Origin of the sequence: Thermomonas sp. (assembly GCF_023953935.1) — a bacterium.
In the GTDB taxonomy this organism is placed as follows: Bacteria; Pseudomonadota; Gammaproteobacteria; order Xanthomonadales; family Xanthomonadaceae; genus Thermomonas.
In genome coordinates, this window is the sequence record NZ_JAMLIW010000005.1 from 112,908 (window position 1) to 169,414 (window position 56,507).

Below are 56,507 nucleotides of genomic sequence, written 5' to 3' on the forward strand. Positions count from 1 at the left end.
CGTGTCCACCACCGCGATTGCCGAAGCCGCCCGCATCGCCACCAGCGGCGACTACGTGCAGCGCATGGCCAAACTCAATCTGGCCGATCGGCAGATCCCGATTCGCGTCGGCTTCGACCAAGCCACCCTGGCACAGCCGGACCTGCTGGCGCAGCTGCGCGTGCCCGGCGCGCATGGCGCGGTGCCGCTGGCGGCGGTGGCGTCCATTCGCGACGGCAGCGGGCCCTCGGTGATCAGCCGCTACAAGCGCCAGCGCAACATCACCCTGACCGCCGAGCTCAACGGCCGCCCGCTGGGCGAGGTCATGGCGCAGGCGCAGCAGTTGCCGTCGGTGAAAGCGCTGCCGCCGGGGGTGTCGTTCATCAACACCGGCGATTCGGAAATTTTCGTCGAGCTGTTCACCGGCTTCATGATGGCGATGGTGGCCGGCATCACCTGCATCTACATGGTGCTGCTGCTGCTGTTCCGCCACCCGATGCAGCCGCTGACGATCCTGAGCGCGATCCCGCTGTGCGCGGCGGGGGCGTTCGGCGCGCTGCTGATCACCCGCCACATGCTGTCACTGCCGGCCCTGATCGGCCTGCTGATGTTGATCGGCATCGCCAGCAAGAATTCCATCCTGCTGGTGGATTACGCGGTGATGGCCGAAGACGAACACGGCCTGCCGCGGCACGCGGCGCTGCTGGATGCCTGCCACAAGCGCGCGCGTCCGGTGATCATGACCACGATTGCAATGGGCGCCGGCATGCTGCCGCTGGCGCTGGGCTTCTCCGGCGAATCCAGCATGCGCGCGCCGATGGCCTGGGCGGTGATTGGCGGCCTCGTCACTTCCACCGCCCTGAGCCTGCTGGTGGTGCCGGCCGCCTACACCGTGCTGGATGATCTGGGCACCTGGATCGCACGGCGCTGGCACGGCAAGGCGACCGTCAGCCGCGGCGCCACGGCGCTGCCAGGAAGCCACGCGGACTGAATCCGCGCGGCCTCAACTGCGCAGGCCCACGCCCTTCCTCAGCAACCACAGCGCGAACCCGCCCAGCGCGCCGGTGAAGGCCAGCATCAGCACGTAGGCCTGCCACAGTTGGACATCGCTTTGCCCCAGCAGGCCGTAGCGGAAGGCGTTGACCATGTAGAAGATCGGGTTGGCATAGGTGGCCGTCTGCGCCCAGGAGGGCAGCAGGGTGATCGAATAGAACACGCCGCCCAGGTAGGTCAGCGGGGTCAGGATGAAGGTCGGCACGATGGCGATGTCGTCGAACTTCTTCGCGAACACCGCATTGACGAATCCGGCCAGCGAAAAGATCACCGCGCCCAGCAGGACCGCCGTCACCGTCACCAGCGGATGGGCGACGTGGACCGTGGTGAACAGCATCGCAATGGCCATCACGATCACGCCGACCATCACGCCGCGCAGCACCGCACCGGCAACGTAGCCGGCCAGGATCACCCAGTCCGGCGCCGGGCTGACCAGCAGCTCTTCGATGTAGCGGCCGAACTTGGCGCCGAAGAACGAACTGGAAATGTTGCCGTAGCTGTTCTGGATCACGCTCATCATCACCAGCCCCGGGACGATGAACGCCATGTAATCCAGTCCACCCATCTTGCCGACCCGCGAGCCGATCAGGCCGCCGAAGATCATGAAGTACAAGGTCATGGTGATCGCCGGCGGAATCAGGGTCTGGGTCCAGATCCGCAGGATCCGCATCACCTCGCGGCGCGCAATCGTGGCCAGCGCCACCAGGTCGGGATGGCTCATTGCGCAGCCTCCCGGTCCATTGACGCAGCCGTCCCGGCGTGTCCCGCTTCGCCGTCGCCGCGCTCGATCAGGCGCACGAACAGTTCCTCCAGCCGGTTGCTCTTGGTGCGCATCGAACGCACCCGGATCCCGGCCTGCGCGAAGGCGGCGAACACCCGGTTCAGGTCCATCGCGCGGGGCATGTCCAGATCCAGCGTCTGCGGGTCACGGGCCACCAGGCACGCACCTTCGATCGTCGGCAGGGCGTCCGGCAGCGCGCCTTCCACGTCGAACAAGAAGCCCTCGACGTCGAGCTTGGCCAGAAGCGATTTCATCGGCCCGCGCTCGATGATGGTGCCGTGGTCGATGATGGCCAGGTCCCGGCACAGGCTCTCGGCTTCTTCCAGATAGTGGGTGGTGAGGATGATCGTGGTGCCGGTGGAATTGATTTCCTGCAGGGTTTTCCACATGCCGCGGCGGATCTCGATGTCCACGCCGGCGGTGGGTTCGTCGAGGATCAGCAGCCGCGGCCGCGTCATCATCGCGCGGGCGATCATCAGCCGTCGCTTCATCCCGCCCGACAGGGTGCGGCTGGTGGCGTGCGCTTTCTCCCAAAGGTGGGCGCGTCCGAGCTCTTCTTCTGCCCGCCGCAGCGCCTCGGCGCGCGGCACGCCGTAGAAACCGGCGTAGTTCACGCAGATGTCCAGCGGCTTTTCGAACATGTTGAAGTTGAATTCCTGCGGCACCAGGCCAATCTGGCGCATGGTCCCGCTGCGGTCGGCGTCGAGGTCGATGCCGAACACTTCGACCGTACCCGAGGTCTTGTTGACCAGCGCGCTGACGATCCCGATCAGGGTGCTTTTGCCGGCGCCGTTCGGGCCGAGCAGGGCGTGAAAGTCACCGGGGGCGACCTCGAGGCTGACGCCCTTGAGCGCCTGCACGCCACCGTCGTAGGTCTTGAACAGGTTGGAAACGCGCAGGGCGGGGACGTTGGGCACGGGTGGGATCGACTTTGCTGACGCGGCGACCCGCGCGAAGCCGGTAGTATAGGCAGCCCCGTGGCCGCATCGGTGCCACGCTGTGTTGCAGCACCGTGGCGATCCCGCGCTTTCCGCTCAAACTCGTGTCGCGCCGCATGTTGGCACCGACCGTCGCGCACCTTTCCCTGGAGCGCGACGATGGCCAGGTCTTGCCCTGCATCCCCGGCCAGTTCATCCAGATCCATTTCCGCTATGCGGACGGCAGCGAGGCGCGCCGCAGCTACTCGATCGCGCTGGGCCGCGCCCTCGACACGCCGCCGGACGCTCGCGTGGACATCGCGGTCAGCTACGTCGCCGGCGGCGCCGCCACCGCGCTGTTCGAGGCCCTGCAGCTCGGTGAGGACGTGGAGGCCAGCGGCCCCTACGGGCGGTTTTGCCTGATGCCCAATGATGACAACCGCCGCTATCTGCTGATCGGCACCGGCACCGGTGTCACGCCCTACCGGGCGATGCTGCCGCAGCTGGAAAAACTGATGCGAGATCGCAGCGTACAGGTGGCCTTGCTGCAAGGCGCGCGCTCACCGGCCGAGCTGCTCTATGGCGCCGAGTTCCGCGCGTTTGCCCAGACCCATCCGGGCTTTCGCTACCTGCCCTGCCTGTCGCGGGAATTGCCCAAGCCCGGCTGCCTGCACGATCACCCGGACGTGCGCCACGGCTACGTGCAAAACGTGCTGGCCGAGTTGAGCCCGGATCCGGAGCACGACATCGCCTATTTGTGCGGCAACCCGGACATGGTCGATGCGACTTTCGACATGCTCAAGGAAATCGGCCTGCCGATCGGCAGGATCCGCCGCGAGAAATACGTCAGCAACAAGTGACGGCGGCGGCGGGTGGTGATCTTGGGCACGAAACAAAGGGGGCCACAGCGATGGCCGCCGCCGGGGGCGTGCGTGCCCAGGATTCCCGTTCGCCGGCGCAGTCCAAGCCTCTCGCATCTCTGGGATGGGCGGCTCGAAGCGGGAATGTCCCCCGGCCGCTGACGCGGCCTCCTCCTTTATTTCCCGCTTCAAGCCGCCCACCCCAGAGATTTCAGAATACTCGTATGTCAAGGACGCTTGACAAGCGCTTTTCTACGCCTGTATCGTGGTGTCAAGCATCCTTGACACGAAGAGCCATTGCCGTGGCCAGCTCGCACGATCCTGAAACCCTGAAACGCCTTGGTGCCGCATGGCTGGCGATCGGCGCCGCATTCCTCGCGCTCGCATTCACCGTCCAATTCTCCTTCTTGGCGGTTGGCAGCACGTTCTTCTGCCTCGGTGTCGTCTTTCTGGCCAAAGCAGGCAAGGACAACCGCCGATGACCATGCGCCGGATCATGGCCATCTTCGTCGGGATCGCGCTGGCGTGTTTCGCGCTGGCCGGTGCCGGGCGCTGGCTGCTGCACTGGCCGCAGCCGCCCGTGATCGCCTGGCTGGCCATCGGCGGCGGCTATCTCTTCGCCGCGCTCATGTTGCGCCTGCTGCCGCGCTGGTGGCAGGAGCACTGTGACGAAATGTATGCGCAGCCCGCGGGGCGTCGTTACGCCCGTGCCCTGTGGCCGTTCCTGATCGGCTATTCGCTGACCCTTGCTGCCTCACTCTGGCTGCTGCGGACGGGGATCGCCTCGGTCCCGCTGCGAGCCCTGATCGCCATCACTCCGGCACTGCCAATTGCATTCATGTTGCTGGCGGCGCTGCGCTACCTGCGCGAGATCGACGAATTGCAACGGCGCATCGAAACCGAGGCCATCGGCATCGCCAGCCTGCTGGTGTCGGTGGTCTATTTCGCCGGTGGCCTGCTGGAGAAGGCCAAGGTGCTGCACTTCGACGCCGGCGCGGCGATGATCTGGGTGTTTCCCTTGCTGATGCTGACTTACGGCGTCGCCAAATACTTTGTCACCAAGCGCTACCTGTGAACAACCGTCTGCGCGAATTGCGGGATGCCAAGGGCTGGTCGCAGGGCGAACTGGCGGCGCAGCTGGACGTGTCGCGGCAAACCATCAACGCGCTGGAGACCGGCAAGTACGACCCGTCGCTGCCGCTGGCCTTCCGCATCGCCAAGCTGTTTTCCTGCCGGATCGAGGACGTGTTCCTGCCCGATCCGATCTGATTCCCGATCCAACCACGACCACGCTCCGAGGTTGTCCCGATGAACTCCCGCAAAACCCGACTTGTCCTGGCCAGCGTCGCTGTCGCGGCGATCTTCGGCTACAAGGCCATGCACTCCAAACCCGATCCAAATGCCACCACCAGCGCGCGCCAGGCAGGGCCGGTGGAGGCGCTGAAGCCGGTGCTGTTCGGCAAGATTGCCTTCACCCCGTGCAGCCTCAGCTCGCCGATGAGCAAGGACACTCTGGACGCGCAGTGCGCCCGTTTCGAAGTGCCGGAGGATCGCAGCCATCCGCAGGGTCGCAAGATCCAGCTCAACATCGCCTGGCTGGCGCCAAGCGGCAGTGGCGAGAAGCTGCCGGACCCGGTGTTCTTCATCGCCGGTGGCCCCGGGCAGTCGGCGGTCGAGACCTATCCAGGCCTGGACCCGGTGTTCCGGGAGGTGCGCAAGCAGCGCAACGTGATCCTGATCGACCAGCGCGGCACCGGCCAGTCCAACCTGCTGTCCTGCGCGCTTGAAGATGACGCCTCGGACGATGCCGACAGCTCGCCGGCTGCCGCCCAGGCGCAGGCGGCCAAATGCGCGGCGGCCCTGGCGAGCAAGGCCGACCTGCGCTTCTACACCACCACCGCCGCGGTGGCCGACCTCGACGCCGTGCGCGCCGCGCTCGGGGTGGCGCAGGTCAACCTGGTCGGCATCAGCTACGGCACCCGCGTCGCCCAGCAGTACGCGATGCGGCATCCCGCGCAGACCCGCAGTATTGTCCTGGATTCGGTGGTGCCCAACACGCTCGGGCTGGGCAATATCTTCGCCCGCAACCTCGACGATGCACTGACCCTGCAATTCGCGCTGTGCAGCAAGGACCCGGTGTGCAAGGGCAAGCTGGGCGACCCGCGCGCCGAACTCGACACCCTGCTGACCACCCTGCGCGCTGCGCCGGTCACGGTGGCCTACCGCGACGCCACCAAAGGCGAACCCAAGCAGGGCACGCTGACCGCCGATGCCGTGGCGGGCCTGGTGCGGATGTACGCCTACATGCCGCTGGCCAGCGGGCTGTTGCCCAAGCTCATCCATGAAGCCAATGCCGGCCACTACGAAGGCCTGATGGCACTGACCAAGATGATGCGCGGCGAAATGAAGGACGCGATGGCGATGGGCATGCAGATGTCGGTGACCTGCAGCGAGGACGCCGACAGCATGGTGGCGCGCCCCGAGGATGCCGGCACCGTGCTCGGCAACGCGATGCCGGAAAGCATGGCGGCGATGTGCAAGGTCTGGCCCAAGGGCAGCGTCCCCGCGGATTTCCACCACGCGCTCGCAACCAACGTCCCGGCGTTGCTGATGGAAGGCGAGTTCGATCCGGTGACACCGCCGCGCTACGGCCAGGAAGTGGTGAAGTCATTGCCCAACGGCCGCCTGTTCGTGCTCAAGGGCCAGGGCCACAACGTGATCGGCGCCGGCTGCATGCCCAAGCTGTTCGCCCAGTTCATCGAAAAAGCCGATGCCAAGGCGCTGGACGGACGCTGCCTGGACACCCTGGGCTACGCCTATCCGTTCACCAACTTCAATGGCGCGGAGCCGTGATTGGTGATTGGTGATTCGAAAGGGCAAGAGCGCTTCGTTGCCCGGTCACCGCATCGCCAATCACCGCTCTACCCAATCACGAATCACGAATCACAAATCACCTATTAACGAATCACCACCAAAATGATCACAGCAGAACACCTCCGCAAGACCTTCCCCGGCAAGGGCAAGGACAAGCAGCGCGTGATTGCCGTCGATGACGTCGGCTTCACCGCCCACGACGGCCAGATCACCGGCCTGCTTGGCCCCAATGGCGCCGGCAAGACCACCACGTTGCGCATGCTCTACACCCTGATGACGCCGGAAACCGGGCGTGTGCTGGTGGACGGCATCGACGTCGCCAGCGATGCCGAGCGCGTGCGCCGCAGCCTCGGCGTGCTTCCCGATGCGCGCGGCGTCTACAAGCGCCTGACCGCGCGCGAGAACATCGACTATTTCGGCAAATTGCACGGCATGACGGACGCGGCGATCGCCGAACGCACGGCCAAGCTCGCCACGGCATTGCAGATGGAGGATTTCCTCGATCGCGCCACCGAGGGCTTTTCGCAGGGACAGCGCACCAAGACCGCGATCGCACGCGCGCTGGTGCATGACCCGAAGAACGTGATCCTCGACGAGCCCACCAACGGCCTAGACGTGATGACCACGCGCGGCCTGCGCGGCTTCCTGAAAGAGCTGCGCGCGGAAGGCCGCTGCGTGATCTTCTCCAGCCACATCATGCAGGAGGTCGCCGCCCTGTGTGACCGCATCGTGATCATCGCCAGCGGCAAGGTCGCCGCGCAGGGCACGCCCGACGAGCTGCGCGCGCAGGCCGGCGAGGACAACCTCGAGGACGCCTTCGTGAAACTGATCGGCAGCGAGGAGGGCTTGCACGCATGAACCCGAACAGCTTCCTCGCCACCGTGCTGACCGTGCTGTGCAAGGAATGGCGCGATTTCTACCGCGATCGCCGCACCTTCTTCCTCAGCCTGCTGGTGGCACCGCTGCTGTACCCGCTGATCTTCCTCGGCATCGGCAAGCTCAGCCAGATGCGCACCGAAACCCAACTCGACAAGCCCATCAGCCTGCCGGTGGTGGGCATCGAGCAGGCGCCGAACCTGGTCAAGATGCTCGCCGCCTACGGCATCAATGCCAAGCCCGCACCGGCCGACATCGAGGCCCGCGTGCGCGCCCAGCAGGAAGACCTGGCGCTGGCCATCGACAAGGATTTCGCCGAGGACTGGCGCAATGGCAAGCCGGCCAAGATCGACATCATCACCGACACCACCCGCCGCAATGCCGATGTCGCCGTGGCCCGGGTCAGCAAGGTGCTGGAGAACTACGGCAACGGCGTCGGCGCTTTGCGGCTGCTGATCCGCGGGATCAATCCTGCGATCGCCTCACCGCTGAAGGTCGGCACCCGCGACATGGCCACGCCGGAAGCCAAGAACAGCCAGTTCATGGCGATCCTGCTGCCGATGATCCTGACCATCTTCGCCTTCATCGGCGGCGCCCACCTGGCGATGGACACCACCGCCGGCGAACGCGAGCGGCAGTCGCTGGAACCGCTGCTGGCCACCCCGGCCTCGCGGGCGGCATTGGTGGGCGGCAAGATGCTGGCGGCGGCCCTGCTCGGGCTGATCTCGATCCTGCTGATTCTGGTGTCGTTCAAGCTGACAGCCACCCTGGCCAGCGGCATCGGCGCGCAGATGGACGTGAGCTTCCTCGCCATGGCCAAGCTGCTGCTGACCCTCACCCCGCTGGTGTTGATCGGCACCGCGCTGATCACCGCGCTGGCCGCCGGCGCCAAGAGCATGAAGGAAGCGCAGAGCCACATCATGTGGCTGATGATGCTGCCGATGCTGCCGGCTTACGGGCTGATGGCCTATCCGCTGAAGGACACCGCGCTGTGGCAGTACGCGGTGCCGTTCCTGTCGCAGAATCAATTGATCCAGAAGATCACCCGCGGCGAAGCGGCCACGCTGCAACAGTGGGGCCTGTACCTGGTCAGCTCGCTGGCGCTGGCGGCGTTGCTGTGGGCGCTGGCGGTGTGGCGCTACCGGCAGGAGAAGCTGGCGATCTCGGCCTGAGATCGGCCCGTGGCCTGCGTTGGCCAGCCATGAAAAAGCCCGGCCTAAAGACCGGGCTTTTTCGTTCGCAGCGCTTCCCTCAGTTGAAGCTGATCGTGCGCCGGGTGGTGGTGGCCTGATCGATCGGCTGGAACCGCCAGCGCTTGGCCGCCGACAGCGCTTCACGCTCGAAGTCGCGGGCGAATTGCCGGGGCACGTCGGACGACACGATGCGCGCACTGGTGACCGAACCGTCGGTTCCCACCGTGAACTCGACCTGCACCGACCCCGTTGCCCCCGCGCGCTGCGCCGCCGGCGGGAAACGCGGCGCGGCCTGGGAGACGACCTGCAGCGAGCTTGAAGCGGTCGGGCGCGGTGCCGGTGCCGCCGCCGGTCGCGGTGCGGCAGGTGCCGGTGCCGCCGCGGCCTGCGCGGCGGCGGCCTGCGCGGCCGCCCGACGCCGCTCTTCTTCCGCCGCTTGCTGCTGGGCCTGTTGCTGCGCCTGCTGCTGGGCCTGCTGGGCCTGCTGTTCGGCCAGCTGGCGTTGCTGTTCCTGCAGCTTCTTCTGGTCTTCCTCGCGCTTTCTTGCCAGCTCTTCCTGACGCTTGGCTTCCTGTTCGGCGGTCAGCTGCTGCTGCTGGGCCTGCTGGACGGCCAAGGCTTCACCCTTGCCGATGCTGGTCTTGAGGCGATCCAGCGCCGGGTGGTTCGGATCGGCCTTGCCGATCAACCCGAGCAGGCGCTTGGCTTCGTCGAAATCCCCGCGGGAGATGCCCTGCTCGGTGGCGATCACCGCCATCGGCAGCAGGTCATTCAGCGCGCTCGACGCGCTGGCATCCCCGGGCTGTTTGTCGCGCAGCGCGAGGTAGTATTCCATCGCATTGTTGCCCACCGGCGCGTACAGCCGGTTGTCGTCATAAGCCTTGCGCGCCGCATCGCGCAGCTGGTCGGCGTTCATCTGGGACACGGCGGCCGAGACCACGGGCGCCGGGGCCGCCGTCGTGCTGGCCGCAGCCGGCCCCGCCGCCTGCGGTCCGGCGGCCGGCGTCGCCGGCTCTTTCTTGCATGCGGACATTGCAAATGCCACCGCCACGCTCAGCGCGATCGGGGCCATCGATTTGAACAGTTTGTTGGCGGACATAAGGGCGACCCTCGTCTCATGCGGGCATTTGCCTGATAGGACGCAGCAGCGAGCCGCATTTGTCAAGCGCCGGAGGGATTTTCCGCTACTTGCCGATGCAAAAAGTTGCGAAAATGTGACCCAGTAGCCCGTCCGCATCAATCCGGCCACCGATCTCGCCCAGCGCCACATGGGCCTGCTGCAGGCTGTCCGCGGCCAGCTCCAGGCGTTCTGCAGCCAGCTCGTCCCCGGCTTGCGCCAACGCATCCCGGGCGCGGACCAAGGCCTCCAGATGCCGGCTGCGGGCGGAAAACCCGCCGTCCGCCGAAACCTCAACGCCCGCCAGCGCCCGCAGGTGTTCGCGCAGCGCCTCCAGTCCGTCCCCGGTGCGGGCCGAAACCGCCAACGCACCGTCGGGCAGTTCGAGCGGCGTGGTCAACAAATCGGTCTTGTTGTACAGCCACAGCACTTCCGGCACCTCAGCCAACTCGCTCTGCAGGATGGCCCGATCGGCGCAGGCAGTGCGCGCATCGACCACCGCCAGCGCCAGATCCGCGCGCGCCAGTTCGGCGCGGGCACGACGAATGCCTTCGGCTTCGATCGCATCTTTGCTCTCGCGCAGGCCAGCGGTATCCACCAAGGTCAACGCCACGCCATCCAGGCTCAGGGTTTCTTCGAGCGTATCGCGGGTGGTGCCGGCTACGGCGGTGACGATGGCGCGGTCACTGCCGGCCAGCGCATTGAGCAGCGAACTCTTGCCCGCATTGGGCGGGCCGACGATCACCCCGTGCAGACCATCGCGCAACCTGCGGCCACGCCCGGCCTGTTCCAGCAGCCGCGCCAGTTCCGCGTTCGCGGTCTCCAGCCGTGCCCGCAGTTCGGCCCCGCCCAATGCCACCAACGGCTCGTCGACAAAATCGATCGCCGCCTCGGCATGGACGCGGATTGCAAGTACCTGCGCCATCAGCGCTTCGACCTGGCGCGAGAACACCCCTTCCAGCGATCGCCGCGCCGCGCGCGCCGCGCGCAGGTCGGACGCCGCGATCAGATCGGCGATCGCCTCGGCCTGGGCCAGATCCAGTTTGCCGTTGAGAAAGGCGCGCTGGCTGAACTCGCCCGCCCCGGCCTGCTGCGCGCCCAGCGCAATGCAGCGCTCGACCAGCTGCCGCAGCACCACCGGACTGCCGTGCGCCTGCAGCTCGACCACGTCCTCGCCGGTGAAGCTGGCCGGGGCGCGAAAGTACAGCACGATGCCATCGTCGATGATTTCACCGCCGGCGTCCTTGAACCTGGCGTAGTCGGCGCGGCGCGGTCGCAGCCGGCGCCCGCACACGCGCTCACCGATGGCGCGCGCCGCCGACCCGGACAGGCGCACCACCCCGATCCCGCCGCTGCCGGCGGCGCTGGCGATCGCCACGATAGTAGCCGCAACCGGCTGACCGGCCATGTCGCACTTCCTCCGCTACGCCCCGCTGTCTGCGGCGTTCAACGGACCGTCGGCGCTTGCCCCGGCGGATCCTCGAAACGCTTGAGGTTCATCCATTGCTGGACCATGCCCAGCGCGCCGTTGGTCACCCAATACAGCACCAGGCCCGCCGGGAACAGGGCGAACATGACCGCCATCACGATCGGCATGGCCTGCATCATCTTGGCCTGCATCGGATCCATGCCCGCGGTCGGGGTCATCTTCTGGGTCAGGAACATCACCACGCCGTTCAGGATCGGCAGGATGAAGTAGGGGTCGGGCGCGGTCAGGTCGCTGATCCAGCCCATGATCCAGGGCGCGTGGCGCAGCTCGATCGCCTCGATCAGGACGTAGTACAGCGCCAGGAAGATCGGCATCTGGATCAGCAGCGGCAGGCAGCCGCCGGCCGGATTGACCTTCTCGCGCTTGTACAGATCCATCATCGCCAACTGGAACTTCTGCTTGTCGTCGCCGTAGCGCTCCTTGAGCTGGGCGATGCGCGGCTGGAACTTGCGCATCTTGGCCATCGACTGGTACTGCTTGGCCGACAGCGGATACAGCAGCAGCTTGATCAGGAACACCAGCAGCACGATCGCCCAGCCCCAGTTGCCGGTGAGCTTGTGCAGCTGGGTCAGCAACCAGTGGATGGGCTTGGCGAACACGGTGAAGATGCCGTAATCCAGCGACAGGCCCAGCCCGGGCGCGACGGCATCGAGCAGGTGGGCGTCCTTCGGTCCCAGCCACAGGGTCGAAGCGCTTTCAAAGCGCTGCCCCGGGGCCAGCGTCACGCGCGGGCCGGTGGCATCGACCTGATATTGCGCGCCGCGTTCGGCCAACGAGAACAGCGCGCCCTGGTCGGGCTGCGGCACCCAGGCGGCTAGGAAATAGTGCTGCGACAGGCCGATCCAGCCGCCGGTGACGGCCTGGTTCAACGGACCATCTTCGACGAAATCCGGATACCGGCGTTTCTTGTACTTGTCTTCCGGGCTGTACCACGCCGCGCCGTTGAGGCTGATGGTTTCCGGATTGAAGAAGCTGCGCTTGGTGACCGGCGGCACGCGCACCAAGGTGCGCTGGATGTCGCCGGTCCAGCTGGCGCTGCCGGCGTTGACCACCTCGTCACGGATGCGCAGCGCATAGCTGCCGCGTTCGAGGGTGACGGTGCGCTCGATGCGCAGGCCCGAGGGACTGCCGGCAACGAAGCTGGCGCTCACGCGCTGTTGCCCGGGGGCCAGCGCGAAGCTGCGGGCGTCGCCTTTCGGCTGGAACACCAGCGCGCCGCCGCCCGCACTGACCCAGGCCGCGCTGGCCTCGAAGAACGTGGCCGGGACCGGGTCGAGCAGGACCACCGGCGCCGATTTCGGGTCGCGCGTCTGCGGGAAGCGCAGCAGGTCGGCGCGCACGACGTCGCGACCATCCAGCTCCAGCGCCAGCACGTCGCTGCGCAGGCGAATCACGGGGCCGCGCGGCGTGGTTCCGGTTCCGCTTGCGGCCGCCGGCGTCGCGGTTGCCGGTGCCGTCGGCACGGTCGCCGTCGGGATGGCCGGATTGGCGCTCGCAGTGGTGCCCGGGTTGCCGCTCGGCTGCGCGGTCGTCGCCGCGGTGGCGGATGCCGGGACCGCATGCTCGCTGCTCCATGCCTGCCACAGCAGAAACGCCACGGCGATCCAGGCGACGAACAGCAGGTTGCGAATCTGATTCATCAGGATGACGTCGCCGCGTTGGCAAGGGAGGGTGGGCCGGACAAGCCAGCGGGCGGCATTGTGCCCAGCACCACCGCCTGCGGCAACGCACCGAGCTTGTGCAGCCCGCGCTCGAACGCCGCCCGCAGCGCGGCGCCGTCTGCTTGCGCGGCCGGTGCGCGCGCCACCACGACATAGGCGCCGGGGCGCAGCCGCGGACGCCAACGACGGAACGCATCACGCAGCACGCGCTTGATGCGATTCCTGCCGACGGCGTGCGGATCGACCTTGCGCGAAACGGCCAGCCCGAGCCGCGCCGGCAGCAGATCTTCCCGCCAGTGCAAGGCAAGCATGGGGCCGGCGCTGCGGCGACCTTCCTTGAAGATGCAATCGAATTCCGCCTTGGCGCGCACCCGCGCGGCTCGGGGAAACCCGAGCCGGGGCGATGGTGTGCCCCGGGAGTCGTCGCGTTTGGCGTTGTCCGGCGCAGGCAAGGACGTCATTGTGCGGACGCCGGTTCTTTCGCCGGTTCTCTTGCCAGTTTCCTGGCCAGTTTCCTTGGTCACCGGAGCTGCGATCGCGCCTGCCGCAAGGCGGGTCAGACGGTCAGGCGCCGACGGCCCTTGGCGCGGCGGCGGGCCAGCACCTTGCGGCCATCGGCGGTTTTCATGCGGGCGCGGAAGCCGTGGTCGCGCTTGCGCTTGAGGTTGCTGGGCTGGTAAGTGCGCTTGGTGGCCATGACGGACTCTGCCGGGTTTGAGGTCGAGAAAAGACGGCAATTGTAGCGTGAAACGGCGGCAGTGCGCAAATACTGGGTCCATCGACCGGCGCGGTTTGGCGCGCCCGGCGGCCAGTGATACGCTGGCCTGCCCGCTTGCACCGCCTGCGCGTTCGCCGCCCGGCCGCTTTTCCTGCACATGAACCCGCCCCCGCGCATGGACGTTTGGCCCCACTGCCTGAAACATCTGGAAGCCGAGCTGGCGCAGGAGGATGTCCGCACCTGGCTCAAGCCGCTGCAGGCCGGTCTGCGCGATGGCGCACTGATCCTGTTCGCACCCAACCCGTTCGTGCGCGACGAAGTCCGGCAACGCTTCCTGCCGAGAATCCGCGAGTTGGCGAGGCACTACGGCGCCGGCGCCGAGGTGACGCTCGACGTGGGTTCGCCCACGCCCGCCCGCGCGCCGCTGGTGGCCGCGGTGGCGGGCCCCGCGGCGTCGGCCGACGCCTTCGATGGCAACGTCGAACCGCACTACACCTTCGACAATTTCGTCGAAGGCCGCAGCAACCAGCTGGCGCGTGCCGCGGCTTTTGCTGCGGCGCAGAAACCCGGTGAGCGCAACCACAATCCGGTGTTGCTCTACGGCAGCACCGGCTTGGGCAAAACCCATCTGATGCATGCAGCGGGCAACGAAATGCGCCGGCTCAACCCCGCCGCGCGGGTGCTCTACCTGCGTTCAACCACGTTCTACGAAGCCTTTTTCCGCGCCTTGCAGGACAAGACCACCGATCAGTTCAAGCGCCAATTCCAGAAGATCGACGCGCTGCTGATCGATGACATCCACTTTTTCGCCGGCAAGGATCGCACCCAAGAGGAGTTCTTCCACACCTTCAACGCGATGTTTGACGCCCGCCAGCAGATCATCATGACCTGCGACCGTTATCCGCGCGAAGTCGATGGCCTGGAATCGCGGCTGAAATCGCGGCTGGGCTGGGGCCTGTCGGTGGCGATCGATCCACCGGATTTCGAAACCCGCGCCCAGATCGTGCTGTCCAAGGCGCACGAGCGCGGGGTGACCCTTCCGGACGAAGTGGCCCAGCTGATTGCCAAGAAAATGCGCAGCAACGTGCGTGAGCTGGAAGGCGCAATCAACAAGCTGACCGCCCAAGCCGGATTTCTCGGCCGCGCTGTGACCGTGGAGTTCGCCCAGGAAACCCTGCGCGATCTGTGGCGGGCCCAGCAACAGGCCATCAGCATCGCCAACATCCAGAAGGCCGTGGCAGACTACTATGGCCTGCAGCTCAAGGAGATGCTCGGGGAAAAACGGACACGTTCACTGGCACGACCCAGGCAGATGGCCATGGCGCTGGCCAAGGAGCTGACCGAACACAGTCTGCCGGAAATCGGTCATGACTTTGGCGGGCGCGACCACACCACGGTCATGCACGCCCACAAGAAGATCAAGGCGCTCAGGGAGAGCGATGGCAAGCTGCATGAGGATTGGGAAAAACTGATTCGCAAGCTCAGCGAATGAGGGGCTGAGCCAGATTGGGGGCAAGCTGTGGATAATGCGTGGATGTTTCCGCCCCCGGAAAAGCATCCACAACTTGTACCCAGACAATCAGCCCGCTTCTCAAGAGGGTTTTGTTCAAAAATAATGTTGTAAATCAAAGCGTTATTATGTTATCCAGCACTTTTCCGGACCCCACCACCCACGCTTTTCTATAATTATCCCTGCAAGAGCTTGCGACTGGTTGGGCTTCGGGAACTGGAAGACAGTTCATCAGGTTTGCAGTATTCGAACATTCGTTGAAACAACATCGAGGAACGCAAATGCGGTTTTCCCTGCAGCGCGAAGTTCTGCTCAAGCCTTTGTCCCAGGTGGTCAATGTGGTGGAACGCCGGCATACCTTGCCTGTTCTGGCCAACCTTCTTGTTCGAGTGCGTGATGGTCAACTCGCGCTCACGGGGTCTGATCTGGAAGTCGAGATGGTGTCGCGGATCGCGGTCGAAGACTCCGAGAACGGCGAGACCACGGTTCCGGCGCGCAAGCTGTTCGAGATCGTGCGCGCCTTGCCGGACGGCAGTCGCGTGACGCTGACCCTGCGCGAAGACAGGCTGACGGTCCAGGCGGGACGCAGCCGCTTCTCCCTGACCTGCCTGCCGGCCAACGATTTCCCGGCGTTGGACGAGGTGGACGCGACCGACCGGGTCCAGGTGCCGGAAACCGGACTGCGCGAGCTGCTGGAGCGCACCGCGTTCGCGATGGCGCAGCAGGACGTGCGGTTTTACCTGAACGGTCTGTTGTTCGATCTGCGCGACGGTCTGCTTCGCTGCGTGGCCACCGACGGCCACCGCCTCGCCCTGTGCGAGATTCCCCTGGAGGAAGGCCACGCCGGCAAGCGCCAGATCATCGTTCCGCGCAAGGGTGTGCTGGAATTGCAGCGGCTGCTGGAAGGAAGCGACCGCCTGCTCGAACTCGAGCTCGGCAAGGGCCATATTCGGGTCAATCGCGATGATGTGACGTTCACCAGCAAATTGATCGACGGCAAGTTCCCGGATTACGAAGCGGTGATCCCGATCGGCGCCAAGCTCGAGGTCAAGGTCGATCGCGAAGCGTTGCGCGCCGCGTTGCAGCGCACCGCGATCCTGTCCAACGAGAAATACCGCGGCATCCGGGTCGAGGTCTCGCGCGACCTGCTGCGAATCAGCGCGCACAACCCGGAGCAGGAAGAGGCGCAGGAAGAGCTCGAAGCGCAGACGTCGGTGGACGAGCTGTCGATCGGGTTCAATGTGACGTACCTGCTGGACGCGCTGGGATCACTGCGCGATGAATACGTCATCCTGATGCTGCGTGACGCCAACTCTTCGGCGCTGGTGCGCGGCGCGGACAATGCGCGCGCCCGCCACGTGGTCATGCCGCTGCGGCTGTGACGCGGGTTTGCAGTCGCGCGGCAGACACCCACGGGCCGCGGTAATTTCCGCCTCCGGCTTGCCCTGCCGGCTGAGGCAGTCATGAGAATCGAGCGGCTGCGCCTGCAGCACTTCCGCTGTTTCGCACAGACAGAGTTCCGCCCGGAGCCGGGTTTCAATCTGCTCATCGGCCAAAACGGTGGCGGCAAGACCAGTGTCCTGGAAGCCTTGCACCTGCTGGCGCACGGGCGCAGCTTTCGTGGACGCGTTCGCGACGGCTTGGTCCGGCGTGGCCAGCCCGCGCTGGAACTGCTGGTGGATTGGCAGACCGAAGAGGCTGCATCGCACCGTGCCGGCCTGAGGCATACCGGCAGCCAGTGGCAGGCCCGCCTCGACGGACAGGAAGTGCAGCAGCTCGGTCAATTGGTGGCGGCTCTGGCGGTGATCAGCTTTGAGCCCGGCAGCCACGCGTTGGTGGATGGCGGCAGTGAAACCCGTCGCCGCTACCTCGATTGGGGCCTGTTTCACGTGGAACAGGATTTTCTTCTGCTCTGGCGGCAATACGCGCGCGCCCTGAAGCAACGCAATGCGCTGCTGCGCCAGCCGGGAAGCCGGAGCCAGCTCGATGGCTGGGAACATGAGATGGTGCGCCATGGCGAGGTGCTGACCCGTCAGCGCGAAGCGTATGTGGCCGGACTGCAGGCCAGCCTGGCGCATAGTGTCGAGGCCTTGTTGCCGGAACTGGGGTCGATCGAACTGCACCTGCATCCGGGCTGGAAAACCAGCGCGCTGGGTTTGGGGGATGCCCTGCTGCTGGCCAGGGAGCGCGATTTCGCCCTCGGGCATACCACGGTGGGGCCGCACCGCGCGGATCTGAGGATCTCGCTGGGTGGTTTGCCGACCGACTGCCTGTCCCGCGGCCAAACCAAGCAACTGGCGCTGGCGCTGGTGCTGGCACAGGCGCGCCAACTGGCGGGAGCGCTCGGACACTGGCCGGTCCTGCAGCTTGATGATCTGGCTGCTGAGCTGGATCGTCCGCATCAGGAACGCGTCCTGGCTGAGCTCGATGGCTGCGGCGCGCAGGTCTTGATCACCGGAACCGAATGTCCCGTCGTCCTGGCGGATCGCGGCGAACCGTTGGCCGTGTTCCACGTGGAACACGGAGAAATCTCACGCGCCGTCTGACCGACTTCGGCCCAGGTTCCAGCGGAGCGTACCCGCGCTTGATATACTGCGCGCCTCTATAGCTAATGTGTTCCGGCACGGCGCAGGCCGTGCCCCGGAGTCGAGTGCCTTGATGCAAGAAACCGATCAGACCGCGGGCGGGACGCCCGAGCTTTCCAAGTCCTCCAATCCTGCCAAGTACGACTCCAGCCGGATCACCGTTCTGCACGGCCTGGAGGCCGTGCGCAAGCGGCCCGGCATGTACATCGGCGACGTCCACGACGGCACCGGGCTCCACCACATGGTGTTCGAGGTGGTGGACAACGCCATCGACGAAGCATTGGCGGGGTTTGCCGACGAGATTCGCGTGACGATTCATGCCGACGGGTCGGTCAGCGTGCTCGACAACGGCCGCGGCATCCCGGTGGATATCCACAAGGAAGAGGGTGTGTCGGCGGCCCAAGTCATCATGACCGTGCTGCACGCCGGCGGGAAATTCGATGACAACAGCTACAAGGTGTCCGGCGGCCTGCACGGCGTGGGCGTCAGCGTGGTCAACGCGCTCTCGGGCAAGCTGACCCTCGACATCTGGCGCGACGGCGGCCACCACCAGCAGGAATACGCGATGGGCGAGCCAGTGTACCCGCTGCGTCGAATCGGCGATGACGCCGGCCGACGCGGCACCCTGGTGCAATTCTGGCCCGCTTCCGAGGTCTTCAGCGATACCGAATTCCACTACGAAATCCTCGCCCGCCGCCTGCGCGAGCTGTCCTTCCTCAATTCCGGCGTGCGCATTGCCCTGATCGATGAGCGCGGCGACGACAGCGGCGAGGTGCGGCAGGATCTGTTCCACTATCAGGGCGGTATCCGCAGCTTCGTGGAGCATCTGGCGCAGACCAAGACCCCGCTGCACCCGGCGGTGATTTCGGTCAAAGGCGAAATGAGCGGCATCGTGGTGGAAGCGGCCCTGCAATGGACCGACAGCTACCAGGAGACGATGTTCTGCTTCACCAACAACATTCCGCAGAAGGACGGCGGCACCCACCTGCAAGGGTTTCGTTCGGCCCTGACCCGGATCCTGGGCAAGTACATCGAACAAAGCGGCATCGCCAAACAGGCCAAACTGGACCTCAACGGCGACGACATGCGCGAAGGCATGATCGCGGTGCTCTCGGTCAAGGTGCCGGACCCCAGTTTCTCCAGCCAGACCAAGGAAAAACTGGTGTCATCGGACGTGCGACCGGCGGTCGAGAACGTGATGGCCGACCAGCTCGAAGCCTTCCTGCAGGAGCACCCGAACGAAGCCAAGGCCATCGTCGGCAAGATCGTCGACGCCGCCCGCGCCCGCGAAGCCGCCCGCAAGGCGCGCGACCTGAGTCGGCGCAAGGGCGCACTGGACGTGGCCGGGCTGCCCGGCAAGCTGGCCGACTGCTCGGAAAAGGACCCGGCGCGCTCGGAGCTGTTCATCGTCGAGGGCGACTCGGCCGGTGGCTCCGCCAAACAGGGCCGCAACCGCAAGACCCAGGCGGTGCTGCCGCTGCGCGGCAAGATCCTGAACGTCGAGCGCGCCCGCTTCGACCGCATGCTGGCCAGCGCCGAAGTCGGCACCCTGATTACCGCGCTGGGGACCGGCATCGGCAAGGATGAATATAACCCGGATAAATTGCGCTACCACCGCGTCATCATCATGACCGACGCCGACGTCGATGGCAGCCATATCCGTACCCTGCTGCTGACCTTCTTTTACCGACAAATGCCCGAACTGATCGACCGTGGCCACATCTACATCGGCCTGCCGCCGCTGTACAAGGTCAAACAGGGCAAGAACGAGCTGTACCTGAAGGACGATGCGGCGCTGGACGCTTACCTCGCCGGCAATGCGGTGGAAGGCGCCGCGCTGTACCCGGCGGAGGGCGAGCCGCCGATCGAGGGGCTGGCGCTGGAAAAGCTGCTGCTGGCGTGGGCACGGGCCAAGGATGTGGTGGCACACCAGGCGCACCGGTTCGACCCGGGCGTGCTCGAGGCGCTGATCGATTTCGTCCCGCTGGATGCCGAGTCCATTGCCCGCCACGGCGACATGCACGCCGCGCTGGTGGCGCTGGCGGGCCGGCTGAATCTGTCCGGACTGGGCAAACCGCGCTACAGCCTGCGCTGGCAGCCGGCCGAAGCCGGCCGTCCGGCGGCGCTGCTGGTGACCCGCGACCACATGGGTGAGGCGCTGACCCAGATTCTGCCGCAGGCGCTGTTCGAGCACGGCGAGCTCAAGGCCATCCGCGAGGCCGCCGGCTTGCTGCACGAACTGGTGCGCCCCGGCGCGCGGGTGAGTCGCGGCAAGAGTGCACAGGAGGTCACGGGTTTTGCCCAGGCGCAGGCCTGGCTGCTGGACGAGGCCAAGAAAGGCCGCCAGATCCAGCGCTTCAAGGGCTTGGGTGAAATGAACCCGGAGCAGCTCTGGGACACCACGGTCAATCCGGACACCCGGCGCCTGCTGCAAGTCCGGCTCGACGACGCGGCCGATGCCGATGCCGTGTTCAGCATGCTGATGGGGGATGTGGTCGAACCGCGCCGCGATTTCATCGAAAGCAATGCCTTGAAAGTGGCCAATCTCGACGTTTGATGCCGGCAATGGCGCACTGCGGCGGGAGCTGGCTTGACCGCGGATGTAAGATTGCCCCAGGCCGGCGACGGGACGCCGCCGGGCGTAGGCCGGTTGGCACGGTTCCGAAAGCCGGCCGACGCCGCTAACATCCACCCTCGCCCGCCAACGCGGGCCCACACACCAAGGTGACCCCCATGACCCTTCATCACCGACCGCTCACCATTGCCCTGGCGCTGGGTTTGGGCATGCTGGTTCTGGCGCCCGATCTGCTTGCCCAGGATCAGGGCTCGAGGCCAATGACGATGCGTGAACGCCGCGCGCAGCGCATGGCCGAACTGGGCCGCGACCAGGCCCAGAACGCACAGGAAGAAAATCGCCCGGCCGCTTATCCGAACGCCACCCGGCAGTCGCCGGACGGGAAGGCGTCGCCGAAGCTGCTGCCGAAGTTGAAGAAAATGCAGGAGCGCTTCGAGAAGGACGATTGGGCTGGCGTGATGGCCGATGCCGACGTCATCGGCGCCTCGCCGGATGCAGGGCCCTACGACAAGTCCTTTGCCTATTCTATGGCCGGCAATGCCGCCGCCAATCTTGAACAACAAACCAAGGCTGCCGACTACTTCGCCAGGGCCATTGCCGCCAACGGCCTCGACAACGACAGCCACTTCGCGACGATGTACAACCTCGCGGTCATCCAGTTCGGCGAGGAGAAATACGCCGAGGCGCTGGCGACCATGGACCGTTTCCTCGCGGAAACCAAGTCGGACAAGGTCGAACACCTGTCGTTCCGCGCCGGCATCCTCGCCAGCATGGGCCGCGATGCCGAGGCGGCCGCGGCTTACCAGGCGCTGGTGGCCAAGAACCCCGACGACAAGCGGCTGCTGATGAACGCGGTCGCCGCGCTGCAGGGCGCCGAAAAATTCGAGCAGGCCAATGCCTTGCTGGAGGATGCCTTCAAGCGCGGCATGTTGACCGAGGAGCGGGAGCTGCGCTCCCTCTATGTGGGCTACATGAATGCCCAGCGCTGGGCCGACGCCCAGCGGGTGATCGAAGATGGTGTCGGCAAAGGCATCCTCAAGCCCGGCCCCGATCTGGCGAACGCCTATCAGCTGCTGGCGCAGAATGCGTTCTTTGCCGACAAGATCCAGCTGGCGATCGATTTCTACAACCGCGCGCTGCCGATGGCAACGGACGGCGAGGTCTATCTCAATCTCGCCAAGGTGCTGGATTACGCCGGGCGCAAGGCCGAAGCCAAGGAAGCGGCGCGGCAAGCGCTGGCCAAGGGCATCAAGAAGCCGGAAGAGGCCAACCGGATCATCGCACGGTGAGACTTGCATCACGTCCCTGCCCCTACGCGGGGCCTGGGGCATGGAACAAGTGCCGGCAATTCGTGTAAGCTACGAAATTCCTGCGGCCGAAAGGTCAGCTTGCAAATCCTTCTGACGCAGGCGTGCGTCGAGACCCCACTCCAGAGCCGTGCGCATGACGGAAGATTTCTCTCAGCACCAGCAGCACAGAAGCGATCGCGGCGATGGCGTCAGCGGACCGCGCATCGCCGGCTACAGCTTTGCGATCGCGATCCACGTGGCGATCGTGCTCGTGCTGTTGACCCCGTTGCAGCCGCCGGCGCAGGACGTGGCCCAGAACGATTCGGTGAGCGTCACCTTCATCGAGCCACCGCCGCCACCACCACCACCACCACCGCCGCCGCCGGATGCGCCCAAGCCGCTGACGCCGCCGAAAGAGCTGTCGCCGCCGCGGCCCAGCCCGACCCCGCCGCCGCCCGAGGCACCGCCGGTGGTGCTCAGCGAGTCGCGGCCAATCGATACGGCGGCACCGCCGCCGACGCCGCCCTCCCCCCCGGCCCCTGTTGCTGACATTGCGGGTGGCGTGGATCCGTCGTCGCGGAACATGAACCCGCCGCGCTACCCGAACGAAGAGCAGCGTCGAGGAATCGGCGGCACGGTGATCCTGATCATCAGTATCGATGCCAACGGCGGCGTGCTGGATGTGGAAGTCCAGCACTCCAGCGGCAACCGCAACCTTGACCGTGCCGCCATGCAGGCCGCACGCAAATGGAAATTCAATCCCGAGGTCAGAAATGGCCAGAAGGTCGCCAGCCGGGTCAAGGTCCCGGTTGAATTCAGGCCGTGATTCCGCACGAACAACTGCGTCGCAGCTCCAACGTTTCCACCCCGTACCACCCGCGTCACCTTGTGAACCACCCCATCCACGACATCCAAAGGTAAGCGTATGTTGCAAGAAACTGCTGCCGCCGCACCTGCCGCCGCCGGAGGCAACAACGCCGCCGCGCTTCAGCAGATGGGCTTCGACCACCTGATCCAGAACTTCGACTTCATGGGCTGGATCGTGTTCCTGACCCTGCTCATCATGTCGCTGATGTCCTGGTACTGGATCATCATCAATGCGATCAAGAACATGCGTCTGAAGGGCCGCGCCGAGCGCGTGGTCACCACGTTCTGGGAAACCAGCAACGCGCAGGACGCGATCCGCTACATGGAAGAACAGCCGCGTTCCGAGCCGTTCTCCAAGATCGCCCTCGACGCCGCCCAGGCCACCGCCCACCACCAGCGCCAGGACGGTTCGCCGCTGGCCGAGTCGCTGAGCCGTTCGGAGTTCGTCGATCGCGCCCTGCGCCAGGCCGTCACTCGCGAGTCGCTGCGCCTGGAAGACGGCCTGACCGTGCTGGCGACCGTCGGTTCGTCGGCGCCGTTCGTCGGTCTGCTGGGTACCGTGTGGGGCATCTACAACGCCCTGATCCGCATCGGTGCCTCGGGTGATGCCTCGATCTCGGCGGTGGCCGGCCCGGTGGGTGAAGCGTTGATCATGACCGCGTTCGGTCTGTTCGCCGCGATCCCGGCGCTGCTGGCGTACAACGCCTTCGTGCGCTTCAACCGCATCACCAACAACCAGTTCGACACCTTCGCGCACGACCTGCACGACTTCTTCGCCACCGGTTCGCGCGTGGGCGAGAACGGTCGCTGATCGCAACTGACGGAGAGCCCTGACCATGGGAGCCAGTGTCGGCAAAGAAGAAGGTGCGCCGATGGCGGAAATCAACGTCACGCCCCTCGTGGACGTGATGTTGGTGCTGCTGATCATCTTCATGATCACCACCCCGCTGATGAACCACCGGATCAAGGTCCAGCTTCCGGAGGCGAGGGTCCACCAGCAGAAGGAAGACAAGAAGGTCCAGCAGACGCCGGTCACCATCACGATCACGGAAAATGGCGACCTGTTCCTGAACGATGAACCGTCGAACAAGCCGGCGATCGAAAGCCGGCTGTCGGTGGAAGCGCAGAAGCAGCCGCAGCCGCCGGTGCAGATCCGCGCGGACTCGACCACGCCGTACCGGCTGGTGGGCGAGGTCGTGAAGATCGCCCAGGCGCAGGGCATGGCCAAGGTCGGCTTCGTCACTACCCCGCCCAAGCGCCGGCTGTAAGGAGTACGCACGATGGCTTCCAATGCAAGCGCAATGGCGGATATCAACGTCACGCCCCTGGTGGACGTGCTGCTGGTGCTGCTGATCATCTTCATGGTGACGATGCCGATCCAGTCGATCCCGGTCGATGTGGACTTGCCGCAGAAGACCGACCAGCCGGACCAACCGCCGCCGAATCCGCCGGATCCGATCAAGCTGCGGATCGACGGGTCGGGCCAGGTGTTCTGGAACGACTCGCCGGCCGCGCTAGACGAGCTGGAATCGAAGATGACGGAAGAGGTGCAGCGCGATCCGAACAATCAGCCGGAGCTGCAGATCGACACCAATGAATCGGCGCAGTACGGGGTGCTGGCCAAGGTGCTGGCGGCCGCCAAGAACGCGCAGATGGTCAAGATCGGCTTCGTTCAAAACTGAGTACCGAAGACTTCAACGCCCCGGCCTGCGGGGCACGTCGTGGATGACGAACGCCGCCCTCGGGCGGCGTTTTTTTGCCTGCGCGAATAAGCAATGCCACCTGTGGGAGCGCACCGCAGGGGCGCGATGCTTTTGCGGGATCAAGAAAGGGCGTTCGCGCCCCTGCGGTGCGCTCCCACAACATTCAGCGGGCACCTACAGGGCGGCTGAGGCATCGATGATCGTGCGGTAGGCGCGCACCGTGGCACTCAGCCCCGCATACAGTGCTTCACCAATCAAGGCGTGGCCAATCGACACTTCCTGCACGTTCGGCACGGCGGCAAGAAACCGGCCGAGATTGGCCTGGTCGAGATCGTGGCCGGCATTGACCGCCAGCCCGACAGACTGCGCGGCGCGCGCGGTCGCGGCGGCGGCGACCAGTGCGGGTTCCGGATCGCCGGCGGCAAACGCTTCGGCATAGGGGCCGGTATACAGCTCGACCCGCTGTGCGCCGAGCGCTGCGGCCAGGCCCAGATCGGGATTGCCGACATCCACGAACACGCTGACCCGGCAGCCAAGTGCACGCAGGGCCGCAATCAACGGGCGCAGCGCTTCACCGTCGCGATGGAAATCGAAACCGTGGTCGGAGGTCAGCTGCCCATCGCCATCGGGCACCAGGGTCACCTGCGCCGGGCGGGCGCTGGTGCACAACGCCAGCAGGCCGGGATAGCCGGGGCGCGGCGGCGCAAACGGATTGCCTTCGATGTTGAACTCCACGCCGCGCTGCGCGCACAACCCGGCAAGGACGCTGACATCGTCGGCGCGGATGTGGCGGGCGTCGGGACGCGGGTGCACGGTCAGCCCGTGGGCGCCGGCCTCGAGGCAGGTGCGTCCGGCGCGGGCGACGTCGGGCAGAGGGCCACCGCGCGCGTTGCGCAGCAAGGCGATCTTGTTGAGGTTGACGCTGAGGGCGGTCATCGCGCCAGGCTCAGGGCGCGTCGTCCTGTGCTTGTTCGGCGCGCCGCGCCTGCGCCTGCTCGCGCAGCCGCCGCAGCTCGGCCGGGTCAACCATCATCGAGGTGTCGCGGCCAACCCCGGCCACGTGGGCCTGGTACATGCCCAGCACCCACAGGACGAAGAACAGCAGCGCGACCAGAAGGCAGACGACGAGGACCGCGGCGGAGGTCGTGAAGAAGCCGAAGCCGAAGGCGCCGATCGCCAGAAGCAGGAACAGCCAGTGCATGGAAAGGTTCCGAGGTTCGCCCGATGCGGCAGTGTACGACGGCCGGGGTGGACTTGGCAGACCCTGGCTTACAGCAGCGGCGCCAGCAGCCGCGCCAGGGCTTCCGGCAGCCGCCCGGTGAGCAGGGGCTGGGCACGCTTGGCGTGCACCGGGGTGGCGGCGTCGATCTCGCCACTGAGCAGGTTGGACAGGGTCGTGGCGAACGCCACGTCGTCGATCAGCATCGAGGCCTCGAAATTGAGCCGGAAGCTGCGGTTGTCGAAATTGGCGCTGCCGACGATGGCCAGGTGGTCGTCGACCAGCAGCGCCTTGGTGTGCAGCATGCGCGGTCCGTACTCGTAAACCTTGACCCCGGCCGCGAGCAGTTCGTCATAGAAGGATCGCACGCACCAGGTGACGAGACGGCTGTCGCTCATGCGAGGGACCAGCAGCCGCACGTCGATGCCGCCCAGCGCCGAGGAGGTCAGCGCCATCATCGCTGCTTCGCCGGGGACGAAGTAGGGCGTGGCCAGCCAAACCCGGGACTCCGCTGCGTGGATGGCGTGGACGTGCAGGCGGTGGATGGCTTCCCAGGGCGAGTCCGGGCCGGAGGCAAGCAGCTGGACGCGCGCGCTGCCGTCGCAGGCGTCCGGCATCGCGCAGGCGAGGGCGGAAATGAAATCGCGCCGGCCGGTGGCATAAACCCAGTCGTCGATGAACAGGTCCTGCAGCTTGCGCACGATCTCGCCCTGCATGCGCAGGTGCAGGTCGCGGTAGGCGTCGGGGCGCACCCGCGGGTCTTCCTCGTCGGTGAGGTTGATGCCGCCGATGAAGCCGACCACGCCATCGACGATGGCCAGCTTGCGGTGCGTGCGCAGGTTGACCCACGGCCGCCGCCAGGGGAGCCAGATCCGGCCGGGGTGGAACCAGGCCAATTCGCCGCCGGCGTCGAGCAGCGGGCGGAAGAATCCGGCGCTGGCCCGGCTGGAGCCGACCGCGTCCAGCAGCAGGCGTACCGCGACCCCTGCCTTGGCGCGTTCGGCGAGCGCGGCGATGATGGCGTGTCCGGTGCGGTCGGGTTCGAGGATGTAGTACTCGAGGTGGACATGGTGGCGCGCGCGCGCGATTGCATTGAGCAGGGCCGGGTATTTGTCGCAGCCGTCCACCAGCAGCGTGATGTTGCAGGCGGTGGTGGGTGCGTAGCCCGAGGTGGCCTGGGCCAGGGTGCGCAGTTCCAGCGCAACCGGGGTGGGGGCTGGCTCCGGCTCAGGCAGGCGGGAGCGGATGCGGCGGCGGGCGCGGTGCCGTTCCAGCCGCTGCGGGCCGAACACGTAGTAGATGAAGAAACCGATGTAGGGCAGGACCGCCAGGCTGATCAGCCAGCTCAGGGTGGCGGCCGGCTCGCGCTTTTGCAGGACAATCCAGATGCTCAATCCGAGCAGATACGCGGCCCACCCGGCGGCCAGCCAGGCGCGCACGTGGGGAATCCCCTGCATCGCGTTCCACAGCTGCAGCAGCACGACTTCCATCCGCCAGCCTCAGCAGGGCGCACGCGCGCCCGACCGGAATCCCGGCCGGAGAAAGACAGGAAGGATGCAAACGCGGCGCATCAAGCAGGTTCCGCACACGGTGGTGGTTCGACTGTCCGGCCTTTTCGGAGCCAGCGCAAGCGCCGGGCCGGGTTCAGCCGAAGGGCAGCAGTGGGCCCTGCATCCACAGCCAGCGCGCCATCCATGCGCTGACGAGGCCGATCAGGATCGTCAGCGGCAAGCCGATCCGCAGAAAATCGGAGAATCGGTATTGGCCGGGACCGAGAATGAGCAGGTTGCCGTGGTGGCCGATCGGCGTCAGGAAGGCCACCACCGCACCCAGGGCCGTGCAGACCACGAATGGAGTGGGTGGCAGCCCGAGCATCTGGGCGAGGGCAATGGCGATCGGCCCCAACAACACTGTGGTCGCCGAATCGCTCATGATCTGGGTGAGCAGGGCGGCCAGTGCAAACACCACCAGCAGGATGGCCAGCGGCGGCCACTGCGACACCAGATGCGACAGACCGTTGGCCAACAAATCCGCGGTGCCGGTTTGCTCCATCGCGATGCCGAGTGGAATGACCCCGGCGATCATCGTGAAGATACGCACGTCGATGCTGCGATAGGCGCGCTCGACGTCGATGCAGCCGGTGGCCACCATGGCCACGGCGCCGAACAGGAACGCCAGCGGCGCGTCGATCCATTCGGTGACGGCGGCCAGCACCGTCAAGCCGAGGATGGTCAGGGTCAAAGGCGCGCGCAGGCGACGCTTGGCTTCGCCGGCAAACGGCACCAACATCAGGAACCCGTGGTGGGTCGCCAGCTCGGCAAACCGCTCGGTTTGCCCCCACAGCACCAGCAGGTCGCCTTCCTGCAGCCGCGCGTCGGCCAGATGATTGGCCACACCTTCGTTGCGCCGCCAGATGCCGGCGATGACGGTATGGAAGCGCCGCGCGAAGTCGAGCTCGCGGATGCTGCGGCCAATGAACTCCGAGCCCGGCGCCACGACCGCCTGCACCAGCTGGGGCGTGCTCTCGCCGCTGGCCAGGTGGCCGAAACGGGTGATCGCATTCAGATCCAGCCCGGCGTCATCGTGCAGCGACAGCAGCTCGTCGGCGGCCGCTTCCACCAGCAGCACGTCGTCGGCAAGCAGCGGGCTGGAAACGCCGAGATCGTCGCGCTGGCGACCGTCGCGGATCCAGCCGCGCAGGCGGAAATGTTCGCCCAGCGCTTTTTGCAGGTCGGAGAGCGGGCGCGTGCACCAATGCCCTTCGCGGACGATGCGCAGCTCGGTGCGGTAGCGGTCGAGCCGCAGGTAATCCTCGCTGGCACGCCCACCGCTGCGCTTGGGCAGCAGCCAGCGTGCCAGCAGCATGTAAACGGTGCCCAGAACCACCAGTGCGATGCCGATCGGCGTGATCGCGAAGATGCCCATGTCGCCGACGCCGGCGCGCTGCAGCATGTCGTTGGCCAGCAGGAAGGCCGGGGCGCTGATCAGGGTCAGGGTGGTGCCGAGCGAGGCCGCCAGCGACATCGGCATCAGCACCCGCGACGCCGGCAATTTGCTCTTGCGCGCATGCCGCAGCAGCAGCGGCAGCATCATGGCCGTCACCATGACGTGGTGGGTGAAGGAGGACAGCACGGCCACGATCGGCATGACCACGGCGATTGTGCGGCTTTCGCTGTGGCCGGACAGGCGTTCGACCAGAGAGCCCAGGCGCTCGCTGATGCCGGTGGCCCCCAGCGCCCCGGAAATCACGAACACGGCGACCACGATGATCGCCGGCTCGCTGGAAAAGCCGGACAGGGCCTGACGGCTGTCGAGGACGCCGGTGAACACCAGCGCCGCCAGGATCAGCATGGCGGTGATGTCGATCCGCAGCTTTTCGGTGATGAACAGATACAAGCCGCCGATCAGGATCAGCCCGAACAGGATCTGGGACCAGAGGGCGTGGTCAAAATGCATTGAAGGCTACCGGCGCGGGGCCCGTTGGGCGCCGATCAGGCCAGGCGTGCGTCGAAATCGCGGTGGTAGCCCACGGCGGCTTCCACCTCGCGCCTGGAGCCGAGGAAAACCGGCACCCGCTGGTGCAGCCCGGCCGGCTGCACGGCGAGCATCCGCACCCGCCCGGTGCTGGCGGCGCCGCCGGCCTGTTCGACCAGGAAACTCATCGGGTTGGCCTCGTACATCAGCCGCAGCTTGCCGCCCTTGGCCGCACACTTGCCGTCGAGCGGATAGCTGAAGATGCCGCCCCGGGTCAGGATGCGGTGCACGTCGGCGACCATCGAGGCCACCCAGCGCATGTTGAAGTCCTTGCCGCGCGGACCTTCCTTGCCGGCCAGCAGATCAGCGACATAGTCCTGCATTGGCGGTTCCCAGAAGCGCTGATTGGACATGTTGACGGCAAATTCCCTGGTGTCCTCGGGGATGCGGATGTCACGGGAAGTCAAAAGGAAGCTGCCGACTTCGCGATCCAGGGTGAAGGCATGGGTGCCGTGGCCGACGGTCAGCACCAAGGTGGTTTGCGGGCCATAAACACAGTAGCCGGCCGCCACCTGGGCGGTGCCGGGCTGCAGGAAATCGGCATCCGTGGGGCTGCTCACGCCCTCCGGGCAGCGCAGCACGGAAAAGATGGTCCCGACGGACACGTTGACGTCGATGTTCGAGGAGCCGTCGAGTGGGTCGAACAGCAGCAGGTAGTTGCCGTGCGGGTAGGTATCCGGGATCGGCTGGGAGGTGTCCATTTCCTCGGAGGCCAGTCCGGCCAGATGCCCGCCCCAGGCATTGGCCTCCAGCAGAATCTCGTTGCTGATGACGTCCAGTTTCTTCTGCGCCTCGCCCTGCACGTTGATGCTGGCCTGGCCCGGCGTTCCAGCCTCGCCCAGCACCCCGCCCAGCGCGCCCTTGCCCACGGCGACGGAAATCTGCTTGCAGGCGCGCGCGACCACTTCGACCAGCAGCCGCAGTTCGGAGTTGATGCGCCCGGCGCGCTGCTGCTCGATCAGGAAGCGGGTGAGTGCGATGTTGGCGTGCGTCGTCATGGGATCCCCCTGAGCATGGCGACGGCTATTGTCACCCAAAGCGCAGCCAGTATCCCGCCGCCGGTCAGCTGCTGTGGCGGCGCGGCGAAACGACCAACCAGCGGATCGCAAATGCGCACAAGGATGGCGCGCCTGGAGGGGTGAGAGGCCGCGCTAGCACGCCGCAGGCGTGCGCGGCATCGAACGCCCGAGCGCTATGCGCGAGGGCCGGCAATCCCGACAAAGCGTCATCCGGAAGGATGGCGCGCGGAGGGTGAGGCGCCTGCACGCCGCAGGCGTGCGCGTCAGCCCGAGCGCTATGCGCGAGGGCCGGCAATCCCGACAAGCGTCATCCGGAAGGATGGCGCCTGAGAGCGCGCTAGCACGCCGCAGGCGCGGCTGAACGCCCGAGCTAGCGCGAGGGCCAACGTCATCGGAAGGATGGCGCGCCTGGAGGGGTGAGAGGCCGCGCTAGCACGCCGCAGGCGTGCGCGGCATCGAACGCCCGAGCGCTATGCGCGAGGGCCGGCAATCCCGACAAAGCGTCATCCGGAAGGATGGCGCGCCTGGAGGGGTGAGAGGCCGCGCTAGCACGCCGCAGGCGTGCGCGGCATCGAACGCCCGAGCGCTATGCGCGAGGGCCGGCAATCCCGACAAAGCGTCATCCGGAAGGATGGCGCGCCTGGAGGGGTGAGAGGCCGCGCTAGCACGCCGCAGGCGTGCGCGGCATCGAACGCCCGAGCGCTATGCGCGAGGGCCGGCAATCCCGACAAAGCGTCATCCGGAAGGATGGCGCGCCTGGAGGGATTCGAACCCCCGACCAATGGCTTCGGAAGCCACTACTCTATCCGGCTGAGCTACAGGCGCGTGCGGCGCGATGGTCGCGCGGCGGGCGGCCATTCTCGCATGATTGCGGGGTGGCGTGCTGCTAGGCTAGGCGGATGGCCCCGCGCGAGCTTGCTGCCTCCGATGGCGATCCCCTGACTTGGCGCGAGCGCCTGCGCGGGTATTCCGCCTTGGTCGGCGGGGATCGTGCGCCGGGTTGGCTGGTGGTGCTGTTGCCGGTGGGTTGGGCGCTGTGGCTGGCGGCGAAAGGCTGGCCATCGCCGGGATTGCTGCTGGCGCTTGTCGCCGGCGGCATTCTATTGCGTGCGGCCAGCCGGGCGGTCGACGGCTATTTCGGCGCGGTGCAGGACGCGCTGGCAGGGCGTATCGCGCGCTTTCCTGCGGATGCCGAATTGGTGGATCCGCGGTTGGCGGCGCTGTTGTGCCTGGTTTTGCTGCTGGTGGTGGCGTCGCTGGTGTTGGCGCTGGATCCGGCGGCGCAGTGGCTGGGGGCGTCGTGGACGGTACTGGCGCTGGGCTATATCCTGGTCAAACGGCATTTGTATCTGGCGCAGGCCTACGTGGGGGTGCTGGCCGCTTGGGGCGTGCCGATGGCGTTTGCGGCGCGGCTGGGCACGGTGCCTGCGCTGGGTTGGACGCTGTACGTGGCAGCCGTGTTCTGGGCGAGTGCCTGTGCCACTTGGCGGGCGATGGCCGAGCGCGATGACGATCTGCTGACCGGCGCCAAGTCGCTGGCCATCCTGCTGGGCGAAGTGGATTTGATCGGGCAAGGCGTGCTCTACGCCGGCGCCTTCATCGCCCTGGCGCTGGTCGGGCGTGAGGCGGGCATGGGCGTCTGGTACTGGGCCGGGCTGGCGCTGGCGCTGGTGCCGACGGCGCTGGCCTTCCGCGCCGCCCGCCAGCGCGATCCGGACGGCTGTCTGCGAGCGCTGGGCTACAACGGCTGGATTGGCTTGGCGGTGTTGGCGGGGATCGTCCTCGACTTCGCGCTGCGGGCGAAGTTGGTGGCGGCATGAATGATGTGGCAGCGCAGCCGGCCTGGTCGGTGCGGCTGGCGCTGCGCTGCGCGGCGTTCGCCGAGCGCTGGTTTCCCGATGCCTATGTGTTCGCCGCGATTGGCGTGGTGGTGATCGCCGCGTTTGCGATGGGCTTCGGCGCCAGCCCGGCGCAGGTCGCGCAGCGCTTCGGCGAGGGCTACTGGAGCCTGATCCCGTTCACCATGCAGATGGCCTTCGTGGTCATCGGCGGTTTCGTGGTGGCCACCGCGCCGCCGGTGGCACGGCTGATCGACCGGCTGGCGCGGCTGCCGCGAACGGGCCGCGGAGCGGTGTGCTTCGTGGCCCTGCTGTCGATGGGCAGCTCGCTGCTGAGCTGGGGGTTTTCGCTGGTGTTTGCGGGGCTGCTGGTGCGGGCGTTGGCGCGCCGTCGCGAACTCGACATGGACTACCGCGCCGCCGGTGCGGCGGCGTATCTGGGCTTGGGCGCGGTGTGGGCGCTGGGCCTGTCGTCGTCGGCCGCGCAGCTGCAGGCCAACCCGGCCAGCATGCCGCCGGGGCTGCTGCAGGTGACCGGGGTGCTGCCGTTCACCCAGACCATCCTGCTGTGGCAGTCGGTGCTGATGGCTGCGATCCTGATCGCGGCTTCGCTGCTGGTGTGTTGGCTGACCGCGCCCACGGGGGCGGCGGCGCGCACCGCCGAGAACTTCGCGGGCGCGACGGTTGACGTCGAAACCCCGCCGCTGCCGCCCGCCCCTGATTCCACCCGGCGGCCGGGCGAGTGGCTGGAGCACAGCCCGCTGCTGGTGATCCTGCTGTCGCTGCTCGGTTTCGGCTGGCTGGCGCTGGAATTCATCGACAAGCCGCTGGTGACGGCGATCGCCAACCTCAATACCTACAACTTCCTGTTCCTGTCGCTGGGCCTGCTGCTGCACTGGCGGCTGCGCAGTTTCCTCGATGCGGTCACCCGCGCGGTGCCGGCCACGGCGGGGGTGTTGATCCAGTTTCCGCTGTACGGCGGGATGGCGCTGATCCTGACCCACGCGACCGGCGCCGATGGGGTGGCGCTGTCGCACCGGCTGGCGCAGCTGTTCGTGCGGATCGCCAATCACGACACCTTTGCGGCAGTGATGGGCGTGTATTCGGCGGTGCTCGGCTTCTTCGTGCCCTCGGGCGGCGGCAAGTGGATCATCGAAGCGCCCTACGTGATGCAGGCGGCCAACGAGCTGCACTTCCACCTCGGCTGGACGGTGCAGATCTACAACGCCGCCGAAGCCTTGCCCAATCTCATCAACCCATTCTGGATGCTGCCGCTGCTGGGCATCCTCGGCCTGCGCGCGCGCGATCTGGTCGGCTTCACCTTCGTCCAGTTGCTGGTGCATGTGCCGCTGGTGCTGGGCCTGCTGTGGCTGTTGGGCGAGACGCTGGTGTATCTGCCGCCGGTGATGCCGGCGGGGGGATAAATCGAACTGTAGGGCGCAGCTGTGGGCGCGCCCTGCGCGCGACGGATGGGTCAGGCCACTCGCGCGCAGACCCAGGCCTCGACCTGCGCAACGCCGGCCTTGCGCAATGCCTCGGCAGCGGCGTGCAGGGTGGCGCCGGTGGTCATCACATCATCGAACAAGGTGACGTGCTCCGGCAGGGCGGCGCCGGTGGGCACGGTGAAAGCCCCGCGCAGATTGCGCTTGCGCGCGGTGGCGTCCAGGGTCGATTGCGCCGCGGTTGCACGCTGGCGCTGCAGCAGTTCGGGGCGCAACGGAATCCGCAGCGCGCGCGCCAGCGGCCGCGCCAGCTCCAGCGCCTGGTCGTAGCCGCGCCGGCGCAGGCGGCTGCGGTGCAGCGGCAGCGGCACCAGGGTCGTCGCCCGCTCCAGGCCGGCGAACTGCGCGCACATGCTCTGGACCAGCACCCGGCCGGCGGCAAAATCGTGGTGGAATTTCAGCCGCGGCAGCAGCGCATCGACCGGGAAGGCGTAGTCGAATGCGGCGTGCACGGCGGCCAGCGGCGGTGGGTGTTGCAGGCAGTGGCCGCAGATTCCCGCCTGCGGCAGCGGCAAGGCGCAGCGCGTGCAGGCCGGCCCCTGCCACGGCAGCTGCGCGTGGCAGGCGGCGCACAGATCGCGGTCGGGCAAGCCCGGATCGCCGCAAACCACGCAGCGCGGCGCAAACAGCCAGCGCAGGGGGGCGCGCAGGTCTGCGTCAACTTTTTGGCGACCTGATTGGTTGACGTGGTGGTCCATGCATTCCAGACTGCGCCCTTGCCCGCTTCAAGTCAGTCGGAAAACGCCCTTGTCCGCCGTCAGCCCTTTGCCCGATCGCCGCTTCCCGATCCGCCACGATTGGACCCGCGCCGAAGTTGAGGCCGTGTTCGATCTCCCGTTCACCGAACTGCTGCATCGTGCCGGCTGCGCCCACCGGGAGCATTTCGATCCAACCGAGGTCCAGGTCTCGACCCTGCTGTCGGTCAAGACCGGCGGCTGTCCCGAGGACTGCGCCTATTGCCCGCAGTCGGCCCACCACGGCACGTCGCTGGCGGCCAGCAAGCTGATGGACGTCGACGCGGTGGTCGAGCAGGCGCGCCAGGCCAAGGCCGACGGTGCGTCGCGGTTTTGCATGGGCGCGGCCTGGCGTTCGCCCAAGCCGCGCGACATGCCCAAGGTGGTGGCGATGGTGCGGGCGGTGAAGGCGCTGGGGCTGGAGACTTGCGTCACGCTGGGGATGCTGGATGCCGGACAGGCGCGGGAATTGAAGGACGCCGGGCTGGACTACTACAACCACAACCTCGACACCGACCCCGAGTATTACGGCCAGATCATCCACACCCGCACCGTGCAGGACCGCTTCGACACCCTGACGCATGTGCGCGATGCCGGCATGAAAACCTGCTGCGGCGGGATCGTCGGCATGGGCGAAACCCGCCGCCAGCGCGCCAGCCTGCTGGTGACGCTGGCGAACCTGCCCCGGCATCCGGAATCGGTGCCGATCAACCAGCTGGTGCCGGTGGCAGGCACGCCGCTGGCAAACGCGCCGGCGCTGGATCCATTCGAATTCGTGCGTACGGTGGCGGTGGCGCGGATCCTGATGCCGGCCTCGATGGTGCGGCTGTCGGCCGGCCGCGCCGCCATGAGCGACGAAATGCAGGCGCTGTGTTTCGCCGCCGGCGCCAACTCGATCTTCCACGGCGAAAAGCTGCTGACCACGGGCAACCCCGATCCGGGGTACGATAGCGCCCTGTTCCAACGCCTCGGTTTGCGCCCCATGTCCGTCGAAAACGTGAAATCCAGCCTCAGCGACATCCCCGGTCTGACCATCGTCAGGGAAAACAGCGGCGGCGGCTGCGGCGGTGGCGGCAGCTGCGGCTGCAGCGAAGGCGGCGGCACCGGCCCGACCCTGGCCGAGACCACCCGCAAGCGTGAGCTGGCCCAGCTTTCCCGCGAGCCGGAAGACGGCTGTGGCTGCGGCTGCGGATGCGAGCACGGCTGAGCGACCGCATCGCCGCGCAGCGCGCGCGGCGTGAGCAAAACCAGCGAACCCGCGTGCGGCGCACCTGCCTGCGCCGCGACGGCGTGCGCTGTGAAGTCGTCGGCGTCGACGGCGCGCGCCGCTGGCTGCTGAATTTCTGCAGCAACGATTACCTCGGCCTGTCGCAGCATCCGCAGGTGCTGGCCGCCCTGCACGCGGCGGCCAGCGCGGGCGGCACGGCTTCGCATCTGGTCTGCGGCCACGCGGCGGAACACGCGGTGCTGGAGCAGGCGCTGTGTGACTGGCAGCAGGCGCCGCGGGCGCTGCTGTTTTCCAGCGGCTATGCGGCCAATCTGGCGGTGCTGCAGGCGCTGCTGGGCCAGGGCGATGTCTGCGTGCAGGACCGGCGCAACCACGCCAGCCTGATCGACGGCGCGCGCCTGGCCGGCTGCACGCTCAAGCGGTATCCGCACGGCGATGCCGACGGCGCCGCACGCCAGCTGGGCGCGCATCCGCACGGCGCAGCGGTGCTGGCGACCGACGCGGTGTTTTCGATGGACGGTGACATCGCCCCGCTGCGCGAGCTGGCTGCGGTGGCGTGTACGCAGGACGCGCTGCTGTATGTCGATGACGCCCACGGCGCCGGCGTGCTGGGGCCGGACGGATGCGGCAGCGTGGCGGCGGCCGGCCTGGGCGTGGATCAGGTGCCGTTGCGCCTGGTCACCTTCGGCAAGGCCCTGGGCGGCGTGGGCGCGGCGGTGATCGGGACCGACGCACTCGTCGAACATCTGCTGCAGACCGCGCGCGCCGCGATCTACACCACCGCGATGCCGCCCGCGCAGGCGGCGGCCACCGCGGCCGCGCTGGCCGTCGTGCAGAGCGCGGAAGGCGACGCGCTGCGGGCGCGCCTGCAGGAAAACATCGCGCGGTTCCGCAGCGGCGCCGCACGCCTGGGCCTGCCGCTGCTGCCCTCCGTCACCGCAATCCAGCCGCTGCCGGTGGGCGAAGATGGCGCGGCGCTGGCGCTGTCACGGGCGCTGGAATCGTGCGGCTACTGGGTCGGCGCGATCCGCCCGCCGACCGTGCCGGAAGGCGGCGCGCGGCTGCGCATCACCCTCAGCGCGAGCCATGCCGACGATCAGATCGACGGCCTGCTGGCCGCGCTGGCGCAGGCGCCCGAAGCACTCACACCCCGCCCACGCACAGGTATTTGAGCTCGGTGTAATCGGCCAGCCCGTACTTCGAACCTTCGCGGCCGTGACCGGACTGCTTGACCCCGCCGAACGGCGCGACCTCGGTGGAAATCAGGCCGGTATTGATGCCGACGATGCCGGCTTCCAGCGCCTCGGCCACCCGCCAGCTGCGGGTCAGATCACGGGTGTAGAAATACGCGGCCAGCCCGAATTCGGTGGCATTGGCTTGGGCGATGACTTCGGCCTCGTCGTGGAAACGGAACAGCGGCGCGACCGGGCCGAAGATTTCCGTGTGCGCCAGCTGCATGTCCGGCGTGCAGCCGCGCAGCACGGTGGGCTGATAGAACGTGCCGCCAAGCGCATGGCGGGCGCCGCCGATGAGCACCTGTGCGCCCTTGGCCACGGCGTCGGCCACCAGCGTCTCGACCTTGGCCAGCGCCTTGGCGTCGATCAGCGGGCCTTGTTCGGTGATGCCTTCCAGCCCGTCGCCCACGCGCAGCTGCGCGACCGCGGCGACGAGCTTCTCCGCGAATGCGTCGAAGATGCCGTCCTGCACGAACAAGCGGTTGGCGCAGACGCAGGTCTGGCCACTGTTGCGGAATTTGCTCGCAATGGCACCGGCGGCCGCGGCGTCGAGGTCGGCATCGTCGAACACGATGAACGGCGCGTTGCCGCCCAGCTCCAGTGAAACGCGCTTGACGTCCTCGGCGCACTGCGCCATCAGCTGCTTGCCGACCGCGGTGGAGCCGGTGAAGCTGAGCTTGCGCACGTCGGGATTGGAGGTCATCGCGCGGCCAATCGCGGCGGCATCGGCCCCGGTAACGATATTGAACACGCCCGCCGGCAGCCCCGCCTGCTCGGCCAGCACGCCCAGCGCCAGCGCCGAGAACGGCGTTTGCAGCGCCGGCTTGCAGACCACCGTGCAGCCGGCCGCCAGCGCCGGGCCGAGCTTGCGGCCGAGCATGGCCGAGGGAAAGTTCCACGGCGTGATCGCCGCCACCACGCCGATCGGCTGGCGCAAAACGAGAATGCGTTTGTCGCTGGCGTGGCCGGGGATGGTGTCGCCGTCCATGCGCTTGGCTTCCTCGCCGAACCATTCCAGGAAGCTGGCCGAATAGGCGATCTCGCCGCGCGATTCGGCCAGCGGCTTGCCTTGTTCGGCGGTCATCAGTCGCGCCAGGTCGTCCTGGTGTTCCAGCATCAGGTCGGCCAGCGCGCGCAGCACGCGGGCGCGCTCCTTCGCGGTCTTGCCGGCCCAGGCCGGAAAGGCTGCTTTCGCCGCCGCGATCGCGCGCGTGGTTTCCGCCGCGCCCATGTCGGGAACACTGCCCAGCCGCGCGCCGCTGGCGGGGTTGCGCACCTCGCAGGTGGCGCCGACGTCAGCATTGCACCACGCACCATTGATATACGCCTGTTGCCGCAGCAGGTCGGGACGGGACAACACGAGATTCATGGCGAGAGGTCCTTGCGATCGATGCGGATGGAGGAAAATGCCAGTATGACCACCGTGGCGTGATGGCCATTGTCTCGACAGCCTACCCAAGGCGTTCCACACTATTGCACCGGCAAGACATCTCTTGGGAAGGTCCCAAGTACCGTCATCCTCGCGAAAGCGGGGACTCATGGACGTTGACTGTTTGAAATGCAAAGTCCAGGGATTCCCGCTTTCGCGGGAATGACGATCAGAAGGTAGTGCTTCAACCTTTCCTGGATGCGCGCCGGTTGCCGTCATCACGCAAGGTGCAGGGTTTGAGCAGCAGCAATACCGCCCCGCTGGCCGGGCTGAAAGTCGTCGAACTGGCGCGCATCCTGGCTGGGCCGTGGATCGGCCAGACCTTGGCCGATCTGGGTGCCGACGTGATCAAGATCGAAGCGCCGATGGGTGACGACACCCGCCGCTGGGGGCCGCCCTTCGTCACGCGCGCCGATGGCGGTGCGGGCGATGCGGCGTATTACCACGCCTGCAATCGCGGCAAGCGCTCGTTGGTGGCTGATCTGCGCGATGCCGACGACGTGGCGCGGGTGCACAAACTCGCGGCGCGGGCCGATGTGTTCATCGAAAATTTCAAGGTCGGTGGATTGGCGAGATTCGGCCTCGACTACCCCAGCCTGCACGGGCGCAATCCGCGGCTGGTGTATTGCTCGGTGACAGGCTTCGGCCAGGACGGGCCGTATGCCGCGCGCGCCGGCTATGACGCGATGATCCAGGCGATGGGCGGGATCATGAGCCTGACCGGCGCGCCCGATGGCCCGCCGCAGAAGATCGGGGTGGCCTTCGCCGACCTGTTCGCCGCCCAGCACGGCATCATCGCGATCCAGGCCGCGCTGCTGCAGCGTGCTCACACCGGCGTCGGTCAGCATATCGACATCGCCCTGCTCGATTCGATGGTCGGGATGCTGGCCAATCAGGCGATGAATTACCTCGCCTCCGGACAGGTGCCGCAACGGTTGGGCAGCGCGCATCCAAACATCGTCCCCTACCAGCCGTTCGCCGCGCAGGATGGCGAATTGATGCTGGCGGTGGGCAACGATGCGCAGTTCATGCGCCTGTGCGCCGTGCTCGACCTGCCCGAGCTGGCTGCCGATGCGCGTTTTGCCGACAACGCCTCCCGCGTGCAGCACCGGCACGCGCTGGAGCCGATGCTCGCCGCAGCCTTCGCGCAGCGCCCACGTGCCGATGTGTTGGTGGCGCTGGAACGCGCGGGCATTCCCGCTGGACCGATCAACACGCTGGCGGACGTTTTCGCCGACCCGCAGGTGCGCCATCGCGGCCTGCGTCTGGAACTTTCCGATGCCGCCACTGCCGGCGGCGCGTTGCCGGGCCTGCGTACCCCGATCCGGTTCTCCGACGCTGCACTGGCGACGCAAACGCGCGCGCCGCAGCTGGGCGAACACAGCGCCGCCGTGCGCGCGGCGCTGGCGGCCAGCCCGGCTTGGCCGGCGCGCGAGGACGCGGCATGAGCCTGCACGTCGAAGTCATCGGCAGCGGCCCGCCGCTGGTGCTGTTGCACGGCTGGGCCATGCACGGCGGGGTGTTTCTGCCGCTGGCGGAGGCGCTGCGCGATCGCCATACGATGTATTTGGTCGACCTGCCTGGCCACGGCCACAGCCGCGACAACACTGTGCCCGTGGAACTCGATGCCTGCGCGCGCGCGGTGCTGGAAGCGGCGCCGGTTGCGCCCTGGTGCGGTTGGTCGATGGGCGGTGCGATCGCACTGCACGCGGCCAGCCGCTGGCCGCAGCGGATCCCGGTATTGGCGATGCTCGCCGCCACGCCGCGCTTCGTGGCCGCGCCGGACTGGCCGCAGGGGATGCCGGTGGCGACCTTTGCCGCGTTCGAGGCCGGACTGGCCGCCGATTGGCAGGCCACGGTCGAGCGCTTTCTTGCCTTGGAGGCCTTCGGCCTCGACGACGCGCGGGTACGCACGCGGCAATTGCGCACGCTGGCGCTGGAACGCGGCGCGCCGTCGCCGCGGGTGCTGGCCGAAGGCCTGCGACTGCTGGAATCCACCGATTTGCGGCCACAGCTGCCGACCTTGGAAATACCAAGTCTGTGGATGGCGGGGCGACGCGACCGCGTTGTCTCGCCGTTGGCGATGCAGGCCGCCGCCGCGCTGACACCCGGCGCACGCTTCATGCAGATCGAACACGCCGGCCACGCGCCATTTCTCACCCATCCGCAGGAAGTCGCCGCGGCATTGCTGGATTTTTTCGCCGCCGCGCCGACCCCGCCTGCACCGCCATCGAGCGAGCACCATGCCCACGCCCCTGTTTGATTCCCGCCAGATTCGCCGCCGATTCGCGCGCGCGGCGGCAACCTACGATGCCGCCGCCGCCGTGCAGAAAATCGCCGAGCAGCGTCTGCTGGATTCGCTGGATTACCTCGATGATCCGGCGCTGCAGCGGCAACCGCCGCAGCGCGTGCTCGATCTGGGCTGCGGCACCGGCAGCGCCAGCCGGATCATGCAGAAACGCTGGCCGAAGGCGCAGATCATTTCGATGGATCTGGCGCTGCCGATGCTGGAGCGCACGCGCACCGGCTCGAAGCGCTGGAACCCGTTTGCGCAGGCGCCGCTGCCGGTGTGCGCCGATGCGCGCACGATTCCGCTGGCCGATGGCACGGTCGACGTGATTTTCTCGAACCTGTGCCTGCAGTGGGTGGATGCGCTGGGGCAGGTGCTCAACAGCTTTCGCCGCGTGCTCAAGCCGCAGGGCCTGCTGCTGTTTTCCACTTTCGGTCCGGAAACCCTGTGGGAGCTGCGCGAGGCGTTCGCGCAGGCCGATGACGCGCCGCACGTGAGCGCATTCGTGGACGTGGCCGGGGTCGGCGATGCGCTGATCGACGCCGGCTTCTTCCAGCCGGTGGTCGACCGCGATGAAGAGGTCCGCCACCACCCCGACCTGCCCGCGTTGATGCGCGAGCTGCGCGCGCTCGGTGCCACCAACGCGCTACACAACCGGCGCGCGAGCCTGACCGGACGCGGCCGGTTTGCGGCGGCCGCGCAGGCCTACGAAGCGCAGCGCACGCCGGACGGGCTGCCGGCCACCTTCGAGATCATCAGTGCGATGGCCTGGGCACCGGAACACGGCGCACCGATCCGCGAAGGCGGCGTCGATCTTGTCACGGTGCCGGTGGCCAGCATCCCGATCCGGCGCCGACGATGAGCCTGCGCCGACGCGTGCTGCTGGCAGTCGGGCTGTCGTTGTTGGCGGCGCTGTTCTTCACCTCCACCTACGTGGTCAACCGCGCGGTGGCGCTGGAGGGCGGCCACTGGGCGTGGACGGCGGCTTTGCGCTACCTGTTCATGCTGCCCCTGCTGCTGCCGCTGATGCCTTGGCAGGGCGGCGTTGCGCCGGTCTGGCGGTCGCTGCGCGCGGCGCCGGGGCCGTGGCTGCTGTGGAGCGGGATTGGCTTCGTGCTGTTCTATGTCCTGCTGAGCTATGCCGCAGCCAGCGGCCCGGCGTGGCTGGTGGCCGGAAGCTTTCAGCTGATGGTGGTAGCCGGGATGCTGTGCGCGCCGCTGCTCTACCGCGATGCGCGGGCGCGGGTTCCGCGCGCGGGGCTGGCGGTAGGGCTGGTGATCGTGGCCGGGGTGATGTTGATGCAATTCGGCCATGCCCAGGGCCGGCTCGATGTGGCGGCCTGGATTGCGCTGGCCTGCGTGGTGGTGTGCGCGGTGGCCTATCCGTTGGGCAATCGCGGGCTGTTGCTGCATCTGGAGCGCAGCGGCGAGCCGCTCAATGCCACCCAGCGCGTGTTCGGCATGACCTTGGCCAGCCAGCCGGCGTGGTGGGCGCTGGCGCTGTGGGCGTGGCTGCGGGTGGGGCCGCCGACGCCGTCCCAGGCCGAAGCGGTGCTGGTGGTGGCGGTTCTGGCCGGGGTCGTGGCCACCATCCTGTTTTTCCAGGCCAGCGGCATGGTGCGGACGCAGGCCACCGCGCTGGGCGCGGTGGAGGCGATGCAGGCGTCCGAGGTGGTGTTTGCGGCCCTGCTCGGCGTGCTGTTCCTGGGCGAGGCGTGGCCGGCGGGAGTAGCGCTGTGGGGTTTGTGCGTCGTGGTGGCCGGGATGGCGCTGTTCGCGTGGGTGGTTGCGCGCGAAGCCGTGCACGACCAGCGCAAGGTGCAGGCCCTGCGCAGCGACAGCGGGCCGTGAACCGCGGCGGTCCATCGCAGCCCGCGGCCTGTGGCCGCGGTCGGCTCCTGCAGGTGGGGCGTTTTTCGTAGGCGAGCCGCAGGGGCGCGCTGAGGGCCCGTGACCTCAGCGCTCCAGAATTGCGGTCACGCCCATCCCGCCGGCGGTGCAGATGCTGATCAGGCAGCGGCGGCCGGCGCGGGCGCGCAGCTCCTTGGCGGCGCTGGCAACGATTCGCGCGCCGGTGGCGGCGAACGGATGGCCGCAGGCCAGCGAGGAGCCGTTGACGTTGATCCGGTCCGGATCGATCGCCCCCAGCGGCGCGGCAAGGCCCAGCCGGTCGCGGCAGTAGTCGGCGCTTTCCCAGGCCTTGAGCGTGCACAGCACCTGCGCGGCGAACGCCTCGTGGATCTCGTACAGGTCGAAATCCTGCAGGCGCAGGTTGTTGCGCGCCAGCAGTTCGGCCACGGCCACGGTGGGCGCCATCAGCAAGCCTTCGCCGTGGACGAAATCCACCGCCGCCACCTGCGCATCGCGGATGTGGCAGAGGACCTCGAAGCCGTGCTGCGCGGCCCATTCGTCGGTGGACACCAGACAGGCCGCAGCACCGTCGGTGAGCGGGGTGGAATTGCCGGCGGTCAGGGTGCCCTTGCCGGAGGTCTTGTCGAACGCCGGCTTGAGCGTGGCGAGCTTCTCGATGCTGGTGTCCGGGCGCAGGTTGTTGTCGCGGGTTTCGCCGCGGAAGCCGACCACCAGATCATCGAAGAAGCCGCGCCCGTAGGCCGCCGCAAGCTTGTGATGGGAGGCCACCGCCAGCGCGTCCTGCGCCTCGCGTGTGATGCCCCATTCGCGCGCCATGTCCTCGCAATGGTCGCCCATCGACTTGCCGGTGCGCGGCTCGGCGACGCCGGGGAAATCCGGCTTCAGTTCGCCCAGCCGGAAGCCCTTGAACGCGCCCAGCCGCTGCCCGAGGGACTTGGCGGCTTCGGCATGCAGCACGCGACGGCGCAGGTTCTGCCCGTACACGATCGGTACGTCGGAGGTGGTGTCGGAGCCGCCGCCGATGCCGGCTTCGATCTGCCCGGTGGCGATTTTGCCGGCGATGGAAAGAATCGTGTCCAGCGACGTGCCGCAGGCGCGCTGCATGGTGATGCCGGGGGTCAACGGCGACAGCCCGGAGGACAAGGTGGCTTCGCGACCGAGGTTCCAGTCCGAGGAATGCTTGATCACCGCGCCCATCGCGACTTCGCCCAGCTGTTTGCCGCTGAGGCCGAATTTCTCGACCAGCGCGCCCAGGGTGCGCACCGACAGGCCAAGGTTGCCGACATCCGCATACGCGGTGTTGCGCCGGCAAAACGGGATGCGGACCCCGCCGAGAATCGCAACTGGACGACCGTATTGCATGCCTTGCCCCCCGGCGGCAGCGGTGCCGCGCGCATAATGTACGCAGTGTAGTGTGACGGGATCGAGTCGAAGCTCCAGATGGGCGCACATTTTTCCTATTCGCAGGATTTCCGCGGCCAGATCGCGATCGAGCTGCGCGACGTCGGCGCGCCGGTGCGGCCGGCGCTGCCCGGTGCAATCGCCGGCGAAGTCGCCGCCCTGCTGGGGCGCGATCTGTCCAAACTGGCGCCGTCGGTGATCGGCTGCGACCTGGCCCTGGTCGGCGTCCACTACGACCCGGCCGAGGCCCTGCGGCCGGGCTGGCCGGTTCACCGCGCCGTGCAGGGCCTGCTCGAGCGAATGCCGGGCGAAGGCTTCGGCCCGCGCACGGTCGGCTTCGGCGCCGACGCCGATGGCCGGATGCCTGAATCGTTGCACGCTGATCCCGATTTTTCCGGCGGCGTGCTGCGGGTGATGCCGTTCGTCCTCAGCGGCCCGGCCGTGGCCGAAGCCAGCGCGGCGCTGGAAGAAGAGCTGTTCGACCGCGGGCTGGCCGAGGCCGACGTGGCGCTGGCACTGCAGGACGGACTGGGCGTGGAGGTTGAACACGTCCGCTACCAGAGCCTGCGCGACCTGCTGGCGATGACCGCGATGCAATACCAGCACGTCGGGTTGGATAATCTGTGGGCGCTGCTGGACGCGGCGCTGCTGGAGCCGCAGTCCGAATTCGTGCTGGCCCAGCCGCAGGAGCCACTGGCGCGCTACGCGGCCGGCGAGGTGCGACTTGGTTTGCTGGATTTTGCCGCATGGCAGCAGCGTGATGCCGAACCCGAGGCCGATCGCGAGCAGCGGGCGCAGGCTTTCAACCTGTTCGAAATGCGCCAGCGCCAGTACGCGGCCGTCCTGCGCGCCCACGGCGTGCCCGTGCAATTCGTGCACTGCCCGCAGGCGGATGCAAGTTGCCTGGGGTGAGGGGCGATCTGGCGGCAGTATTCACCCCGGTCGCGGGTGCCTGATTTCGGTTCGCGTATCCCCTCGCCGATGACGTGGACCGTCCGCCATCCGTGTATCCCGCCCACTGTTCATGTATCCGACCCACCGTTCGTGGTGAGCCCTTCGACACGCTCAGGACAGGCTTGTCAAACCATGAACGTAGGTGCCATTCCCGCCCGTGGTTCGACAGGCTCACCACGAGCGGGATGGGCTCACCACGAACGGGAGAGACTCACCACGAATGGGATGGACTCACCGCGAATGGGATGGACTCACCACGGATGAGAATCGTCAGAACTACGCACAAGATGCGCTCGTCCTGACTCCGTTCGTGGTGAGCCTGTCGAACCATGAGCGGAGTCAGGCAAAAATCCGGGGCGGGTGCCCGCCCCGGATCCCTCCCCGCATCACACCGCGTTTTTACAAGTCAAAACCGAAACCACCACCGACACTGCTCTCGCCGTGGGCAAAGCTGGCGCCCAGCGAGAACGAGCCGCGGTCGCCGATGCGCCGGCCATAGCCGATCGACACCGCGCCCTGGCCGCCCTGCGCGCCGACGCCAATGGCGATCCGCCCACGCGGGCTGTTGCTCATCGCCGCGTTGACCGCCATCTGGGTCATCGCCGTGCCCATCGCGCCGATCCGGTCGATGCGGGTGTCGGTGTGGGCAAAGCGCGCATCCACCTGCTGCTGGTACTGGCTGAAGGTGTCGTTCCAGGCTGCAAAGCGCTGGTCGGTATAGGCATTGGCCGCAGCCAGGGTCTGCGCCGACTTGGTGTCGGTGTAGCTGTTGGCGGCGGTCAAGGTGGCGGCGTCGCCGTCCTGCACCATCTGCGCCACCGCGGTCATGTCGGCGTCCTGTCCTGCCGGGCCTTGCGGACCGGTCGGGCCCTGTGGTCCGGTTGGTCCTTGTGGGCCCTGCGGCCCGGGCGTGCCCACGCTGCCAGCCAGCGAGGTCAGTTTGGAGTCCACAGCGGCGAACGCCGAGCCGACGTCGTGGTAAGCAACGCCCTGGATGGTGAAGGTGGGCGCGCCGAACACGCCGCTGGCGAAGGTCGCACCGCCGCCCATCCAGGTGGCGAGTGTGCGCAGCTGCAGCACGTTCACCGCATCGTTGTCGTCGATGCCGTCGGCGACATGGATCAGGCGCGCGTTGTAGTCGCTGCCGTAAGCGTTGCCAAACACATCCAGGTCTCCGGCCGCGTGCCCAAAGGACACGACGTCGGACTCATTGGCAACGGTTTGGAACCCAATCGCCGTGCTCCTTTCCGCATTCGCCACTGAGCCGGCTCCGATGGCGGTGCTCCAGTTGCCAGTGGCCCTGTTGATGTACCCGAATGCGCTGCTGCCCAAGGCGCTTGCGGTGTTGCCGTAGCCGAAGGCGGTGCTGGCTTCGCCCGACGCCATGTTGTTTGCCCCGAACGCGCTGGCCGATTGCTTGTGATTCGGCCCCCCGGCGTTGTTGTTGAAGCCGAAGGCGCTGGTCCAGGTGCTGGTGGCCGTATTCGCTGCGCCGAACGCGCTGGCGAACGCCGCTTCTGCCGTGTTCACGTAGCCGAACGCACTGCTACCTTGCCCCCGGGCCTGGTTGCTCGTACCGAAGGCATTGGCATCGGTGTTCCATGCGACATTGTTGTTACCAAACGCGTTGGAGCGTATGCCACTCGCGTTGTTGTGTTGACCGTAGGCACTGGCCATCGGATCGCAGGTGGCGTTGTCGGTACCATGTTCGTTGCCCTGATCGGTCGAAGGTGCCGGCGCGATGGGGTTGCCATTGGTGTCAACGCACACGGGATCGGCTGCAAACGCCGGCATCGACAATGTGCCCAACAGGGTCAGGCTCAGGATGGACAGCGCCAGCTGGCGCGGGCGGCGGGAAGGGCGGTAGGTGCGGGGTTTCATGCGTCGTTTCCTCGGGAAGGCTCCGGCGGCACTGCCGGCGTGATGGAGATATGCGAAACTCCGGCATCACACAGGACACGGCCCGGAGCGCGGCCATGGAATCCAACCCCGACACCGGCTCCGGCGCGGAAATCACCCACCTGTTGGCCTGCGCCCGTGCGGGTGATGCGGCCGCACTATCGGCGGCCTATTCGGCCATTTACGACGAGCTCAAGCGCGCCGCGCGGCAGCAATTGCGCCGCATGCGCGACGATTTCCAGACCACCGCGCTGGTGCACGAGGCCTACCTCAAGCTGGCCGGCGGTGCGCAGCTGGCGGCGGTGGACCGCAACCACCTGCTGGCATTGTCGGCGCGGGCGATGCGGCAGGTGCTGGTAGACGATGCCCGGACCCGCAAGGCCGACAAGCGCGGCGGCGGCGACGCGCCGGTGACCCTGACCGCACGGCTGGAAAACGGCGAGCGTGCCGCGCTGGAAGTGCTGGAACTCGATGAGCTGCTCAAACGCCTGCACGCACTGGATGAACGCGCCGCGCAGGTGGTGGAACTGCGTTATTTCGGCGGCTATGAGGAAGCCGAGATCGCGCAGATGCTGGGCGTCACCGATCGCACGGTGCGCCGCGACTGGCGCAAGGCGCGCGCCTTCCTGTTGGCCGAGCTCGGATGAGCGCGAGCGACGATCCCGCCCTGTCGCAGCGCAAACGCGCTCTTGCGATCTTCGACGCGGTCGCCGAGCTGGAAGGCGACGCGCGCGAGGCAAGGCTGCTGGCGTTGTGCGCCGGCGAGGCGGGCCTGCTGGCACAGGTGCGCACCTTGCTGGCCGCCGATGCAGGCGAGACCGAGCCGTATTCGAATGCACCGCGGTGGGCTGAGGCGTTGGCAACCCCGGCAGAGCCGGACGCCGATCCGGCGCTGGGCCGCTGCATCGGTGCGTGGAAGATCGTCGGCGTGATCGGCCAGGGCGGCATGGGTGCCGTCTATTCGGTGGAACGCAGCGACGGAGCCTACGCCCAGCGCGCCGCCCTCAAGCTGATCCGCGCCACCGCCGATTCCCCGGCTGCGCGCGCGCGTTTCCTGCGCGAACGGCAAATCCTGGCCGGCTTGCAGCATCCCAATATCGCCAGCTTGCTGGACGGCGGTTTCAGCACCGACGGCGAGCCGTACTTCGTGATGGAACAGGTCGATGGCCAGCCCATCGACCGCTGGTGCGATGCGCGTGTGCTGGGCCTGAGTGCGCGGGTCACCTTGTTCCTGCAGGTGCTCGATGCGGTGCGCTATGCGCATCGCAACCTGGTGGTGCATCGCGACCTCAAGCCGTCGAACCTGCTGGTCGATGGCGAGGGGCGGGTGAAACTGCTCGACTTCGGCATCGCCAAGCAGTTGCAAGGCAGCGAGCTGACAGCTACGCATGATCGTGCGCTGACCTTCGAATACGCCAGCCCCGAACAATTGCACGACGCCCCGATCACCACCGCCACCGATTTGTGGCAATTGGGCGTGATCCTGCATCGCCTGCTGTCCGGCGCGCACCCGTTCGGGCTGACCCGCGACACCCCGGTGGCCAGCCAGCTGCAGCAGCTCGAGCGCGAGCCGGAACCGCTGACCCGCGCCGCCGCGCAGACAACGGCGGAACAGGCCGCCCTGCGCGGAGGCTTGAATCCCGCCGCACTCGCGCGTGCGCTGCGCGGCAATCTGGCGGCCATCGTGCAGACCTGCCTGCGCCGCGACCCGGAACAGCGCTATGCCTCCGCCGACGCATTGGCCAATGACCTGCGTGCCTGGCTGGACAACCGCCCGATCGCCGCCGTGCCGCTGTCGCGCGGCCAGCGTGCGCGGCTGTGGCTGCGCCGCAATCGTGGACTGGCGGCAGCCATCGGCGCGGTGACACTGGCCCTGCTTGTCGGCACCGGCGTGGCGCTGTGGCAGGCGCGCGAGGCGCAGATGCAGGCGCGGCTTGCCGAGCAGCAGCGCAGCGAAGCGCAGCGACAAGGGGCCACCGCACAGGCGGCGCTGGATTTCCTTGGCAACACGATGCTGGCGGCATTGCCGGATCAAGCACTGGACACCAAGATCACTGCGCGACAATTGCTTGAGGCGGCAACCCGCAAGCTGGGCGATGATAAACAAATGCCTGCAGCGGTGCGCCAGACCGTGCAGCGCAAGCTGGGGCAGATGTATCTCACCTTGGGTGAACCGAGCATTGCAACCGAATTGCTGGCCGCCGGGCTCAACGGCGTACAGCCCCGTGGTCGCGATGATGCGCTGAAACTGGCAGATGACATCTCCAATTATTCAAACGCGCTCGGTGCGCTGGAGCGTGGCAAGGAAGCACTCCAGCAAGCGCAGCGAGCGATGCGCATGCGCGCGCGCTATGCTCCCGACGACCAGCAGGCGCGCCTCAATTCCCTGTTTGATCTTGGCTACGCCCAGTTCCGCAATGGGGATGCCGCCGCTGCGGAGTCCTCCTGGAAACAGGCGATTGCGGTGGTCAATGCCATGCCGGAGCCGCCGCCGGCTGCGATCACCGTCTATTCCTATCTCGCCTCGCTTTACAGCTGGACCGGCGATGCAAAAAAAGCCATGGATACGGCGCAACAAGGCCTGTCGTTTGCAGACAGGGCAAGGATCCCGCAGGAATCGCCAGAACGCCCCGGCCTGCTGCGCGCGCTCTCGGATGCGCAAGCCGTCTCCGGCGACCAGCGCGGCGCCGAGCGCAGCATTCGCCAGGCCATCGCCCTGAGCGAAAAGTATTTCGAAGGGGGAGCCGACATCAGCAAGCTGTACGGCAGTCTTGGACTGGTGCTGAAGGATCAAGGACGTTTTCCCGAAGCGTTGACCGCGATGCAACATGCCGACAGCCTGGGCGCGACGTCCGACGCGGTGCCGCTGGAAATCGCCATCCGCAAGGAGCATCTGGGCAGCGTATACGACGGCCTTGGCAACTATCCGCAAGCGCTGCAACAGTATGCTGACGCGATCGCATTGCTGGCAGGTATTCAGGATGGCAATGCACCGAACGTGGTGCGAAAGCTGCGCGTGCGGCAGGCACGCATTGCCGCCAAAGCCGGCAGAGCCAGCTGGGCCTATGCCCAGCTGAGCGCCTTGCGCGAACCCATGGGCAAGGAAGATGGCACGGCATCGCAGGATTACGCCTACCTCGTCCTGCAGCAGGCGGTGGCAGCGAAACTGATGGGCGACTTTGCGCATGCGGCGGCGCTGCTTGCTGAGGCGGAAGCGCTCTGGGCCAAGGCCGCACCGCCCACGCACCCGATCTTCGCCAGCATTCAACGCATGCATGCGGCACTGTCGCGGCAGCAAGGCGACCTTGCCGCGGCCGAACAGGCGCAGCGCAAGGCCATCGCGCAGCTGACTGCCGGCACCCAGCCCATCGATCTTGCCATCGCCCGGGCAGAGCTTGCGGCAATCCGTTCGGAACGCGGTGACTCAGCCGAAGCGCGGCGCTTGCTCGCGCAGGCCCTGCCGGTGTTGCGCGAAGCGGTGCTGCCGCAGGAAGTCAACCGCGCCGCCGCCGAGGCGCTGGCGCGCAAGCTCGGCGTGAGCTGAGGCGGCGACATCGCTGAGGCGGAATCACGGAGTGCAGGCGCCTGCCGATGCCGGCGTCAGGGTGAAACGCTCGCCGCCGCTGGTGGTGCGCGATTGCGCGCCGGCCGTGGTGGTGCCGCCACCTGCGGTGGTCAGCGTGCCGGGCTTGTCTTGGCCGTCGGGGAATTCGATGTGATAGCGGCCGCCGGCATTCCAGCGCAGGCCCGGGATGTTCGGCGTGCGCACGAATTTGTAGGTGCCATCGACGCCGCCGCTGAATTCGACGCCGAACATTTTTCCGTTCAAGACGAATGTTTCATCGATGTTGCAGACCACCTGATCTACCGGGTCGCCGCTGCCGCCAACGATGTGGAACGCACGCGATGCGGGCGTCACCGAAGTCATCCCGCCACAGCGCTGGCGCTTGTCATCGGGATCCGTGCGTGGTTCGTTGGAGCATTTTTCTTCGGGCTCGGTGTCGACGATGGTGGCCGATCCGGCGATCGGGGCCGGTGTGCTCGCCGTCGAAGCCGCTGGCGCGGGCGTTGCGGTCGATGGCGGACTCCTGAATTGCGGCGAACAGGCGGCCAGCGTCAGCAGCGCCAGCGTGGTGAAGCCGAAGGCAGGGAGGTGGCGCTGGTTCATGGCGCCGCCTTGCAATCGCTGATCTTGGTCCAGGTGGTGGTGCGGGCCGGCTGCGGCACGCAGAGCGCCTGGCCTCCCGTATGCGCGCACATCTCGGCGGTGGCATAGGTCGCCGTCAGCCTGTTCTCGGGACCGCTCAGGGTGTAGGTACCTGATTGTTTGTAGTCAACGCCGGCGGCCGTGAGCTGCACCTCGAACGTGCCGCCGGTGCGACTGGTGGGCGTATGGGTGAGCGTGAGGCCGCAGAATTCGGTGCTGAAGGGTTTGTCGATGTCGCAGGCGTCGTATGGCCTGACCACGCAATCGGCGCCCGAGGTGGTCGTGCCCATCCCGGCAACATCGATGCTGTAGGCGCGCGTTGCAGGCGCCGTGGCACCACCCATGCCACCGCAGCGTGGGCGCTTGTCGTTTTCATCCGTGGGCGGTTCGTTGGTGCATTTTTCTTCGGGTGGAGTGGTGGCTGTGCCCGTCGCCGCGGCGGCGGGCGTGGCTGCAGCCGCAGTTGTTGGCGTTGGATTACCCGATTCGGACGTTGGTGCGCAGGCGGACAGCAGCAAGGTGAGAGCGCAAGCAAAACCCGGCAAACGCCAAGGGCTGCGCTTCCAGCTGCGCTGATGGTTGATGGTGTTCACTCGCTGCACGCCTCGATGCGCGTCCAAGTGGAGGTGAGTGCCTGTCGTTGGTTGGTGCCGCAGGCGGTCAGGCCGGCGGCTTTGCCGCAGACGGCGGAGGTGGACTGGAAGTTCCCGGTCATGCTTTCTTCGGGGCCGCTCAGGCTGTAGTTGTAAGTGGTGTCCACCACGCCGCCAGCACCAAGGAAACGCCACAACACCGTTCCGCCCTTGGCGCTGGTGGGCGTGAATGACATGTTGACCATGCCGCCAGCGATCTTGCCGCTGAACGGCTGGGTGATGTCGCAGGCGGTAATGGTGTCGCCGTTGCCCAGCGTGATCCGATAGGCGTGCGAAGCGCTGGACTGCGGTACGCCCATGCCGCCGCAGCGCGGGCGCTTGTCATCGGGATCCGTGCGCGGTTCGTCGGTGCATTTTTCTTCGGACTCGGTGTCGACGATGGTGGCCGATCCGGCGGCCGAGGCCGGTGCGCTCGACGTGGCAGCCGTTGGCGCGGGCGTCGGGGCAGGCGGTGTCGTGGTCTGCGGCGCGGGCTTGGAGCAGGCCACGAGCAGCAACAGCGTCAGGGGCAGGCAGGCGCGCATCGGGATGGGCATGGCAGCAGTCCGTTTCGGGGTTGGAATAAGTAGCGGAAATTCCCGCCGGAACCGGACATCCAGCCGATGGCCCATCACGGCACCAGTCGGATCACCCCGCAGGCCACCCGCGCCCCGGCGTTGCCGGAGGGCTGGCTGGCGTAGTCGTCGACGGCGGCATGGACGATCACGGCGCGGCCGAGGATGTCATGCGGCGAGCCATCACCCAGACCGACGCCCGTTACCCAGGCATCGACATGGGCCACGCCGTTGGCGTCAGCGACAAGGTTGTCGATGTCGCCGAGGTGGTGCGCGCCGTGGCCGCTGCGTCCGTGCGGGGCGTGGTTCGGGTTGAAATGCCCGCCGGCGCTGCTGGCGTCGACTGCGCTGCAATCACCGGTTTCGTGGATGTGGAAGCCGTGGCTGCTGCCGGGCTGGAGCCCACCGATGTCGCCGTGGATGTGCACGCCCCTGGCACCACTGTCGAACATGAGCCGGCCGCTGACCAGGGTCGCCGAGGCCGCGGCAAGATTGGCGATGGCATGGCGCGCAACCGGCGTCGGCGTGTTCGTCTGCGGACGCGGGGCGGGTGCGCTGGCGCAGGCGGACAAGCCGACGGCGAGAATGACGGGCAGCGCGATCCTGAGTTTCAACGCATGCGGCATGGGACTCTCCGTGGGCGTGTGTGTGCCTGCACTATGCCTGTGACGGGCTTTTGCCGCCACGGCTGCTCCGATCGTGCCTGTCGCGCCCTGCGGTGCGCTCCCACAAGAGGCGGCACAGTGATTTCGCGTGGGAGCGCACCGCAGGGGCGCGAAGAACGGCCTATCGACCCGAGTGGAGGCAGCTCCTCAGTGTCGCTTGCGCGACGAACCCAGCTTGCGCGTCACGGTATTGCGGCTCATGCCCAGCGCCTCGGCGGCTTCGCCACGGCGGCCGTCGCGCAGGGACAGCGCGACCTCGAGCATGGCAAGGTCGAGGCGTTCGCGCGCCTTTGCGTGCAGGTCGGCCGTGCCGGCGATGAGCTGTTGCCGGGTCCAGTCGGCCAGTGCCGTCGTCCAGTCGTGCGCGGCATCGACGCGGCCAGAATTCGATGCAAGGTTGGTGAGGTCGAGGTCGCGAGCACTGATCGTCTCGCCCGGAGCCAGTGCGGCCAGCCGCCAGCACAGGTTTTCCAGTTCGCGCACATTGCCCGGCCAGGCGTGGGCGTGCAGGCGTTCCAGCGCGGCGGGCGCGAGCTTGCGCGCCGGCAGGTGCAGGCGGGTGGCGGCGGTGGCGAGAAAGCGCGCCGCCAACACGCCGATGTCCTCGCGGCGTTCGCGCAGCGGCGGCAGGTGCAGGCGCACCACGTCGAGACGATGCAGCAGGTCGGCGCGGAAGCGTCCCTGTTCGACCAGCGCTTCCAGCGGCTGGTGGGTGGCGGCGAGCACGCGCACGTCGACCCGGATCAATTCGCGCCCACCGACGCGGAAGAACTCGCCTTCGGCCAGCACCCGCAACAGCCTGGTTTGCAGGGTCGCGGGCATGTCGCCGATTTCATCGAGGAACAGGCTGCCGCCGTTGGCTTGCTCGAAACGACCGATGTGACGCCGCTGTGCACCGGTGAAGGCACCGGCCTCGTGGCCGAACAGTTCGGACTCCAGCAGTTCGGCCGGAATCGCGGCCGTGTTCAGCGCCACGAAGGGTTTGCCGGCGCGCGGCGATTCGCGGTGCAGCGCGCGCGCCACCAGCTCCTTGCCGGTGCCGGTCTCGCCGGTGATCAACACCGACAGCGGCACCTGCGCAAAACGGCCAATCGCGCGGAACAGTGCGCGCATCGCGGGGGCTTGCCCGATCAATTCGGTGGATGGCGCGGGTGCGGATAGCGAGACTTCCGCTGGCGAGACTTCAGGCATCTCCAGCCCCGCGGCGTCCTGCGGCAGGCAGCGCCTGACCAAGTCCACCGCCGCATCGAGATCGAACGGCTTGGACAGGAAATCCTGCGCACCGCCGCGAAACGCGCCGGCGGTGCTGGCGATGTCGGTATGCGCCGACATGATGATCACCGGCAATTGCGGCCGCTTCGCCTTGAGTCGGTCGAGCAGGGCCAGTCCGTCCGTGCCCGGCATGCGCACGTCGGCCAACACCAGCCTGGGCATGCGTCCGGAGTCCAGCGCGACCAGCGCTTCATCGGCGCTGGCGAATGCGGTCACCCGGTAGCCGGCCTCGGTCAACGCCGCCGAGAGCACGAACCGGATCGAACGATCATCATCGACCACCCACAGGCTCGCAGGCTCAGTCATCGGCCACCTCCACCGCCAGCGGCAGCAACAGGGTGAACACGGTATGCCCGGGGCGCGAGCGCCAGACCAGCACGCCGCGATGCGCGCGTGCCACCTGTTGTGCCTGCGCCAGCCCGAGCCCGGTGCCTTCGGCACGACCGCTGACCAAGGGCAGCAGCAGGTGTTCGGCCAGCTCCGGCGGCACGCCGCGGCCGTCATCGATGATTTCCAGGCGCAGTGCCAGCGGATGCAGGGCATCGCCGATGCGCACGCCGTGTTCGGCGCGGGTGCGCAGGCTGACGGTGCCGGCGCCGGCTTCGATCGCGTTGCGCACCAGGTTCCAGACGGCCTGGGTCAGCGCATCGGCATCACCGAGCAGCTCCGGCAGCGACGGATCGTAGTCACGTTGCAATCGCACCGCCCAACCCGCGTCGCTTTCCGCCAGCCGCACCACCCGTTCCAGTACCGCGTGCACGTTGATCGCCGCCAGCGCGCGTGGTGGCGCCGGGTTGAGCAGGCGATCGACCAGCACGGCCAGTCGCTGCGCTTCGCTTTCGATGATGCCGGTGAGTTCGCTTTCGTCGGAACCGACCCGGCGCGCCAGCAGTTGCGCCGCACCCTTGATCCCGGCGAGCGGATTGCGCAATTCGTGGGCCAGTCCCTTCAGCGAGGCCGCCAGTGCGGAAGGCAGCAGTTGTGCCGGGTCGGTGCCGGGGAATTCGTCGACCGGATGCAGCTCCAGCCAATAGCCAGCCTCGCTCGGCGTCAGCCACAGGTCGGCGAAGCGGGGGGCGGCGCTGCCGGGGAACGCCAGTCCCACCGCGCGCAGTCGCAGTGGCGCGTCCACGGGTTCGGCCAGCACGCCGACCAGCTGCTCGCCCGCCTGTTCCAGCGCGGCCGCGTGCAGGCCGTGCAAGCGCCGCTGGCTCACCCCGAACCAGCGCGTGGCCGCGGCATTGGCAAATGCGATCCGCGCCCCGGCATCCAGCCGCAGCAGCGGCGTGGCCAGCGCGTCCGGAATGAAATCAGCCGGTGCATCGGAATCCATTTGCACGAATTTAGTGCAAATGCGACGGGATGCAAACCGCGCGATTTGCGGCAGCGGAATGTTAGGCTCAGCGCGCACGCCAGGTGCAGTCTCGCTGGGGAACATGGAGCGACGGGATCCATCGCCGGAAGATGCGGATCGGGCGCGGCAGCCGCTGGCGCTCAACCCGACCCGCGTACGCCAGATCGGCTGGGTGGTGCTGGCGGTCTTCGTCACCCTGGTGGCCTTGAACATTGCCCGTGAGCGCTGGGTCTCGGTGCTGTTCGACGCCATCGTCGTGGGCCTGCTGGCGCTGACGCTGTGGCAAAACGCGCAGGGCCGGTCGCTGCGGGCGGTTCATCTGATGGTGGCTTCGCTGGCGCTCGGGCTGATGGCCCTGATGTTCGCCGGGCAAGGACTGTACGACGAAGCGCCGATGGCTTTTCCGACCTTGGTGGTGCTGGCGGCCATGCTTGGAGCACATCGGCTGACCCGGGCGCTGGTGGTGATCCTGCTGGTCTCGCTGGTCGTCGCCTACGGACTGGATCAAACCGGCATCCTGCCCAGCGTGCAGGATTCTCCGCCCTGGGTTCGGCTGTTCGAGGTGGGGCTGATCCTGGTGATCACCTGGATGCTGGTGCAGATGATTTCCGACGACCTGCGCAACGCCATCACCCGGCTGGAGGGGGAAAAGCAGGCGCTGCAACAGTCACGTCAGGAAATCGAACGGCTGGTGCAAAGCGACAATCTGACCGGATTGCCCAACCGCCTGCTGGCCCGCGACCGGCTGGAACAGCTGCTGGTTCAGGGTGCGGAAAGCGGGCGGGTCGTGGCGGTCATCTTCCTCGATATCGACAACTTCAAGACCATCAACGACTCGCTCGGGCATGCGGCCGGCGATGCGCTGTTGCTGCAGGTGGCGGTCAAGCTGCGCGCCGCCCTGCGCGACACCGACACGGTGGCCCGGATCTCGGGCGACGAGTTCGTGATCCTGCTGCCCAACCTGAAGACCGAAAGCGCAATCGCCACCGTCATCGGCAAGATCAACCGGGCCTTCCGCGAGGCGTTTTCGGTTGACGGGATGTCGGTGCTGGTGACCGTGTCGATGGGCATCACGGTGTCGCCGCGCGATGGCGAGGACGTCGATGTGTTGCTGAAGAACGCGGACATGGCCATGTACCGGGCCAAGGATCTCGGCCGCAACACGTTCTGCTTCTTCGACCCCGGCATGAATGAGAGCGTGGCCGAACAGTTGCGCATCGCTGCCGGCCTGCGCACCGCGCTGGCCAATGGCGAGCTGCGGGTGTACTACCAGCCCCAACTCGAACTGGCGGGCGAGCGGGTGATCGGCGCCGAGGCGCTGCTGCGCTGGCAACACCCCGAGCAGGGCTTCATCTCGCCCACCGTGTTCATCCCGATCGCCGAACGCAGCGGGCTGATCCACGAGATCGGCGACTGGGTGCTGCAACAGGCCTGCCGGGACGCGCAACAATGGCGCGCGGCCGGACTGGGCGATCTGACGGTGGCCGTCAACGTGTCGCCGTTGCAACTGCGCCGGGCCGATTTCGACGTGGTGGTGGCCGCGGCGCTGGCCGCCGCCGGATTGCCCGGTGAAGCACTCGAACTGGAGTTGACCGAATCCT

The 56,507-nt window shown here is 67.3% G+C and carries 50 protein-coding genes, 1 tRNA gene and 1 pseudogene (2 of these 52 cut by a window edge); 29 read left to right on the forward strand and 23 right to left on the reverse strand.

The features are described from left to right. Positions 1-970, forward strand: partial view of an efflux RND transporter permease subunit gene (locus M9902_RS07295; RefSeq protein WP_297221885.1) — the 3' end only. The gene continues 2,138 nt to the left of window position 1, outside the view; only the last 970 of its 3,108 coding nucleotides appear in the window; its start codon lies off the left edge, out of view; it ends in the stop codon at positions 968-970. Between the two features lie 12 nt (positions 971-982). On the opposite strand, the gene M9902_RS07300 is transcribed toward M9902_RS07295, so the two are convergent. Together M9902_RS07300 and M9902_RS07305 are read right to left on the reverse strand one after the other, a co-directional pair. Continuing rightward, positions 983-1,753: an ABC transporter permease gene (locus M9902_RS07300; RefSeq protein ID WP_297174710.1), complete on the reverse strand. Its 771-nt coding sequence runs from the start codon at positions 1,751-1,753 to the stop codon at positions 983-985. Further along, the gene (locus M9902_RS07305) at positions 1,750-2,739 is read right to left on the reverse strand and encodes an ABC transporter ATP-binding protein (protein ID WP_297174733.1); all 990 of its coding nucleotides are present in this window, start codon (positions 2,737-2,739) and stop codon (positions 1,750-1,752) included. The genes M9902_RS07300 and M9902_RS07305 overlap by 4 nt, the downstream gene beginning before the upstream one ends. Before the next feature lie 59 nt (positions 2,740-2,798). Here M9902_RS07305 and M9902_RS07310 point away from each other — a divergent pair, with 59 nt between their 5' ends. The 7 genes from M9902_RS07310 to M9902_RS07340 all read left to right on the forward strand — a co-directional run bounded on the left by M9902_RS07310 (position 2,799) and on the right by M9902_RS07340 (position 8,512). Then, the gene (locus M9902_RS07310) at positions 2,799-3,590 is read left to right on the forward strand and encodes an FAD-binding oxidoreductase (RefSeq protein WP_297174736.1); all 792 of its coding nucleotides are present in this window, start codon (positions 2,799-2,801) and stop codon (positions 3,588-3,590) included. Between the two features lie 302 nt (positions 3,591-3,892). Next, a complete protein-coding gene (locus M9902_RS07315; RefSeq protein ID WP_297174713.1) occupies positions 3,893-4,072 on the forward strand; it encodes a hypothetical protein in 180 nt (59 codons plus the stop codon). Then, positions 4,069-4,665 carry a hypothetical protein gene (locus M9902_RS07320; protein ID WP_297174715.1) on the forward strand — a complete coding sequence of 199 codons (597 nt, stop codon included), beginning with the start codon at positions 4,069-4,071 and terminating at the stop codon, positions 4,663-4,665. Before M9902_RS07315 ends, M9902_RS07320 begins: the two co-directional genes overlap by 4 nt. Then, positions 4,662-4,859: a helix-turn-helix transcriptional regulator gene (locus tag M9902_RS07325; RefSeq protein WP_297174718.1), complete on the forward strand. Its 198-nt coding sequence runs from the start codon at positions 4,662-4,664 to the stop codon at positions 4,857-4,859. The genes M9902_RS07320 and M9902_RS07325 overlap by 4 nt, the downstream gene beginning before the upstream one ends. Before the next feature lie 39 nt (positions 4,860-4,898). Then, the gene (locus M9902_RS07330) at positions 4,899-6,443 is read left to right on the forward strand and encodes an alpha/beta hydrolase (RefSeq protein ID WP_297221887.1); all 1,545 of its coding nucleotides are present in this window, start codon (positions 4,899-4,901) and stop codon (positions 6,441-6,443) included. A 123-nt stretch (positions 6,444-6,566) separates the two neighbouring features. Beyond that, entirely contained in the window at positions 6,567-7,322 is a 756-nt protein-coding gene (locus tag M9902_RS07335) for an ATP-binding cassette domain-containing protein (RefSeq protein WP_297174724.1), read from the forward strand. After that, a complete protein-coding gene (locus tag M9902_RS07340; protein WP_297221890.1) occupies positions 7,319-8,512 on the forward strand; it encodes an ABC transporter permease in 1,194 nt (397 codons plus the stop codon). Before M9902_RS07335 ends, M9902_RS07340 begins: the two co-directional genes overlap by 4 nt. A 79-nt stretch (positions 8,513-8,591) precedes the next feature. Here M9902_RS07340 and M9902_RS07345 read toward each other — a convergent pair whose 3' ends face one another. From M9902_RS07345 to rpmH, 5 genes are all read right to left on the reverse strand, one after another. Continuing rightward, entirely contained in the window at positions 8,592-9,632 is a 1,041-nt protein-coding gene (locus M9902_RS07345) for an energy transducer TonB (protein WP_297221892.1), read from the reverse strand. Positions 9,633-9,717: 85 nt separating this feature from the next. After that, complete coding sequence (mnmE, locus tag M9902_RS07350; RefSeq protein WP_297221894.1) at positions 9,718-11,058, reverse strand: tRNA uridine-5-carboxymethylaminomethyl(34) synthesis GTPase MnmE; 1,341 nt, start codon at positions 11,056-11,058, stop codon at positions 9,718-9,720. A gap of 38 nt (positions 11,059-11,096) precedes the next feature. Then, the gene (gene yidC, locus M9902_RS07355) at positions 11,097-12,779 is read right to left on the reverse strand and encodes a membrane protein insertase YidC (protein WP_297221896.1); all 1,683 of its coding nucleotides are present in this window, start codon (positions 12,777-12,779) and stop codon (positions 11,097-11,099) included. After that, positions 12,779-13,261 carry a ribonuclease P protein component gene (gene rnpA, locus M9902_RS07360; protein WP_297174413.1) on the reverse strand — a complete coding sequence of 161 codons (483 nt, stop codon included), beginning with the start codon at positions 13,259-13,261 and terminating at the stop codon, positions 12,779-12,781. Before rnpA ends, yidC begins: the two co-directional genes overlap by 1 nt. A 95-nt stretch (positions 13,262-13,356) precedes the next feature. After that, a complete protein-coding gene (gene rpmH, locus M9902_RS07365) occupies positions 13,357-13,497 on the reverse strand; it encodes a 50S ribosomal protein L34 (protein ID WP_156640208.1) in 141 nt (46 codons plus the stop codon). A gap of 196 nt (positions 13,498-13,693) precedes the next feature. Here rpmH and dnaA point away from each other — a divergent pair, with 196 nt between their 5' ends. The 9 genes from dnaA (at position 13,694) to M9902_RS07410 (ending at position 24,026) form a co-directional block, all read left to right on the forward strand. After that, positions 13,694-15,010 (forward strand): chromosomal replication initiator protein DnaA, encoded by a 1,317-nt coding sequence (gene dnaA / locus M9902_RS07370; RefSeq protein WP_297221898.1) that lies wholly within the window; start codon positions 13,694-13,696, stop codon positions 15,008-15,010. Between the two features lie 299 nt (positions 15,011-15,309). After that, positions 15,310-16,410 (forward strand): DNA polymerase III subunit beta, encoded by a 1,101-nt coding sequence (gene dnaN / locus M9902_RS07375; RefSeq protein WP_297221900.1) that lies wholly within the window; start codon positions 15,310-15,312, stop codon positions 16,408-16,410. An 81-nt stretch (positions 16,411-16,491) separates the two neighbouring features. Beyond that, the gene (gene recF / locus M9902_RS07380; RefSeq protein WP_297221902.1) at positions 16,492-17,574 is read left to right on the forward strand and encodes a DNA replication/repair protein RecF; all 1,083 of its coding nucleotides are present in this window, start codon (positions 16,492-16,494) and stop codon (positions 17,572-17,574) included. Positions 17,575-17,686: 112 nt separating this feature from the next. Next, a complete protein-coding gene (gene gyrB / locus M9902_RS07385; protein WP_297221904.1) occupies positions 17,687-20,170 on the forward strand; it encodes a DNA topoisomerase (ATP-hydrolyzing) subunit B in 2,484 nt (827 codons plus the stop codon). Between the two features lie 176 nt (positions 20,171-20,346). Next, a complete protein-coding gene (locus tag M9902_RS07390) occupies positions 20,347-21,477 on the forward strand; it encodes a tetratricopeptide repeat protein (RefSeq protein ID WP_297221906.1) in 1,131 nt (376 codons plus the stop codon). A 154-nt stretch (positions 21,478-21,631) separates the two neighbouring features. After that, a complete protein-coding gene (locus tag M9902_RS07395; RefSeq protein ID WP_297221908.1) occupies positions 21,632-22,303 on the forward strand; it encodes an energy transducer TonB in 672 nt (223 codons plus the stop codon). A gap of 99 nt (positions 22,304-22,402) precedes the next feature. Beyond that, positions 22,403-23,155, forward strand: coding sequence for a MotA/TolQ/ExbB proton channel family protein (locus M9902_RS07400; protein WP_297170306.1), 753 nt, complete (start codon positions 22,403-22,405; stop codon positions 23,153-23,155). Between the two features lie 25 nt (positions 23,156-23,180). Then, the gene (locus M9902_RS07405) at positions 23,181-23,612 is read left to right on the forward strand and encodes a biopolymer transporter ExbD (RefSeq protein WP_297170303.1); all 432 of its coding nucleotides are present in this window, start codon (positions 23,181-23,183) and stop codon (positions 23,610-23,612) included. 12 nt (positions 23,613-23,624) lie between these two features. Further along, the gene (locus M9902_RS07410) at positions 23,625-24,026 is read left to right on the forward strand and encodes a biopolymer transporter ExbD (RefSeq protein WP_297221911.1); all 402 of its coding nucleotides are present in this window, start codon (positions 23,625-23,627) and stop codon (positions 24,024-24,026) included. A 195-nt stretch (positions 24,027-24,221) separates the two neighbouring features. On the opposite strand, the gene M9902_RS07415 is transcribed toward M9902_RS07410, so the two are convergent. The 6 genes from M9902_RS07415 to M9902_RS07440 form a co-directional block, all read right to left on the reverse strand. Next, positions 24,222-24,983 carry a pyridoxine 5'-phosphate synthase gene (locus tag M9902_RS07415; protein WP_297221913.1) on the reverse strand — a complete coding sequence of 254 codons (762 nt, stop codon included), beginning with the start codon at positions 24,981-24,983 and terminating at the stop codon, positions 24,222-24,224. A gap of 10 nt (positions 24,984-24,993) precedes the next feature. After that, the gene (locus M9902_RS07420) at positions 24,994-25,248 is read right to left on the reverse strand and encodes a hypothetical protein (protein WP_297221915.1); all 255 of its coding nucleotides are present in this window, start codon (positions 25,246-25,248) and stop codon (positions 24,994-24,996) included. A 68-nt stretch (positions 25,249-25,316) separates the two neighbouring features. Then, a complete protein-coding gene (cls, locus tag M9902_RS07425; RefSeq protein ID WP_297221917.1) occupies positions 25,317-26,756 on the reverse strand; it encodes a cardiolipin synthase in 1,440 nt (479 codons plus the stop codon). A 154-nt stretch (positions 26,757-26,910) separates the two neighbouring features. Continuing rightward, a complete protein-coding gene (locus M9902_RS07430; protein WP_297221919.1) occupies positions 26,911-28,722 on the reverse strand; it encodes an SLC13 family permease in 1,812 nt (603 codons plus the stop codon). Positions 28,723-28,757: 35 nt separating this feature from the next. Beyond that, positions 28,758-29,798 (reverse strand): class 1 fructose-bisphosphatase, encoded by a 1,041-nt coding sequence (locus M9902_RS07435; RefSeq protein ID WP_297221921.1) that lies wholly within the window; start codon positions 29,796-29,798, stop codon positions 28,758-28,760. 769 nt (positions 29,799-30,567) lie between these two features. Beyond that, positions 30,568-30,644: transfer RNA gene (locus tag M9902_RS07440), tRNA-Arg, on the reverse strand. Positions 30,645-30,718: 74 nt separating this feature from the next. On the opposite strand from M9902_RS07440, the gene M9902_RS07445 reads away from it, so the two are divergent. Both M9902_RS07445 and M9902_RS07450 read left to right on the forward strand, forming a co-directional pair. Then, complete coding sequence (locus tag M9902_RS07445; protein WP_297221923.1) at positions 30,719-31,639, forward strand: UbiA family prenyltransferase; 921 nt, start codon at positions 30,719-30,721, stop codon at positions 31,637-31,639. Beyond that, positions 31,636-33,081 carry a TIGR00366 family protein gene (locus M9902_RS07450; RefSeq protein WP_297221924.1) on the forward strand — a complete coding sequence of 482 codons (1,446 nt, stop codon included), beginning with the start codon at positions 31,636-31,638 and terminating at the stop codon, positions 33,079-33,081. The genes M9902_RS07445 and M9902_RS07450 overlap by 4 nt, the downstream gene beginning before the upstream one ends. 50 nt (positions 33,082-33,131) lie before the next feature. Here M9902_RS07450 and M9902_RS07455 read toward each other — a convergent pair whose 3' ends face one another. Next, a complete protein-coding gene (locus tag M9902_RS07455; protein ID WP_297221926.1) occupies positions 33,132-33,857 on the reverse strand; it encodes a ComF family protein in 726 nt (241 codons plus the stop codon). 88 nt (positions 33,858-33,945) lie between these two features. Here M9902_RS07455 and bioB point away from each other — a divergent pair. After that, a pseudogene (bioB, locus tag M9902_RS07460) lies at positions 33,946-34,884 on the forward strand (biotin synthase BioB); the annotation flags it as partial. A 200-nt stretch (positions 34,885-35,084) separates the two neighbouring features. Continuing rightward, positions 35,085-36,293, forward strand: a complete 1,209-nt coding sequence (bioF, locus tag M9902_RS07465; RefSeq protein ID WP_297221928.1) for an 8-amino-7-oxononanoate synthase — start codon at positions 35,085-35,087, stop codon at positions 36,291-36,293. On the opposite strand, the gene M9902_RS07470 is transcribed toward bioF, so the two are convergent. Continuing rightward, positions 36,265-37,725, reverse strand: a complete 1,461-nt coding sequence (locus tag M9902_RS07470; protein ID WP_297221930.1) for an NAD-dependent succinate-semialdehyde dehydrogenase — start codon at positions 37,723-37,725, stop codon at positions 36,265-36,267. The two genes, bioF and M9902_RS07470, sit on opposite strands and share 29 nt — an antisense overlap. A gap of 239 nt (positions 37,726-37,964) precedes the next feature. Between M9902_RS07470 and M9902_RS07475 the strand changes: the two genes are divergently transcribed. From M9902_RS07475 to M9902_RS07490, 4 genes are read left to right on the forward strand one after another with little or no spacing between them, the layout of a single operon-like run. Then, the gene (locus M9902_RS07475; protein ID WP_297221934.1) at positions 37,965-39,233 is read left to right on the forward strand and encodes a CoA transferase; all 1,269 of its coding nucleotides are present in this window, start codon (positions 37,965-37,967) and stop codon (positions 39,231-39,233) included. A gap of 2 nt (positions 39,234-39,235) precedes the next feature. Next, the gene (gene bioH, locus M9902_RS07480; protein ID WP_297222076.1) at positions 39,236-40,048 is read left to right on the forward strand and encodes a pimeloyl-ACP methyl ester esterase BioH; all 813 of its coding nucleotides are present in this window, start codon (positions 39,236-39,238) and stop codon (positions 40,046-40,048) included. Continuing rightward, the gene (bioC, locus tag M9902_RS07485) at positions 40,029-40,937 is read left to right on the forward strand and encodes a malonyl-ACP O-methyltransferase BioC (RefSeq protein ID WP_297221936.1); all 909 of its coding nucleotides are present in this window, start codon (positions 40,029-40,031) and stop codon (positions 40,935-40,937) included. Before bioH ends, bioC begins: the two co-directional genes overlap by 20 nt. Beyond that, positions 40,934-41,926 (forward strand): multidrug resistance efflux transporter family protein, encoded by a 993-nt coding sequence (locus tag M9902_RS07490; protein WP_297173763.1) that lies wholly within the window; start codon positions 40,934-40,936, stop codon positions 41,924-41,926. The genes bioC and M9902_RS07490 overlap by 4 nt, the downstream gene beginning before the upstream one ends. 105 nt (positions 41,927-42,031) lie before the next feature. Here M9902_RS07490 and M9902_RS07495 read toward each other — a convergent pair whose 3' ends face one another. After that, on the reverse strand, positions 42,032-43,309 hold the full coding sequence (locus M9902_RS07495; protein WP_297173760.1) for an acetyl-CoA C-acetyltransferase: 1,278 nt from the start codon (positions 43,307-43,309) through the stop codon (positions 42,032-42,034). A gap of 78 nt (positions 43,310-43,387) precedes the next feature. Here M9902_RS07495 and M9902_RS07500 point away from each other — a divergent pair, with 78 nt between their 5' ends. Next, the gene (locus M9902_RS07500; protein WP_297173757.1) at positions 43,388-44,260 is read left to right on the forward strand and encodes a hypothetical protein; all 873 of its coding nucleotides are present in this window, start codon (positions 43,388-43,390) and stop codon (positions 44,258-44,260) included. A gap of 441 nt (positions 44,261-44,701) precedes the next feature. Here the strand turns inward: M9902_RS07500 and M9902_RS07505 are convergent, their stop codons facing one another. Further along, positions 44,702-46,183, reverse strand: coding sequence for a YadA-like family protein (locus M9902_RS07505; RefSeq protein ID WP_297221938.1), 1,482 nt, complete (start codon positions 46,181-46,183; stop codon positions 44,702-44,704). 95 nt (positions 46,184-46,278) lie between these two features. Here M9902_RS07505 and M9902_RS07510 point away from each other — a divergent pair, with 95 nt between their 5' ends. Then, complete coding sequence (locus M9902_RS07510) at positions 46,279-46,848, forward strand: ECF-type sigma factor (RefSeq protein ID WP_297221940.1); 570 nt, start codon at positions 46,279-46,281, stop codon at positions 46,846-46,848. After that, positions 46,845-49,745 (forward strand): serine/threonine-protein kinase, encoded by a 2,901-nt coding sequence (locus tag M9902_RS07515; protein ID WP_297221942.1) that lies wholly within the window; start codon positions 46,845-46,847, stop codon positions 49,743-49,745. The genes M9902_RS07510 and M9902_RS07515 overlap by 4 nt, the downstream gene beginning before the upstream one ends. Positions 49,746-49,769: 24 nt before the next feature. On the opposite strand, the gene M9902_RS07520 is transcribed toward M9902_RS07515, so the two are convergent. From M9902_RS07520 to M9902_RS07545, 6 genes are all read right to left on the reverse strand, one after another. Beyond that, a complete protein-coding gene (locus M9902_RS07520; RefSeq protein ID WP_297221944.1) occupies positions 49,770-50,369 on the reverse strand; it encodes a hypothetical protein in 600 nt (199 codons plus the stop codon). Next, positions 50,366-51,001, reverse strand: coding sequence for a hypothetical protein (locus M9902_RS07525; RefSeq protein WP_297221946.1), 636 nt, complete (start codon positions 50,999-51,001; stop codon positions 50,366-50,368). Before M9902_RS07525 ends, M9902_RS07520 begins: the two co-directional genes overlap by 4 nt. Then, positions 50,998-51,672 carry a hypothetical protein gene (locus M9902_RS07530; protein WP_297221948.1) on the reverse strand — a complete coding sequence of 225 codons (675 nt, stop codon included), beginning with the start codon at positions 51,670-51,672 and terminating at the stop codon, positions 50,998-51,000. Before M9902_RS07530 ends, M9902_RS07525 begins: the two co-directional genes overlap by 4 nt. Next, complete coding sequence (locus M9902_RS07535) at positions 51,672-52,241, reverse strand: superoxide dismutase family protein (protein WP_297221950.1); 570 nt, start codon at positions 52,239-52,241, stop codon at positions 51,672-51,674. Before M9902_RS07535 ends, M9902_RS07530 begins: the two co-directional genes overlap by 1 nt. A gap of 186 nt (positions 52,242-52,427) precedes the next feature. Beyond that, positions 52,428-53,858 carry a nitrogen regulation protein NR(I) gene (gene ntrC / locus M9902_RS07540; RefSeq protein WP_297221952.1) on the reverse strand — a complete coding sequence of 477 codons (1,431 nt, stop codon included), beginning with the start codon at positions 53,856-53,858 and terminating at the stop codon, positions 52,428-52,430. Then, on the reverse strand, positions 53,851-54,885 hold the full coding sequence (locus tag M9902_RS07545; protein WP_297221954.1) for an ATP-binding protein: 1,035 nt from the start codon (positions 54,883-54,885) through the stop codon (positions 53,851-53,853). The genes ntrC and M9902_RS07545 overlap by 8 nt, the downstream gene beginning before the upstream one ends. A gap of 103 nt (positions 54,886-54,988) precedes the next feature. Here M9902_RS07545 and M9902_RS07550 point away from each other — a divergent pair, with 103 nt between their 5' ends. Then, on the forward strand, positions 54,989-56,507 hold the 5' portion of the coding sequence (locus M9902_RS07550) for an EAL domain-containing protein (RefSeq protein ID WP_297221957.1). Its footprint extends 410 nt past the window's final position; only the first 1,519 of its 1,929 coding nucleotides appear in the window; its start codon is at positions 54,989-54,991; its stop codon lies beyond the right edge, outside the window.

Bases quoted from the DNA above. Each gene is read 5' to 3' on its own strand.
- M9902_RS07300 (WP_297174710.1), bottom strand. From the start codon at position 1,753: ATGAGCCATCCCGACCTGGTGGCGCTGGCCACGATTGCGCGCCGCGAG.
- M9902_RS07320 (WP_297174715.1), top strand. From the start codon at position 4,069: ATGACCATGCGCCGGATCATGGCCATCTTCGTCGGGATCGCGCTGGCG.
- M9902_RS07330 (WP_297221887.1), top strand. From the start codon at position 4,899: ATGAACTCCCGCAAAACCCGACTTGTCCTGGCCAGCGTCGCTGTCGCG.
- M9902_RS07335 (WP_297174724.1), top strand. From the start codon at position 6,567: ATGATCACAGCAGAACACCTCCGCAAGACCTTCCCCGGCAAGGGCAAG.
- M9902_RS07340 (WP_297221890.1), top strand. From the start codon at position 7,319: ATGAACCCGAACAGCTTCCTCGCCACCGTGCTGACCGTGCTGTGCAAG.
- M9902_RS07345 (WP_297221892.1), bottom strand. From the start codon at position 9,632: ATGTCCGCCAACAAACTGTTCAAATCGATGGCCCCGATCGCGCTGAGC.
- mnmE (WP_297221894.1), bottom strand. From the start codon at position 11,058: ATGGCCGGTCAGCCGGTTGCGGCTACTATCGTGGCGATCGCCAGCGCC.
- yidC (WP_297221896.1), bottom strand. From the start codon at position 12,779: ATGAATCAGATTCGCAACCTGCTGTTCGTCGCCTGGATCGCCGTGGCG.
- rnpA (WP_297174413.1), bottom strand. From the start codon at position 13,261: ATGACGTCCTTGCCTGCGCCGGACAACGCCAAACGCGACGACTCCCGG.
- rpmH (WP_156640208.1), bottom strand. From the start codon at position 13,497: ATGGCCACCAAGCGCACTTACCAGCCCAGCAACCTCAAGCGCAAGCGC.
- dnaA (WP_297221898.1), top strand. From the start codon at position 13,694: ATGGACGTTTGGCCCCACTGCCTGAAACATCTGGAAGCCGAGCTGGCG.
- dnaN (WP_297221900.1), top strand. From the start codon at position 15,310: ATGCGGTTTTCCCTGCAGCGCGAAGTTCTGCTCAAGCCTTTGTCCCAG.
- recF (WP_297221902.1), top strand. From the start codon at position 16,492: ATGAGAATCGAGCGGCTGCGCCTGCAGCACTTCCGCTGTTTCGCACAG.
- gyrB (WP_297221904.1), top strand. From the start codon at position 17,687: ATGCAAGAAACCGATCAGACCGCGGGCGGGACGCCCGAGCTTTCCAAG.
- M9902_RS07390 (WP_297221906.1), top strand. From the start codon at position 20,347: ATGACCCTTCATCACCGACCGCTCACCATTGCCCTGGCGCTGGGTTTG.
- M9902_RS07395 (WP_297221908.1), top strand. From the start codon at position 21,632: ATGACGGAAGATTTCTCTCAGCACCAGCAGCACAGAAGCGATCGCGGC.
- M9902_RS07400 (WP_297170306.1), top strand. From the start codon at position 22,403: ATGTTGCAAGAAACTGCTGCCGCCGCACCTGCCGCCGCCGGAGGCAAC.
- M9902_RS07405 (WP_297170303.1), top strand. From the start codon at position 23,181: ATGGGAGCCAGTGTCGGCAAAGAAGAAGGTGCGCCGATGGCGGAAATC.
- M9902_RS07410 (WP_297221911.1), top strand. From the start codon at position 23,625: ATGGCTTCCAATGCAAGCGCAATGGCGGATATCAACGTCACGCCCCTG.
- M9902_RS07415 (WP_297221913.1), bottom strand. From the start codon at position 24,983: ATGACCGCCCTCAGCGTCAACCTCAACAAGATCGCCTTGCTGCGCAAC.
- M9902_RS07420 (WP_297221915.1), bottom strand. From the start codon at position 25,248: ATGCACTGGCTGTTCCTGCTTCTGGCGATCGGCGCCTTCGGCTTCGGC.
- cls (WP_297221917.1), bottom strand. From the start codon at position 26,756: ATGGAAGTCGTGCTGCTGCAGCTGTGGAACGCGATGCAGGGGATTCCC.
- M9902_RS07430 (WP_297221919.1), bottom strand. From the start codon at position 28,722: ATGCATTTTGACCACGCCCTCTGGTCCCAGATCCTGTTCGGGCTGATC.
- M9902_RS07435 (WP_297221921.1), bottom strand. From the start codon at position 29,798: ATGACGACGCACGCCAACATCGCACTCACCCGCTTCCTGATCGAGCAG.
- M9902_RS07445 (WP_297221923.1), top strand. From the start codon at position 30,719: ATGGCCCCGCGCGAGCTTGCTGCCTCCGATGGCGATCCCCTGACTTGG.
- M9902_RS07450 (WP_297221924.1), top strand. From the start codon at position 31,636: ATGAATGATGTGGCAGCGCAGCCGGCCTGGTCGGTGCGGCTGGCGCTG.
- M9902_RS07455 (WP_297221926.1), bottom strand. From the start codon at position 33,857: ATGGACCACCACGTCAACCAATCAGGTCGCCAAAAAGTTGACGCAGAC.
- bioF (WP_297221928.1), top strand. From the start codon at position 35,085: ATGCGAGCACGGCTGAGCGACCGCATCGCCGCGCAGCGCGCGCGGCGT.
- M9902_RS07470 (WP_297221930.1), bottom strand. From the start codon at position 37,725: ATGAATCTCGTGTTGTCCCGTCCCGACCTGCTGCGGCAACAGGCGTAT.
- bioC (WP_297221936.1), top strand. From the start codon at position 40,029: ATGCCCACGCCCCTGTTTGATTCCCGCCAGATTCGCCGCCGATTCGCG.
- M9902_RS07490 (WP_297173763.1), top strand. From the start codon at position 40,934: ATGAGCCTGCGCCGACGCGTGCTGCTGGCAGTCGGGCTGTCGTTGTTG.
- M9902_RS07495 (WP_297173760.1), bottom strand. From the start codon at position 43,309: ATGCAATACGGTCGTCCAGTTGCGATTCTCGGCGGGGTCCGCATCCCG.
- M9902_RS07500 (WP_297173757.1), top strand. From the start codon at position 43,388: ATGGGCGCACATTTTTCCTATTCGCAGGATTTCCGCGGCCAGATCGCG.
- M9902_RS07505 (WP_297221938.1), bottom strand. From the start codon at position 46,183: ATGAAACCCCGCACCTACCGCCCTTCCCGCCGCCCGCGCCAGCTGGCG.
- M9902_RS07510 (WP_297221940.1), top strand. From the start codon at position 46,279: ATGGAATCCAACCCCGACACCGGCTCCGGCGCGGAAATCACCCACCTG.
- M9902_RS07515 (WP_297221942.1), top strand. From the start codon at position 46,845: ATGAGCGCGAGCGACGATCCCGCCCTGTCGCAGCGCAAACGCGCTCTT.
- M9902_RS07520 (WP_297221944.1), bottom strand. From the start codon at position 50,369: ATGAACCAGCGCCACCTCCCTGCCTTCGGCTTCACCACGCTGGCGCTG.
- M9902_RS07530 (WP_297221948.1), bottom strand. From the start codon at position 51,672: ATGGGCCATCGGCTGGATGTCCGGTTCCGGCGGGAATTTCCGCTACTT.
- M9902_RS07535 (WP_297221950.1), bottom strand. From the start codon at position 52,241: ATGCCGCATGCGTTGAAACTCAGGATCGCGCTGCCCGTCATTCTCGCC.
- ntrC (WP_297221952.1), bottom strand. From the start codon at position 53,858: ATGACTGAGCCTGCGAGCCTGTGGGTGGTCGATGATGATCGTTCGATC.
- M9902_RS07545 (WP_297221954.1), bottom strand. From the start codon at position 54,885: ATGGATTCCGATGCACCGGCTGATTTCATTCCGGACGCGCTGGCCACG.